Origin of the sequence: Streptomyces sp. NPDC057638 (assembly GCF_042800315.1) — a bacterium.
GTDB lineage: Bacteria > Actinomycetota > Actinomycetes > Streptomycetales > Streptomycetaceae > Streptomyces.
This window is the reverse complement of the sequence record NZ_JBHVHF010000003.1, coordinates 1-57,671: the sequence shown is the minus strand read 5'-3', so window position 1 is coordinate 57,671 and position 57,671 is coordinate 1. Positions and strand designations below refer to the sequence as shown.

24 protein-coding genes (1 of these 24 running past the window's edge) are annotated in these 57,671 nt (G+C 74.3%); 10 read left to right on the top strand and 14 right to left on the bottom strand.

All coding sequences use genetic code 11. The annotated features are described in order from the left end of the window. The 8 genes from ACFVIM_RS00980 to ACFVIM_RS00945 all read left to right on the top strand — a co-directional run. A protein-coding gene (locus tag ACFVIM_RS00980; protein ID WP_384297061.1) for a phage resistance protein crosses the window boundary here: on the top strand, window positions 1-1,422 show its 3' portion. The gene continues 2,469 nt to the left of window position 1, outside the view; only the last 1,422 of its 3,891 coding nucleotides appear in the window; the start codon falls outside the window, past its left edge; the stop codon is at window positions 1,420-1,422. Further along, the gene (gene pglZ, locus ACFVIM_RS00975) at window positions 1,419-4,334 is read left to right on the top strand and encodes a BREX-2 system phosphatase PglZ (protein WP_384297059.1); all 2,916 of its coding nucleotides are present in this window, start codon (window positions 1,419-1,421) and stop codon (window positions 4,332-4,334) included. Before ACFVIM_RS00980 ends, pglZ begins: the two co-directional genes overlap by 4 nt. Window positions 4,335-4,611: 277 nt before the next feature. Then, entirely contained in the window at window positions 4,612-5,952 is a 1,341-nt protein-coding gene (gene brxD / locus ACFVIM_RS00970) for a BREX system ATP-binding protein BrxD (protein WP_384297058.1), read from the top strand. After that, window positions 5,952-8,159 carry a DEAD/DEAH box helicase gene (locus tag ACFVIM_RS00965; RefSeq protein ID WP_384297056.1) on the top strand — a complete coding sequence of 736 codons (2,208 nt, stop codon included), beginning with the start codon at window positions 5,952-5,954 and terminating at the stop codon, window positions 8,157-8,159. The genes brxD and ACFVIM_RS00965 overlap by 1 nt, the downstream gene beginning before the upstream one ends. 533 nt (window positions 8,160-8,692) lie before the next feature. Further along, complete coding sequence (locus tag ACFVIM_RS00960) at window positions 8,693-9,466, top strand: glycosyltransferase family 2 protein (protein WP_384297055.1); 774 nt, start codon at window positions 8,693-8,695, stop codon at window positions 9,464-9,466. A gap of 242 nt (window positions 9,467-9,708) precedes the next feature. Continuing rightward, complete coding sequence (locus ACFVIM_RS00955; RefSeq protein WP_384297054.1) at window positions 9,709-11,604, top strand: BTAD domain-containing putative transcriptional regulator; 1,896 nt, start codon at window positions 9,709-9,711, stop codon at window positions 11,602-11,604. A 114-nt stretch (window positions 11,605-11,718) separates the two neighbouring features. After that, a complete protein-coding gene (locus tag ACFVIM_RS00950; protein ID WP_384297052.1) occupies window positions 11,719-12,456 on the top strand; it encodes an ABC transporter ATP-binding protein in 738 nt (245 codons plus the stop codon). After that, window positions 12,450-14,363, top strand: a complete 1,914-nt coding sequence (locus ACFVIM_RS00945; RefSeq protein ID WP_384297051.1) for an FtsX-like permease family protein — start codon at window positions 12,450-12,452, stop codon at window positions 14,361-14,363. The genes ACFVIM_RS00950 and ACFVIM_RS00945 overlap by 7 nt, the downstream gene beginning before the upstream one ends. A gap of 72 nt (window positions 14,364-14,435) precedes the next feature. Here the strand turns inward: ACFVIM_RS00945 and ACFVIM_RS00940 are convergent, their stop codons facing one another. From ACFVIM_RS00940 to ACFVIM_RS00885, 12 genes are all read right to left on the bottom strand, one after another. Next, complete coding sequence (locus tag ACFVIM_RS00940; protein WP_384297050.1) at window positions 14,436-20,690, bottom strand: amino acid adenylation domain-containing protein; 6,255 nt, start codon at window positions 20,688-20,690, stop codon at window positions 14,436-14,438. Next, a complete protein-coding gene (locus ACFVIM_RS00935) occupies window positions 20,674-21,474 on the bottom strand; it encodes a thioesterase II family protein (RefSeq protein WP_384297048.1) in 801 nt (266 codons plus the stop codon). Before ACFVIM_RS00935 ends, ACFVIM_RS00940 begins: the two co-directional genes overlap by 17 nt. Window positions 21,475-21,478: 4 nt before the next feature. Continuing rightward, on the bottom strand, window positions 21,479-22,555 hold the full coding sequence (locus ACFVIM_RS00930) for a TauD/TfdA family dioxygenase (RefSeq protein WP_384297047.1): 1,077 nt from the start codon (window positions 22,553-22,555) through the stop codon (window positions 21,479-21,481). Further along, window positions 22,552-24,030, bottom strand: coding sequence for an MFS transporter (locus ACFVIM_RS00925; protein WP_384297046.1), 1,479 nt, complete (start codon window positions 24,028-24,030; stop codon window positions 22,552-22,554). Before ACFVIM_RS00925 ends, ACFVIM_RS00930 begins: the two co-directional genes overlap by 4 nt. Then, window positions 24,027-24,998 carry an ornithine carbamoyltransferase gene (locus tag ACFVIM_RS00920; RefSeq protein ID WP_384297044.1) on the bottom strand — a complete coding sequence of 324 codons (972 nt, stop codon included), beginning with the start codon at window positions 24,996-24,998 and terminating at the stop codon, window positions 24,027-24,029. Before ACFVIM_RS00920 ends, ACFVIM_RS00925 begins: the two co-directional genes overlap by 4 nt. 38 nt (window positions 24,999-25,036) lie before the next feature. Then, window positions 25,037-41,176 (bottom strand): amino acid adenylation domain-containing protein, encoded by a 16,140-nt coding sequence (locus ACFVIM_RS00915; protein WP_384297043.1) that lies wholly within the window; start codon window positions 41,174-41,176, stop codon window positions 25,037-25,039. Continuing rightward, window positions 41,173-46,140 carry an amino acid adenylation domain-containing protein gene (locus ACFVIM_RS00910; RefSeq protein ID WP_384297042.1) on the bottom strand — a complete coding sequence of 1,656 codons (4,968 nt, stop codon included), beginning with the start codon at window positions 46,138-46,140 and terminating at the stop codon, window positions 41,173-41,175. Before ACFVIM_RS00910 ends, ACFVIM_RS00915 begins: the two co-directional genes overlap by 4 nt. Before the next feature lie 521 nt (window positions 46,141-46,661). Beyond that, window positions 46,662-46,883, bottom strand: a complete 222-nt coding sequence (locus ACFVIM_RS00905) for an MbtH family protein (protein WP_384297040.1) — start codon at window positions 46,881-46,883, stop codon at window positions 46,662-46,664. Window positions 46,884-47,067: 184 nt separating this feature from the next. After that, window positions 47,068-48,078 carry a 2,3-diaminopropionate biosynthesis protein SbnA gene (sbnA, locus tag ACFVIM_RS00900; RefSeq protein WP_384297038.1) on the bottom strand — a complete coding sequence of 337 codons (1,011 nt, stop codon included), beginning with the start codon at window positions 48,076-48,078 and terminating at the stop codon, window positions 47,068-47,070. Further along, window positions 48,075-49,079: a 2,3-diaminopropionate biosynthesis protein SbnB gene (sbnB, locus tag ACFVIM_RS00895; protein ID WP_384297037.1), complete on the bottom strand. Its 1,005-nt coding sequence runs from the start codon at window positions 49,077-49,079 to the stop codon at window positions 48,075-48,077. The genes sbnA and sbnB overlap by 4 nt, the downstream gene beginning before the upstream one ends. Continuing rightward, window positions 49,073-49,963 (bottom strand): pyridoxal-phosphate dependent enzyme, encoded by an 891-nt coding sequence (locus ACFVIM_RS00890; protein ID WP_384297036.1) that lies wholly within the window; start codon window positions 49,961-49,963, stop codon window positions 49,073-49,075. Before ACFVIM_RS00890 ends, sbnB begins: the two co-directional genes overlap by 7 nt. A gap of 228 nt (window positions 49,964-50,191) precedes the next feature. After that, entirely contained in the window at window positions 50,192-51,103 is a 912-nt protein-coding gene (locus ACFVIM_RS00885; protein ID WP_384297034.1) for a TauD/TfdA family dioxygenase, read from the bottom strand. A gap of 421 nt (window positions 51,104-51,524) precedes the next feature. Here ACFVIM_RS00885 and ACFVIM_RS00880 point away from each other — a divergent pair, with 421 nt between their 5' ends. Further along, window positions 51,525-54,515 (top strand): BTAD domain-containing putative transcriptional regulator, encoded by a 2,991-nt coding sequence (locus tag ACFVIM_RS00880; protein WP_384297033.1) that lies wholly within the window; start codon window positions 51,525-51,527, stop codon window positions 54,513-54,515. 68 nt (window positions 54,516-54,583) lie between these two features. Here the strand turns inward: ACFVIM_RS00880 and ACFVIM_RS00875 are convergent, their stop codons facing one another. Then, a complete protein-coding gene (locus tag ACFVIM_RS00875) occupies window positions 54,584-54,919 on the bottom strand; it encodes a hypothetical protein (protein WP_384297031.1) in 336 nt (111 codons plus the stop codon). A gap of 290 nt (window positions 54,920-55,209) precedes the next feature. Here ACFVIM_RS00875 and ACFVIM_RS00870 point away from each other — a divergent pair, with 290 nt between their 5' ends. Then, on the top strand, window positions 55,210-56,817 hold the full coding sequence (locus ACFVIM_RS00870) for a tryptophan halogenase family protein (RefSeq protein ID WP_384297030.1): 1,608 nt from the start codon (window positions 55,210-55,212) through the stop codon (window positions 56,815-56,817). A 30-nt stretch (window positions 56,818-56,847) separates the two neighbouring features. Here ACFVIM_RS00870 and ACFVIM_RS00865 read toward each other — a convergent pair whose 3' ends face one another. Then, the gene (locus ACFVIM_RS00865; RefSeq protein WP_384297028.1) at window positions 56,848-57,480 is read right to left on the bottom strand and encodes a hypothetical protein; all 633 of its coding nucleotides are present in this window, start codon (window positions 57,478-57,480) and stop codon (window positions 56,848-56,850) included. Window positions 57,481-57,671: the final 191 nt, after the last annotated feature.

Here is a 57,671-nt window from a genome sequence, read left to right as displayed (position 1 = left end):
GCCGACGTCGTGCCCGACTTCGACGACCACCTCGTCCCCCTGCCCGACGTGGACGGCCTCACCCTGTCCTTCGGGCAGAGCCTGCACGACGGCATCCGGCACGTCGCGGGCACACTCCTCGCCCACCAGTATCCGGCGCACCCCGACTTCGACCCGGACGCCACCGCCACCGCCGTCAAATCCGCCGATACCCGCAAGGTCTTCACCCATGTGCGGGCCGCCGCCGAGGCGCGTGACGGGCGGGTGGAGGTCCCGGCCGCCGACCGCAAACTCATGCAGCGGATCGCGGGGCCCCTGCGGCTCGGGCAGCAGAAGGAGGCGTACTTCGAGCTGTCCCGCTACTGGGCCGACCACTTCCGCCGGCTCGCCAGCCCCCAGGGCAGCACCGGGGACCTGTCCCTGATCACCCTGACCGACTGGACGGACAAGCCCGACCCGCGCGGCCTGCCCGACTTCCTCTCCCGGCTCGTCGTCGCCGCCTTCGCCGAGATGGACGACCGGGTGTGGGTGCGGGGCGGCACTGTGCTCGACCCCGCGCCCGAACTGTCCGCGATCAAGGACCATGACGCGCTGCGCAGCCAGCCGCTGCCCGCCGAGTCCGACTGGGACACGGCACGGCAGCGCTTCGAAACGGTCTTCGGGCAGAAGGCTCCCGCCCTTCGGCGCGGCCGGATGGTCAACCAGTTCGCCCGACAGATCATCGAGGCCGCCCGCGCCCACCGGGACCACGCGGTCGACCTGGTACACCAGTTGGAGGCGCACGCCTCCTTCCTCGGTCTCGACCAGACCGCCGACACCGGACGGCTCGCTCTCGCCCGCCGCTCCCTGCAACTGCTGGACGCGCTCACGGCGGAGGCCGGTAAGGGCGCGGCAGGGGCGAAGAAGACCGTGGAGACCCTCGCTTCCTTCGACCTGGGTGAGACCAGCGCCGACCGGTACGGGACCTCCATCAAGCAGGCCCGCGGCGTCGCGGAAGCCGTCGCCTCCGCGCCCTGGAGCACCCTGGAACTCGCCGCCGGTCTAGGACCCGAGGGCGCGGCACTGCTCGACTCGCTGCGCAACGTGGCCCGCGACGACCAGCGCACCGCGGACCTGCGCGACGCCCTGGCCCGCACCCAGCGCCAGGTCGTCGCCCTGGTGAAGCGCAGCCAGGCGGCCAGCCCCCCGGCGCCCCCTGTCGTCGCGCCGCAGCCCACGGCCGACGACCTGTCGTTGAACACCGAGACCAGCGACCCGCGTATCCCCTTCGCCCAGACGCAGACACCCGCACCGGCTTCCTCAGGCAGCGGCTCAGCGCGAACGGCCGGCGGCCGCCGTACGACCGTGGCGCGCGCCGCCGCCGACCTCCAGGCGGAACTGTCCGAACTGGCCGCCCGCCACCCCGACGCGACCATCGACATCACCTGGAAGGTCGTCGAGTGACCGTTGCCGCCGCCCTGGACACCGCCGCCGTCCCAGGCGCCGTCCGGCTGAACACCGCGACCGTCGCCCAGTACCTGTCCTCGCACTCGTCCCTCGCCGCCTCCCTGACCGGAGACGGCGGAGGCAGGCGCCGGGTGGTGCTGCTGCGGTCCGCGCCCCAGTGGGACGGGCCCGACGAACCCGCCTGGGGCGAGGGGCGGACGGCCGGCGTGGTGGTGGCGCCCTCACCGCTCGCCGTCCACGAACTCGTCCTCGGCCACCTCGCGGGCCGCCGCCCCGGCCCCGCTGTCCTGGTGGTCCTCACCGACCGCGAGCAGAACGAACTCGACCCCGCGATCACCGCCCGCGTCCACAAGCAGCGCATCGACACGGTCGACAGCTGGGACGTCGTGCGGGAGGCGTTTGGCGCCCGGCAGATCGACCCGCGTCTGAAGGACGTCAACTGGGCGGCCGAAGCCCTGCTCGATGCCACCCCGCCCGGCGGCTGGCCGCCGGTGCCCGGCGGTTGGCTGTCGCGGCAGTACGCACTCACCGCGCTCGCCCAGCGCCGCCTGCGCCTCGGCCGCTACGACACCGAGGACGGTACGCGACGCCACGGTGAGGACCGGCTCGACGCGCAGACTCTGCTGCACTGGGCGACCCGGCCCGGAGCCCCCGAACGGCTGCTGGGCCTGCGTGGTCCCGAGCGCGCCGGGCTGACCACCTTCCTCGGCGAGGAGGATCAGGCAGGCCTCGCCGGACGTGCTCTGCTCGCTCTCGTCGACGCCGAGCGCGGCGCGGACGCCGCCGCCTTCGGCCTCGTATGCGCCGCCCTGTGGCAGCACGCCGAACCCGCCCCCCAGACTTACCAGGCCCGGGGCCGAGCCGAACGCTACCTCGGCGACCAGCTACCGGCCGTCGGCGAACAACTCGACCGCCTTGTGTGCGTCTTCGGACGGTCCGCCGAGGAGTACGCGAGCACGCTGCTGACCGCCGGACACCGGGGCGGCGGCCCCGACGCCGACCAGGCCCGCGAGGCACGCCGCACCACCGGCATCGTGCTCGACCGGGCCGCCGTGCTGGCCCGCCAGTTCGGCGCGGAGGCGGCCGTCGCGGCGAGCCCCGTCCTGCGCGGCGGGCTGGAAGCCCGGTTCACCGCCGTCGGCCAGGCACTCGCGGCGGGCGACACGGCCGCGGTCGCGGACGCCGTGCGACGGCTCGCGGACCACAGGCTCGCCACCGATCCGGAAGAGTCCGCCCGCGTCGAACGCGCCTGCATGGGACAGCGACTCGCCCTCTGGCTGGCCACCGAACCGTCCGCCGATGCCCCCACCGTCGCCGACGCCGTACAGCGGCACATCGCCGAGACCGGCTGGGCCGACCTCGCCCTGGAGCACATCGAGGCCGGCGGCGACCCCGACCCCTGGCTCACGGCCGCCTACGACACCCTCGGCGCGCGCGTCCGGGACCGGCGACGGCGGATCGACGCGTCCTTCGCGCGCTCACTGGCCGGCTGGACGCGGGACGGCACCCCGCCGGGCGGCATGCTCACGGTCGAGACCTTCCTCGACCGGGTGGCCGGGCCCGTCGTCCGGCGTGGGGAGGGGCGGCGGGTGCTGCTGCTCGTACTCGACGGCATGAGCGCGGCCATAGCGAACGAACTCGGCGAGGAACTGCGCCACTCCTGGGCGGAGTTCGACCCGCTGGCCGGGGGCATGCCGCGTCGGCGGGCCATGGCCGCCGCCCTCCCCACCGTCACGGCCGTGTCCCGGACGTCCCTCTTCGGGGGCTTCCTGACGAAGGGCACCCAGGCTGATGAGAAGAGGCTCTTCCCCGCGCTGAAACTGTGGAGCGGAGCGCCGGCCGCCGCCTTCCACAAGGACGACCTGCGCAGTGAGACCGCGGGCAACACCTTCGGCCCGGCCCTCACGGAAGCGCTCACCGACGGCAGAACCCATGTCGCCGTCGTCCTCAACGCCATCGACGACCGCCTCGCCAAGGAACAGAAACTCGGCGACGGAGCCTGGCGGGTCGACGACGTACCCGGTCTGCGCGACCTGCTCCGGGTGGCGGCGGCCCAGGGCATGGCCGTCATCGTCACCAGCGACCACGGCCATGTCGTCGACCGGCATGGAACGAAGGCGGACGCGGCCACCGAGCCCGCGTCCGCTCGGCACCGCCTGCCCGGTGGCCCGCTCGGCGAACGGGAGATCGCCCTTTCCGGGCCGCGCGTGGTCTGGCCCGAGCCCGGCGCGTCCATCGTCGCGCTCTGGGACGCGGACTCCCGCTACACCGCCCTCAAGGCCGGATACCACGGAGGAGCCTCCCTCGCCGAGTTCGCCATTCCGGTGCTCGCGTTCCTCCCGTTCGGGGCGGAACCGCCCAAGGGGTGGCGGGAGCTGGGGGACCAGCGGCCGTCCTGGTGGGCGCCGGAGGAGGCGGCCACGCCGGCATCTGACGAGCGTCCGGCTCCGCCGGTGGGTGCGGCTCCGAAGAAGGGGGCGGCGAAACCCCGGAAGAAGCAACCCGAACCCGGGACGCTGCCCGCCGCGCTCTTCGACGTGGCGCTGACCGCCGGAGGAGACGACGCCCTGCTCACGCCGGTCGTCATCTCCCGGACCGAGGCGTTCGTAACGGCGCTGCTCGATTCCGAGACGTACCAGGCGCAGCTCGACGGCCTGGCGCGCAAGCCGCAGCGGGAGCAGGTCCACAAGGCTCTCGCTGCCCTGCTCGACGTCGGCGGCACCCTGCCCGTGACCGCGCTCGCCCAGCGCGCGGGCATGCCCATCACCCGGGCCGACGGCTTTGCCGCGGTCCTGCGGCAGCTCCTCAACTACGACGGCGTACAGGTGCTGGAGACCCTTCCGGACGGCCGCACGCTACGGCTCCACGAGGCCCTGGTGCGCGAGCAGTTCCCCCTCCGGACGGGCTGACGCCGTCCGGGGTGCCTCAGGCCTTCGCACCGAGGCACCCTGGGGCCGCGTTCTGCGGCGTTGTGCCCCTGGTGGCAGGGTCGCGAGGTGCCGCGCCCTCGAAGCGGTCCACCCTGGCGCAGATACGGAGAGTGATTCCAGCAGAGTCTCCTGGTAACCGGCAACCGATTCGACGGAGTGGGTGTCTCGCTACAGTGCTGTGGGAAGAGCGGTCCGACCGACGGCCGCCTTTCGGTCCCCGTACGGATGTGCCTGCGGAAATGGAAGACTGGCTGCCGTGAGCACCACCGGATCCCAGCGCCACGTACAGGTGAGCGCCGCCCGCCGCCGAACCGTCATCGACGCGCTGCGGCGCGGTGCCGTGCCCGATGGCGGACTCGACCTGCTGGCCACCGGACTCGACCGGTTCGAAGCGGCCCTGGACGCGGAGCTGGACGCCGTCGCCGCCGGTGGTTCCGTGTTCAAGGCCGTGCGGGGCGAGTACGGGTCCGGCAAGACGTTCTTCACTCGCTGGCTGGGGGAGCGGGCCAAGCGCCGCAACTTCGCCGTGGCCGAGATCCAGATCTCGGAGAACGAGACCCCGCTGCACCGGCTGGAGACGGTCTACCGGCGGCTCACCGAACGGCTCACCACCTCCAGTTTCCCACCCAGCGCGCTGCGGCCCGTGATCGACGCCTGGTTCTACGCCCTTGAGGAGGATGCCCTCGCGGCTGGCGCGACCGAGGAGGAACTTCCGGGCGAGGTGGAGAAACTGCTCGTCGCACGGCTCGCCGAGGTCTCGCGACATGCCCCGTCGTTCGCCACCGCCCTGCGCGGCTACCGGGCCGCCCTCGTGGACGGGGACGAGGCGACCGCCGCCGCCGTCCTGGCGTGGCTCGGCGGGCAGCCGCACGTCGCGGCTTCCGCCCGCCGGGCCGCCGGGGTCCGCGGCGACCTCGACCACTTCGGTGCGCTCGGGTTCCTGCAGGGGCTCCTCACGGTGCTGCGCGACTCCGGGCACACCGGCTTGTTCGTGGTCCTCGACGAGGTGGAGACGCTGCAACGGGTCCGGTCGGACGCCCGCGACAAGGCGCTCAACGCTCTGCGGCAACTCATCGACGAAGTTCACTCGGGCCGCTTTCCCGGCCTCTACCTGGTCATCACCGGCACCCCCGCCTTCTTCGACGGTCAGCAGGGCGTACAGCGGCTGGCCCCGCTCGCTCAGCGGCTGGCCACCGACTTCACCACCGACCCGCGCTTCGACAACCCTCGCGCCGTGCAGATCAGGCTTCCCGGCTTCGACCAGGGGGCCCTGGTGGGGCTCGGCCTCACCATCCGTGACCTGTATGCCGACGCCTCACACCTGCCCGAGCGGGTGCGCGAGGTCGTCGACGACGCGTACGTCGCCGACCTCGCGGTCGCCGTTGGCGGAGCGTTGGGCGGGAAGGTCGGAGTGGCGCCACGGCTGTTCCTGAAGAAGCTCGTCGGGGACGTACTGGACCGTGTGGACCAGTACGACGACTTCGACCCCCGGCGGCACTACCGGCTCACCGTCGTCGGCGGCGAACTCACCGACGTCGAGCGGAACCTGGCCGCCCTGGCCTCCGTGACGGCCGACGACATCGATCTGGAACTGTGATGGCGGGCGGGGAAAGCCCGGCTGGGAAGGGCCCGGAACACGTCGAAGCCGACGCCGACGTGCTCGACCGCCTCGACCCCGTCGTCGTGCACCACGTCGTCAACACCCTCGGCTGGCCCGATCTGCGCCCCCTGCAGCGGGCTGCGATCACGCCGCTCATGGAGGGGCGGGACGCCGTACTGCTGGCTCCGACGGCAGGGGGCAAGACGGAGGCGGCGTGCTTTCCCCTGCTGTCGGCGATGACCGAGCAGCGGTGGACCGGTACGTCTGTGCTGTACCTGTGCCCGCTCAAGGCACTCCTCAACAACCTGGTCGGCCGCGTCGACACGTACGCCCAGTGGCTCGGGCGACGGGCCGCGATATGGCACGGCGACATCAAGGAGTCGCAGCGGCAACGCATCCGGGCCGAGGCGCCGGACATCCTGCTGACCACGCCCGAGTCGCTTGAAGCGATGCTGATCGGCGTCAAGACCGACCATGTCCGTCTGCTGGGAAGCGTACGGGCCGTCGTCATCGACGAAGTCCACGCGTTCGCGGGGGACGACCGTGGATGGCACCTGCTGGCCGTGCTCGAACGGTTGGAGCGGGTGATGGGACGGCCCATCCAGCGCGTCGGGCTCTCGGCGACCGTCGGCAACCCGACCGAGTTGCTGCACTGGCTGCAGGGCTCAGGCGTCGGCAGCCGCACCGGCCAGGTGGTCGCTCCCGGAGTTCAGATGCCGACCGCCCACCACGGCGGACACCCTGACACCAAGGCGAGCACCGAGTCCTCCGGCAGGCCGACGGGCGAAGTGGAACTCGACTATGTCGGCTCCCTCGACAACGCGGCCAAACTCATCGCGGCGCTGCACCGTGGAGAGAAGCGGCTCGTCTTCTGCGACTCGCGCCGCCAGGTCGAGGAGCTGGGCGCGGCGCTCCGCGCACGCGAGGTGACCGTCTTCCTGTCCCACGCATCGCTCTCCGTCGACGAACGCACGCGCTCCGAAAGGGCGTTCGCCGAGGCGCGTGACTGTGTCATCGTCTCCACGTCGACCCTGGAGCTCGGCATTGACGTCGGCGACCTGGACCGTGTCATCCAGATCGACTCACCGACCTCCGTCGCTTCGTACCTCCAACGCATCGGACGCACCGGGCGGCGTACCGGGACCGTGCGGAACTGTCTGTTCCTCGCCACCCGCAAGGAGACCCTGCTACAGGCGGCGGGCCTGTTGCTGCTGTGGTCGCGGGGGTGGGTAGAGCCGGTCGTCCCTCCGCCTGAGCCGCGCCACCTGGTGGCCCAGCAACTACTCGCTGTCATCCTGCAACAGCACAGGCTCGGCGACCAGGTGTGGGACCGGCAGTGGAACGGCCTCCCCCCATTTGACCGGTCGGCGGCCCCGATCATGCGCTTCCTCGCGGAGAAGGGTTTCCTCGACAGCGATGGCGGGATGCTGTTCATCGGTCCCGAGGCGGAACGCCGCTTCGGTAGAAGACACTTCATCGAACTCACCGCCTCCTTCACCGCGCCCCCGCAGTTCACCGTCCTGTCCGGGCGCACGGAGATCGGCCGCACGGACCCGAGCGTGCTCACGGAGGAACGCCCTGGCCCCAGGCGGTTGCTGCTCGGCGGACGCAGTTGGCTGGTCACGTATATCGACTGGTTGCGCAGACGCGCCTTCGTCGAGCCCACCGACGGCGGTGGAATCGCCAAGTGGATGAACGGCGGCGTCACTGGACTGTCGTATCCCCTGACCCGCGCCATGCGTCAGGTACTGCTCGGCACGGACCCACCCGTCTCCCTCACGCGGCGGGCAGTGGCCTGTCTGGCCGAACAGCGCGAAAGCGACGCACCTGGCGCCGTCCACCCGGGCGGCACGTTGATCACGCGCGTCGGCTCCGACGTCCGGTGGTGGACCTGGGCCGGCTACCGGGCCAACGCCACCCTGGCAGCCACGCTCCCGTCGGTCAGCGACCCGCTGCAACGGCCCACCGACTGCTGGCTACGCCTGCGGGAGAACCTGGCCCCGGCCGACTGGCACGCGGCTCGTGGCGAGGTCGGCGAGAACCTCGTCCTGCCTGACGTGGACCGGCGTGCCGTACGCGGCCTGAAGTTTTCCGCCGCCCTCCCGGAACGGATCGCCGTGGCCACGGTGGCGGCTCGCCTGGCCGACTTCGAGGGCGCCCGTTCGGTGCTGGGCGAGCCGGTGCGGTTCCAGTGCGACGGCTGACCCGGAAGAGTCGCCAAGGCCACTTGGCGGAGCCGCGATGCCCCGCCCGCCCCCACCGCTCCGTCACCTGAGGGCACTGAAGTCCGGTACGGAGCAGGTTGATCAGACCCTCGCTGAATACCAGCCCCATCGGGACCGTACAGCTTCGTACGCGGCCATGAAGGCAGTCACGAAGGTAGCCAGACGTCGCGGGGCCGGGGGCGGAGGTGGCAGCGGGCTGCCGCCGACGCTGCGCGGGTGCGATCTCGCGGGGGTGGTCACCCCGGTGTCCGTGCGGGGGTGGTCCCCGAGATCATCAACGGCTCGTCCGCACATGGTCCCCGCGCATGCGGGGCTCACCGATGGTCGGGGTGGTTGCCAGGGGGGATGGGGTGGTGGGGCGGCCGGGGCTGGGGGCGTTTGAGGGGTAGTGGACGACGTGGCGCTGCCTGTGTAGGGGTCTGACCAGCGGGAACAACCCGTGCGGCATCGTCTCTCCTGCGCGCAGTGCTTGAATGGACCCGTCGTCCCCGGTCTGAGCAAGGAGAAGCGCTGTGCCCCTGGTCTCTGTCGTGATGCCCGTGTATAATTCGGCGGCCACTCTCGGCGCGGCGGTCCGGTCGGTGCTCACGCAGACGCACAGTGATCTGGAGCTGCTGGTCACCGACGACAAGTCCACCGATGGCTCCATGGACCTGCTCATGGAGTTCGCCCGGCAGGACGAGCGCGTGCGGCCGGAGTCGGCGCCGGAGCAGGGTGGGGCCGGGCGGGCGCGGAATCTCGCCATCGGGCGGGCGCGGGGGGATTTCGTCGCCTTCCTCGACAGCGACGACATGTGGCTGCCGGAGAAGACCGAGCGGCAGATCGCGTTCGCCGCGGCGGGCAGCGCGCCGCTGACGTTCACCTCGTACTTCAAGATGGACGCCGACTACGACGGTGAGAGCGTCGACTTCGTCCCGAACGGGCGCGTGATCCGCGCCCGGGAACATGTGGACTACCGGGCGATGCTGGTCCGGGACTACATCGGGGCCCTGACCGCGATGTACGACCGCACCGTCCTGGGTACCCGGCTGATGCCGGAGATGCGCAAGCGGCAGGACTACGCCCTGTGGCTGTCGATCATGCGTGACGGCGCCGACGCCCGCGGGCTGACCGAGCCGCTCGCCGTGTACCGGGCCCACCAGGCGGGATCGCTGTCCTCCAACAAGATGTCGCTGGTCCGGTACAACTGGGAGCTGTACCGCCAGCACGAGGGGCTGTCGATCCCCCGGTCGACGCGGGCGCTGGCCGGCGCCGCGTGGCAGTCGCTGCGCAACTCGCGGATCTAGGACCTTTCTTCTGGATCTTGCTGGGCTCCCCGCCTGATCCAGAGGAAAGGCCCAGAGGGCCGTCGGCGACGATCGCCCGGACCGCCCACCCGTATGACCCGCGTGGTGGGCGGGTTCCGTGGCGGCCCGGTCGTGCGGGGACGGTCGGAGCAGTGGACAGCCGTCGCGAAATCGGATTGAAAGCGAGGCGACACCCCCGCCTGGCACGGTGGTCGCACACGACGATCGCCAGCGGGGGAGCCATGGATTTCAGCTTGCTCGGTCCTGTCGAGGCCAGACGTGACGGCCGGCCCATCGGGCTGTCCGGGACGAAGATGCGGACGCTGCTCGCGGCGCTGCTGATCGCGCGCGGACGGGTGGTGCCGGACTCGCGGCTGAGCTGGCTGCTGTGGGGTGTCTGCCCGCCCACGACCATGAACGCCCAGATCTATACGTATGTCTCCCGGCTGCGCAAACTCCTGGAGCCGGAGGTCACCATCGCCCGGCGGGCGCCCGGATACGTCATCGAGACCGGTGACAGCCGGATCGACGTGGTCGAGTTCGAGCGGCTGGAGCGTGCGGGCCGGGCCGCGCTGCGGGCGGCGCGGTATGAGGAGGCGGGGGCGCTGCTGGGGCGGGCGCTCGATCTGTGGCGTGGGCCCGCGCTGGCCAACACCACGGAGCTGCTCGTGGAGCAGGAGGAGTCGCACTGGGAGGAGGGCCGGGCGGCCGCGCTGGAGAACCGGGTGGAGGCCTGCCTCGCGCTCGGCCAGCACCAGCAGCTCACCGCCGAACTCGTCCGGCTGGTCGGTGACTTCCCGCTGCGGGAGCGGATGCGGGCCCAGCTGATGACCGCGCTGTGCCGGTCCGGCCGTCAGGCGGACGCCCTGCGGGTCTTCCACGAGGGCCGCCGGGTGCTCGCCGATGAGCTCGGTGTCGACCCGGGCGCGGAGCTCACCGGGACCTATCAGGCCGTGCTCGACGGTTCGCTGGGCACCGCCCCCGCCGAGCCGCCCGCCCGTGCGGCGGCGACGGCACCACCCGGCCTCGCCGGGCCGGTGGCGCCCTCGTCGCTGCCCCCGGACACCGCCACGTTCATCGGACGGCGGCGGGAGCTGGCCGCGCTCCAGGCGCTGCTGGCCCCCGGCAGCCCGGTCCGGCGCGGTCTGATCACCGGCATGGGCGGGGTCGGCAAGACGGCCCTCGCGCTGCGCGCCGCGCACACCAGCAGGGGCCACTTCCCCGACGGGCAGCTGTATGTGGACGTCGCCGACCGCGACGGCGCCGCCCGGGATCCGCGGGTCGTCCTGGTCCAGTTGCTGAGCGCGCTGGGGGACCCGGCCGTGGCGGGTGAGGGCGCGTACGGTGACGGTGCGTACGGTACCGGGGTGTTGTCCGGCGCGGCCCTCGGTGCCGGTCGCGGTCCCGGGCTCGATGAGCTGGTGCGCCGCTACCGTGCCCGTACCGCCGGGCGGAGGCTGCTGGTCGTGCTGGACAACGTGTCCGGGCCCGAGCAGCTCGCCGCGCTCCTGCCCGGAGGCGAGGAACCCGCGGTCCTCGTGATCGGACACGCCCACCTCGCCGCCGCCATCGGCCCCCACACCACCGTCGTCGAGCCGCTCGCCGACGACGACGGCCTGGCCCTGCTGGCCGCCGCCGTGGGCGCCGAGCGGGTCGCCGAGGACCTCGCCGCGGCCCGGCAGATCGTCGCCTACTGCGGTGGTGTCCCGCTCGCCCTCCGGACGGCCGGTGCCCGGCTCGCCGCCCGGCCCCACTGGTCGCCCGCGCTGCTCGCCGGACGGCTCGCCGCCCCGGCGGACCGGCTGCGCGAACTGCGCTTCGGCGGGCTGGACATGTTCCGTTCGCTGCGCTCCTGGCTGCGGCTGACCGGTGTGGCGGAGGACGATCTGCGCCGGTGCTCCGTCCTCGGTGAGCGCGTCTTCTCGGCCGCGACCGCCGCCGCCGTACTGGACCTTCCCCACGTTCTCGCCGAGGACCTGCTGGAACGGCTGGCCGACGCCTCGCTCATGGATCCCGCCGAACCGGTCGGCGTGGTGAGCGCCGCGCCGCTCTACCGGCTGCACCGGCTTGTGTTCTGCTACGCGCGCGCTCTGCCCGTACGGATTCCGTTTGACGCCCCGGTACCGGTGGCGAGCTGAGATCCTCTGCCGTGAAGTGCCGTGAAGTGCCGTGAAGTGCTGTGAAGCCGACCCTTTCCAGTCCGACCTTTCTCCGTCCGTCCCCTGATCGCCCCATGAGAGACAAAGAGGAACATGAGCAACGACGCAGTAGTGCTCACATCGGTGACGAAGACCTACGGAACCGGCGACCGCGCGGTCAGAGCACTCGACGGAGTCTCGCTCACCCTGCCGACCGGGAGCTTCACCGCCGTCATGGGCCCCTCGGGATCGGGTAAATCGACCCTCCTCCAGGTCGCGGCGGGCCTCGACCGCCCCGACGGCGGTTCCGTCGTCCTCGGTGGCACCGAACTGACCGGCAGGTCCGAGAAGGAGCTGACGCTGCTGCGGCGCGACCGGATCGGTTTTGTCTTCCAGCAGTTCAACCTGATGCCCATGCTCAGCGCCGAGCAGAACATCGCGCTCCCCCTGAGGCTGGCCGGCCGCAAGCCCGCGCGCGGCGCGTTACGGGAGGCACTGGAACGGGTCGGTCTCGCCGGGCGGGCCCACCACCGGCCCACCGAGATGTCCGGCGGCCAGCAGCAGCGCGTCGCCCTGGCCCGGGCCCTGATCACCCGGCCCGATGTGCTGTTCGGTGATGAGCCGACCGGTGCCCTGGACTCCACCACCGGGCGTGAGGTGCTCACCCTGCTGCGCGGTCTGGCCGACGACGGTGGCCAGACCATCGTCATGGTGACGCACGATCCGCAGGCCGCGTCCTTCGCCGACCGCGTGGTCTTCCTCGTCGACGGCGGGATCACCGGCGAGCTGGCGCGCCCCTCCGCCCCTGAGATCGCCGCGCGGATGACCGAGCTGGAGGAGATCTCGTGCTGAGCGTCGCCCTGGCCACGGTCCGGGCCCGCTGGGCCCACTTCGCCGGTGTCTTCGTCGCCGTCGCGCTCGGCGCCGGTCTGACCACCTCGATGGGGCTCGCGCTGGCGGCCACCCTCGACGCGCCACCGGAGCTGAAGGACCGGGACGCGGACGCCGTGTTCACGGTGAACGCCATGCTCGGCACCGCCGCCGCCGTCACCACCTTCACCTCCGTCTTCGTCGTGGCGTCGGCGTTCGCGTTCGCGGTGGCCCAGCGGCAGCGGGAGTTCGGTCTGCTCCGTACCGCCGGGGCGACCCCCGGCCAGCTGCGGACCGCCGTCGTCGCCGAGGCGGCGCTGGTGGCCGTCCCCGCCGCCGTGGCCGGGCTGCTGATCGGCAGCGCGGGCGGCCCCGCCCTGGTGGAGTGGATGGCCGGGGAGGGGCTCGCGCCCGCGTGGCTCACGGTGGGCGACCATGTCTGGCCGTACGTCATGGCCTTCGCGACCGGGTTGGTGGTCGCGCTCGTCGGCGCGTTCGCCGCGTCGGGCCGGGCGGCCCGTACCAGCGCCGTCGAGGTGCTGCGGGAGGCGGCCGTCGACCGGCGGGTGATGACGGCCGGGCGGTGGGTGTTCGGGGGGCTGCTGCTGGTCGGCGGGCTGGCGCTGCTCATCCAGCGGCTGGTGTCCGATCCGGCGGATCTGCTGAAGCGCAAGACGTACACCACCCAGCCGATGCTGCTCATCGGCGCGTTCGCGGTCCTGGCCCCGCTGGCCGCCGTACCGCTGGTGCGGCTGCTCGCCGTACCGCTGGCGCGCACCCGGGGCGCGATCGGCACGCTGGTGCGCGAGAGCGCGGTCACCGGTGTCCGGCGTACCTCGGCCCTCGCCGCCCCGGTGCTGGTCAGCGTGGCCCTGGCCGGATCGCTGCTCGGTTCGACGGAGACCGTCGGCGCGGGCAAGGCGGACGAGATCCGGGACCGTACGGTCGCGGACTTCGTCGTCACACCGGTGTCCGGCCGGACGCTCGATGACGCCGCCGTCCGGGCGGCGGCCGCGGTTCCGGGCGGCCGTACCGCGGTCACCGCGCCCACCACGGTCGAGTACCTCTACGAGGGTGTGGTGCGGGTGCCCGAGCCGGGCCGGGTCGTCGACCCGGCGGCCTTCGCCGAGCTGTCCAGGCTCCCGCTGCTCGACGGGTCGGTGAGGGACCTGGACGACCGGTCGATCGTCGTCAACGACGTATGGCCGGCCGGGGTCGGCGACCGGGTCGACATCTGGCGGGCGGACGGCGCCAAGGTGACGCTGACCGTCGCCGCCGTGATGCGCCGCGGCACCGGCCGCAACGGTGTGTATGTGACCGCCGCCAACGCCCCCGGTGCCCGGCCCGACCGGGTCGAGGTCCGGCTGGCGGAGGGCGGGGACCGGGCGGAGGTCGGGGCCGCCCTGGCCGCGGCCGTGCGTCCGTACGACGCGGAGACGGTCACGGCGGAGGAGTGGATCACGGCCGCGCAGCCGGAGACCAAGCGGGAGAGCCGGCTGGCCATCTTCGTGGTGCTGGGGCTGGCCCTGCTCTACTCCCTGATCGCGCTGGCCGGGACCTCCGTCGCGGCCACCGGTGACCGGCGCGGCGATCTGGCGACCCTGCGGCTGACCGGGGCCACCCGGGGGCAGGTGCTGCGCGTGGTCGCCGTGGAGGCGGCCGTGGTGGTGGCGGCGGGCGCGCTCCTGGGTCTCCTCGTCACCACGCTCAATGTGCTCGGTACCTGGTCCGCGCTCTCCGTACTGGTCGGGTCCGGGGCGCCGCTGGAGCTGCCGTGGGCGGCGATGGCCGCGGTCACGGCGGCCTGCGCCACGGTCGCCGTCCCGGCCTCGGTGCTGGCCGCCGCGGCCACGCTGCGGCGTCGCCCGGCGCCGGGCGACGCCGTCTGATCTGCCGGAAACGGTGTGCCGGGTGGGGTACGGGGGGTACGGGCGTCGCGCCCGCACCCCCCTCGGTACGCGTCAGTAGCCACCCCACTGGATGAGGACCTGGTCCCGTTCCGCCCGGGAGAGCAGGTCGACGGAGCCCACGGGGAGTTCCGGGGTGTCGGCGATGGCCTCCAGGGCGCGCAGCACCCGGTCCAGGAACACCCGCGCCGCGTCGGCGCCGATGACATCGGGGCGGTGCCCGAGCCGGAGTTCCAGGCCGCCGTCGACGGGTACGGCGATCAGGCGCAGCGGATAGTGCGTGGCGTCCTCCACGGCCAGTCCGGTCAGCCGCGGCCCGACGACCGCGGCGGCCAGCGCCCCGGTGTCCAGGGGGTAGTTGACGAGCATGGTCGTCGTGTCGAACAGCTCCCCGCCGGTCGTCAGGCGCTGGACCCGGGAGAGTGCCACATGGTGGTGGGGGATCAGCCGGACCTGGTCCTCCTGGAGCCGGGAGAGCAGCGCGTGCAGCGGCTCCCGGTCGTCGAGTCGGACCCGGACCGGCAGGGTGTTGCAGAGCATGCCGATCATGCGTTCCACCCCGGCCACCTCCGGCGGACGGCCGGAGACGGTGGCGCCGAAGACGACATCCCGTCCGTCGGTGGCCTGGGCGAGGACCAGCCCCCACGCCGTCTGGTACTGCGTGTTCAGGGTGACGCCGTACGTCCGCGCGCACCCGGCGAGCCGCGCGAGCAACGCGTCCGGAACCAGCCGGGTGACCCGCTCCTGCGGTACGGAGGGCGGCCCGGCGGCCTCCGGGGCGACCAGGGTGGGCCCGTCGACGCCACGCAGGTACTCCGCCCACGCGGTCTCGGCCCCGGCCCGGTCCTGGGCGGCCAGCCAGGCCAGATAGTCCCGGTAGGGGGCGACCGGCGGCAGCCGTGTGCCACGGTCCGCCCACAGGGCGAACAGCTCCTGGGCGGCGACGGGCAGCGACCAGCCGTCCCACACGATGTGATGGGTGCTCAGCAGCAGCCGGTGGTGGTCGGGGGCCAGTCTGAGCAGCAGGAACCGCAACAGCGGCGGTCGGCTCAGATCGAAGCGGCGGTTCCGCTCGGCGGCGGCGAGCCGCAGCGCCTCCGGCCGGCGCCCGGCGGGTGGCAGGGCCGTCAGATCGGCCTCGGACCAGGGGAGTTCCACCTGGGCGCGCACCACCTGGACCGGCTCGCGCACCCCCTCGTGGTGGAAGCCGGAACGGAGGCTGGCGTGCCGGTCCAGCAGGGCCTGGCCCGCGGCGCGCAGGGCCGGGGCGTCCAGGGGGCCCTCGAAGTCGAAGGCGACCTGGGTGTTGTAGGTGTCGGCGGGCGCCGCCGTGTCCCGGCCCTCCGTCGCCCGCGCGGTCGTATCCCGCGCGGTCGTCAACTGGCCGTCCTGTCCGGCCGTCAACCGGCCGTCCCGTCCGGTTCCGGTCGGCGGGAAGTCCTCCGTCTCGTGGCCGTCCCGTCCGGTTCCGGCTGCCCGTAAGCCCGCTGTTTCCTGGCTCTCCGGCCTGTTCTTGGCTGACCCAAAGCCCGCCGTCTCCCGGCCCGCCAGCCCGGCTCCGGTGGCCGGGAGGTCCGCCGTCTCCACCGCGTGGAACAGCAAGCCCTCCTGGAGCGCGGTGAGCGGCAGCACGTCCGTCAGATCGGGTACGGCCGCCTCCAGCGTCTCCACCTCCCGCTGGGTGAGCGCGGTCAGCGGGAGGTCGGAGGGGGTGCGGCCGCCCCCGCCCGGCCGGGCCGCGTGGGCGGCGAGGCCGTGCAGGGCCTGGGACCACAGCTCCGCCAGCCCGCTGAGGGACTCCTCGTCCAGCACCCCGGCGGGCGCCGCCCAGTCGGCGTGCAGCTCGGGCCCGTGCGGGGTCTCCCGGGCCAGGACATTGACCTCCAGGGCGTGCGCGGACGGCAGCCCCGGGTCCGCTCCGCCGGGCAGCGCGTCGTCCGGCAGCGGCTGCCAGGGACCGGCGTCCGTGACGGTGGTGCCCAGACGGCCCAGGTAGTTGAAGAGCACCCGGGGCGCGGGGAGCGCCGAGAGCCGCTCCCGGGTCTCCGGGTCGAAGTGGCGCAGCGGTCCGTGGCCGAGGCCGTCGCCGGGCACGGCGAGCAGCTGCTCCTTGACGGCCTTGACGGCGCGGCCCGCGGCGGGGCCGCCGTGGACGATCTCGTCCCAGTCGGCGTCGCCGGGGTCGATCCGCGCCGGGTGGACGGCGGTGAACCAGCCGACGGTACGCGACAGGTCGAGCCCGCCCGTCTCGCCCCGGCCGTGGCGCTCCCGGTCGATCAGGAGCGGGGTGGCGGGCGCGGTGCTGGTGCGGCGGCGCCGTTCGCCGACGGCGAGGCCGAGCGCGGTGAGCAGGACGTCGTCGATCTGGCCGTGGAAGGCGGCGGTGACCGGGCCGAGGAGCGCGGCCGTGACCTCGGCCGGGACCGTCACGCCCACATGCCGGGCGGTGGCCGCGGTGTCGGTGGCCGGGTCGACGTCACGGGCGCCGAACCCGGTCTGGGGCGTCCCGCTCAGTGCCTCCCACGCGGCGGACTCGGCGCGCCAGCCGCCCGCCTCGGCGTGCCGGACCTGGTGGGTGGCCCAGGTGCGGTACGAGGTGGGCACGGGCGGCAGGGCGGGCGCGCGGCCCTCGGCGAGCGCCGCGTAGACCGTGCTGAGGTCGGGCAGCAGGATCCGCCAGGAGACGCCGTCGACGACCAGGTGGTGGAGGGTGAGGAGGAGCCGTCCCGGGGCGGTGGGCCCGGCGTCGAAGTGGACCGCCCGTACCATCTGCCCGGCGGCCGGGTCGAGGCCGTCGCGGGCGGCCTCGGCGTACCGGCGGACGGTGGCGTCGAGGGCGGGGCCGGTCAGACCGGTGATGTCGGCGGCGGTCAGCAGACCGGGGTACGGGATGTTCTTGCGCGGCACGACCAGCTGGTCATGGGCCCGGTCCAGGCGGGCGCGCAGGGCGTCGTGATGGTCGAGCAGGGTGTGCAGGGCCTCGCGGAGGAGTCCGTGGTCGGCGCCCCGCGGCAAGGAGATCAGCATCGCCTGGTGGAAGGCGTCGCTGGTGCCGCCACGGGCCAGGACATCGCGCGCGACCGGCGGCAGCGGTACGGGACCGAGGGCCGCCGACGCGGGTTCGCCGACCGTGGCGGGCGCGTCGTCGCCCCGGGCGGCGACGGCGAGCGCCTCGACCGTGCGGAGCCGGAACACCTCGGTGGGGGTGAACCGCAGTCCGTGTTCCCGGGCCTGCGCCACCAGCTGGATGGCCATGATGCTGTCGCCGCCGAGGTCGAAGAAGGAGGCGTCCGTGGCCACCCGGCCGGTGCCGAGGACCCGCTGGAAGAGCCGGGAGAGGATCTCCTCCCGTTCGGTGACGGGAGCACGCCCGGCCGCCTCGCGTTCGCCGGTGTCCGGCGCGGGCAGGGCGGCCCGGTCGATCTTGCCGTTCGGGGTGAGCGGCAGCGCGTCCAGGACGACGACGGCCGAGGGCACCATGAACGGCGGCAGGACGGCGGCGAGACGGGCCCGCAGCGCGGCGCCGTCCAGGGGCGCGGCGCCGGGCGCGGCGGCGGTGTAGGCGATCAGACGGCGGTCCCCGGGCCGGTCCTCGCGGACGAGGGCCACGGCCTGGGCGACACCCTCCTGACCGGCCAGGACGTTCTCGATCTCGCCGGGCTCGATCCGGTAGCCACGGATCTTGACCTGGTGGTCGGTGCGGCCGACGTAGTCGAGATGGCCTTCGGGGTGCCAGCGCACCAGGTCCCCGGTGCGGTACATACGCCCGCCGGGGGGACCGAACGGGCAGGGCACGAACCGGTCGGCGGTCAGGCCCGGCCGTCCGGCGTAGCCGCGCGCCAGGCTGGGCCCGGCGGCGTACAGCTCCCCGGCGACACCGGGGGGCACCGGGCGCATCCGCTCGTCGAGGACGTAGACACGGGTGTTGTGGACGGGACGGCCGATGGGGGGCGCGACGGTGCCGGGGACGCCGCCACCGGGGAGCGGAGCGCTCAGGGTGGTGCAGACGGTGGTCTCCGTCGGGCCGTAGCCGTTGAGCATCCGCAGCCGGGAGGACCAGCGGGTGACCAGGGAGGGCGGGCACGCCTCCCCGGCGACGGTCAGCACGCGCACACCGGGCAGGGCGTCCTCGGGGACGACGGAGAGCGCGGCGGGCGGCAGCACGAGGTGGGTGACGCCCTGCCGCGCGACGAGCTCGACCAGGTCGTCACCGGGCAGGAGCTGCTCGGCGGGGGCGAGTACCAGCCGGCCACCGCCGAGCACCGCGGCGGTGACCTCGAAGACGGAGGCGTCGAAGCTGGGCGAGGCGAACTGGAGGACCCGGCTGTCGGCGTCCACGCGGAGGTGTTCGCGCTGGGCCGCGAGCAGGGAGGCGAGACCGGTGTGGGTGACGGCGACACCCTTGGGCCGTCCGGTGGAGCCCGAGGTGTAGATGAGGTAGGCCGTGTTGTCCGGGGTCAGCGCGGTGGTCCGGTCGGCGTCGGTGGGGTTGTCGCCGCGGCGCGCGGCCACGGCGGCGGCGGTCGCCGGTTCGTCGACGACCAGCGGGGCGTGGCCGACGGGGACGACGGCCGCCAGGGCCGTGGTGGTCACCGCGCACACCGGGCGCGCGTCCTCGAAGACGTACCGGACGCGGTCGGCCGGATAGCCGGGGTCGACGGAGAGATACGCGGCCCCCGCCTTGGCGGTGGCGAGGAGGCCGGTCAGCCAGAGCGCCGAGCGCGGCAGGACGAGGGCGACGGTGGTCTCCGGGCCCGCCCCGGCGCCGATGAGCTGGTGGGCGAGCCGGTTGGCGCGGGTGTTCAGCTCGGCGTAGGTCAGCTCGCCCGCGTCGTCGGCGACGGCGATCCGGTCGGGGGTCAGGGCGGCCCGCGCCTCGAACAGCGCGGTCAGGGTGGTGGGCTCGATACCGCCGCCGGGGGTCTCGTTCCACTCCTCCAGGAGGGTGCGGCGCTCCTCGGCGCGAAGCAGCGGGACGGTGTCGAGGGGGCGCCGTGGCTCGGCGAGGACGGCGTCGAGGAAGTCCAGGAAACGGTCCTGGTACGAGGCGATCTCGGCCGCCGCGTACTGGGCCGGGTCGGCTTCGAGGTCGAAGCGGGGCCCGGTGCCGTCGTTGCGGTCGTACACGGAGAAGGACAGTCCGTCGACGGGACCGGTGGAGAGGTTGTGGGCGGTGACCGGGTGGCCGCCGAACTCCATCCGGTAGTCGAAGTACATGATGTTGACGACCGGCCCGAGCCGGCCCAGGTCCGTTCCCGTCAGGCCGAGTTCGCGGCGCAGGTCCTCGTACCGGCACAACTGGTGGCGGACCAGGGTGAGCACCCGCCGTGAGACCTCGGGCAGCAGGTCGGTCAGGCTCTGGCCGGGCCCGACGGTCAGATGGAGCGGCAGCACGGTCGAGGCGAAGCACGGGGTGTTCCGGGCGACCGTGCCGGTGCGACCGGTGACGGGCAGACCGAGCACGACATCGCCGTGGCCGGTCATCCGGGACAGGAAGGCGGCGGTCGCCGCGATCAGCAGGGCGGCCGGGCGGGTGCCGCCCTCGCGCGCGGTCGTCGCGATCCGTTCGGCCCAGCCGGAACGGGTCCGCGTCCGGCGCAGGAACGTGGGCGCCCCGGCGGCGATCTCGGCCGCGCTGGGCGCGCCCTGCCCGGTGCCCGGCAGCGGCACGGGGGCGGGGAGGGAGCGCAGCTGTTCGGCCCAGTGGGCGCGGTGGGCGGCGGTGGCCGCGGAGGCGCGCTGGGTGGCGTCCTCGGCCAGCAGGTCGGTGAGGGGCGGGAACGGGCACGGCTGCGCCGTCCGGCCCTCGACCATGGCGCTGTACAGCTCGGCGAGACGACGGCCGATCATGGCGAAGGAGGCGCCGTCGATCAGGATGTGGTGGAAGCGGTGGAAGGACAGGAACCGGTCCTCGGCCACCTTGATCAGGGCGAACCCGCTCAGGTTCCCGGCGGCGAGGTCGACCGGCCGGTTGATCTCGGCCCGCATCCACCGCTCGGCGGCCGTCATCGGCTCGGGCCGGTCGCTCAGATCGAGGAACGGCAGGTCGGGCAGGCTGTCGTCCAGGTGCTGCCACAGGCCGTCGTCGTCCTCGGAGACGGTGCGCACCCGCAGGGTGTCCGTCTCCAGGAGCAGCATGTGCCAGGCCCGTTCGAAGGCGGCGCGGTCGACGGGGCCATGGATGTCGAGGTACTCGCCGATGTGGTAGCGGCGGCCGGTGGGGTCGATCTGGTGCGCGTAGTAGAGCCCGCGCTGTGCCGTGGTCAGCGGCAGCCGCTGCGGCGGATACGTCTTACGCGTGGCGGTCATGGCGGTCTCCAGCGAGGTCGGGGCCGAGCCGGTCGGTGAGGTACTCCATGAGCGCGGCGGAGCGCCCTTCGAGGTAGAAGTGGCCGCCGGGGAAGGTGTGGACGCGGTGTCCGGCGATGGTGTGACGGGCCCACGCGGCGGCGTCCCCGGGCGTGCAGGAGGTGTCGTCGGCCCCGGTGATGACGGTGAGCGGGCAGGTCAGCGGGGCGCCGGGGACGAACCGGTGCCGGGCGAGCAACTGAAAGTCGCCGCGGAGGGTGGGCAGGGCCAGCTCCCGCAGTTCGGGGAGCTCCAGGAGCCCGGCCCCGGTGCCGCCGAGCCGCCGCACATACGCCATGAGCGCGTCCGTGTCCGTGTCTGTGTACGGCAGCCGCGTCCGGTCGCGCTGGTCGACATGGGGCGCCTTGCGCGCGGAGGCGAAGAGATGGACCACGGCGTTCGGGTGTCGTGGGCGCAGCGCGCGGGCGGTCTCGAAGGCGAGGGTGGCGCCCATGCTGTGCCCGAAGAAGGCGGCGGGACGGTCGAGCCGGGGCGTCACGGCCCGCAGCAGCGCGCCGACCATGACGTCGGGGTCGGTGACCGGCGGTTCGTCGAACCGGTCCTGGCGGCCCGGGTACTGCACGGCGATGACCTCGATCTCCGGGGGCGCGGCGTCGGCCAGCTCCCGGAAGGCGCTGGCGCCGCCGCCCGCGTGGGGGAAGCAGAAGAGCCGGGTCCGGGCGGCGGGCCGGGGCGCGAAGACGCGGAGCCAGTCGGAGGTGGCCGGGGCCGGGAGGGCAGGCATGGCCTCATCCGTCCGTAGGGTCGGCGGCGGGGGTGGTGGCGGGGTTCCCGGTGGCGGGGCGTGGGGTGCCGGAGTGGGCCGGGCCGGGCGTCCCGGCGAGGGCGGGGGAGCCGGTGCCGGTGCCGGCGGCGGGGTCGTACGGTTCGGCCATCGCGACCGCGATCCTGCGCGGCCCGGTGAAGGGCTCCCGGCCGTGGGACGCCAGCATGTTGTCCACGATCAGGACGTCGTCCCGCCGCCAGTCGAACCGGACGCTCGCCTGCCGGTAGCAGGACCGCAGATGGTCCAGTACGTCGTCCGGGATCCGGCCGCCGTCGCCGTAGCGGGTGGTGCTGGGCAGCTCCTCCTCGTCGAACAGCTCCAGCAGCCCCTCGCGCACATCGGCCGAGAGGGTCGTGTGGTGGAAGAAGGCGATGTGGTTGAACCACACCTCCTCGCCGGTCTCCGGATGCCGGTGCACCGCGTCCCGGACCGCCCGCGTCCGCATCCCGCCGCCCGGCAGCCACTCCAGGCGCAGGTCCTTGCCCCGCGCCAGCCGCTCCACCTCGGCCCGGTCGGCGGTGTTGAAGACCGTCTCCCAGGGGATGCCGAAACCCGGGTGGAAGGTGCGGGCCGCCATCCAGCGGCGACGGGTGAACTCCTCGCGTACGTCCGGGTGGACGAGAGCGAGGATCCGGCGGGTGTCGGCGAGCGGGGTGGCGCCCCGTGTGTCCGGTTCGCCGAGGCAGCAGAAGTACAGCAGCCGGGGCCAGACCGACTGGTAGGAGTTCTCGTTGTGCAGGAAGATCTCCTCCTCCGGCGGGTAGTCCGTCGAGGTGTAGACGTTGCCCTTGATGGTGGAGCGGGGGGAGGACCGCTCGGAGTAGGTGAGGGGCGCCCCCGACAGGGCCCGTACGGCCGCGTCGAAACCGTCGACGCCGCCCAGCGGGAAGCCGCGCAGCAGGACCGCGCCGTGCTCGCGCAGGGCCGCGCGCACGGCGGGGCGTTCGGCGTGGAGATACGCGGTGATGCCCGGGTGGGTGCCGTCGTGCTCCAGGAGGGCGGGCAGCCGCCGGGTCCGCTCGGACTGGGAAACCGTCATGGCGTGGGTACCTCGCCGTCCTTCGCGTCGTCGTCGTTGTCGTTCGCGTCGTCGTGGTCGTTCATGTCGTCGTCGTTCACGTCGTTCACGTCGTGGGCGGTGTCGGGACGTGCGGTGGTGTCGGGACGTGCGGTGGTGCCGGGACGTGGGGCGGTGCCGGGCTCCCCGGCGGGGCTTCCGGGCTTCGCGGCCGGTGTCCCGGGCTCACGTCGCTTCCCGGCCGGTGTCCCGGGCTCACGTCCGGCCGAGCGGATCGCCGGGCTCAGGGCCGCGGCGAGCGCCATCAGGGCCATCGCCGCGGAGAGACCGAGGACCGTGTCCGCCGTGGAGAAGGCCGCCAGCAGCAGCCCGCCGACCAGGACACCCGCGGAGTTCATCCCGGAGGCCATCAGCACGAACACACTGCTGACCCGGCCCTGCATCGCGTCCGGGGTGATCCGCATCTGATGCACCCCGGCCGCGACGTTCATCAGCGCCCCGGCGAAGACCATCCCGCCGCAGAGCGCGCCCAGCCCCACCGGGTCGGTGATCAGCGCGACCGGTGCCATCAGGGCCGCCCACAGGGCGAACGCGCCGATCACCACCGTCGACGGCGCGAGCCGCTTGAGCCACCAGGAGGCGCTGAGCGCGCCCAGCGCGCCGCCCACGCCCTCCATCACCCCGAGCACCCCGAGCATCGCCGGGGAGTGCCCGGCCTCCTTGAAGATCAGCACCAGGGAGAGGTTGAGGACCTGGAAGAGGATGTTGCTGCCCGCCACGAGCGCGACCGCCGCCCGCAGGAACCGCTGCCGCCACACCCAGGTCACGCCCTCGGCGACCTCGGCCCGCAGTCGGCGCGGTGGCGCGGTGCGCTTCTCCTGGAGGTCACCGCGGATCAGCAGCACACTCACCAGCGCCAGCAGATGCGCCACCGCCGTGAGGCCGAACGGCAGCCAGCGGGTCATGGCGAACAGCGCGGTCCCGGCGGGCTGCCCGAGCAGGGACGCCACATGGGCGCGGGACTCGTTCTGGGAGACGGCGGCGGCCAGGTGCGCGGGGTGTACGACGTTGCGCACGGCGGCCCGTTCGGCCAGCCGGTAGAAGACGAACGCCGTGCCCTCCAGGAAGGCGGCCGCCATCACATGCGGCAGCCACAGCCGGTCGGCGATCAGCGCCGCGGCGACACTGCCCATGGCCAGGACGCCGACGAGATCGCAGACGATCATCAGTCTGCGCCGGTCCCAGCGGTCGACCAGCGCCCCGGCGGGCAGCTGTACCAGCAGCTGCGGCAGCAGCGCGGCGAAGCCGACCAGACCGGCGCCGGTCACCGAGCCCTGCCAGATCATCAGCAGCGGGTACGCGGCCTGCGCCGCCTGCACCCCCAGGAGGGAGAACCCGGCGCCGGTCCACAGCAGGAGGAAGTCACGGTTGCGGCGCAGGGGCCGCGCGGGGGGCCGCTGGCCGTCGGGCACGGTCCGCTCGTCGAGGAGTGTCATGCCGCCCGGAGCCCACCGTCGTCGCGGACGGGCAGCCGGAGCGAGGCGGCACACCACTCCAGCACGGCCATGGCGCTGTGCATCTTGTTCTCCGCCTGCGGGAAGGCCAGGCTGTGCGGCCCGTCGAGAACCTCGGCGGTGACCTCCTCGCCCCGGTGGGCGGGCAGGTCGTGCAGGAAGACCGCCCCCGGGTTCCCCTCCCACAGCGCGTCCGTCACCCGGAACGGCTCGAACCGCTCCCGCCAGTCGGCGTGCGCCTTGCGGGTCCCCGTGGTCTGCCAGCGGGTGGTGTAGACGACGTCGAAGCCGCCGGGCGGATCCGCCATGTGGTGGTGCTCGGTGAGGACCGACCCGGCGGCCCGCGCGTGCGCCTGGGCGCGGCGGCGGACCTCCGGGTCGAGCCCGTAGCCGGGCGGGGTGCGCAGCTCCAGGGTGGTGCCCCGGTAGCGGGTCAGACCGAGCGCGAGCGCGGCCGCCGTGTTGTTGCCCTCGCCCGTGTACAGCACCCGCAGGCCCTCGATCCGGCCGAACCGGGCGAGGAGGGTGGTGAGGTCGGTGAGCCCCTGGGTGGGGTGCTCCCGCGCGCTCATCGCGTTGATGACCGACATCCGCCGCTGGGCCGCCCAGCCGCGCAGCTCGGCGGTCTCGCCCGCCGTCCGGGCCACGAGGATGTCGAGCATCCGGGAGAAGACCCGCCCGGTGTCCTCGGAGGTCTCGCCCGTGTTGGTCTGGAGATCGCCCGCGCCGTAGCCGATGATCTGCCCGCCGAGCCGCAGCGCCCCGGCGGAGAAGGCGGTACGGGTCCGGGTGGACGTCTCACGGAAGTACACGCCCGTGACCAGCCCGGCCAGCGGCCCGCCGGGTGCGGGGCGGGCGGCTCCGGTGGCGAGCGCGGCGCCGCGCTCGACCAGGGCGTACAGCTCGGTGTCGGTGAGGTCGTCGAGGGAGATGAGGTGTCGTGCTGACACGGGGTCCTCCGGCAAGGGGTGGTGAGGGAGTGAGGGGTTCAGACCTGACGGCCGGGTCCGGCCGCCAGGGGCCTGACGACCTGCGGTCCGGTGTCCGCGTTGGTGAGGACGACCAGACCGCCGCCCGCGGCGAGGCGGGCCGTGGCGACGGCGTGGTAGCCGGTCACCGTGCCGCCGTGCCCGTACTCCGTGTCGGAGCCGGTGGCGTCGACGAGCGAGCCGAGTCCGTAGAGCGAGCCCGGCCCCCAGGCGGCGGCGGTGAGCATCGCCACCGCCGACGGGGGGCTGAGCAGCGCCCCGGGGAGCCCGTGGTGGGCGGCGCGCAGGGCGAGGAGCGCACGGGCCAGGTCACCCGCGGTGCTCCACATCCCGGCGGCCGCGATGTCGGCCCGGTCCTCCCCGGCCCGCCCGGCCGGGCGGCCGTCGCCGTGGTGACCGGCCGCCGCGGTGGCGGGCAGGCGCCCGTAACCGGTGGTGTGCATGGCGAGCGGGTCCAGGACCAGCCGCCGCGAGACCGCGCCGAAGGGTTCGCCCGTCACGTCCTCCACCAGCTGCTGGACGACGGCGTAGTGGGCGTCGGCGCTGCGGAACACCTCCCCGGGGACGTACTCCCGGCGCACCCGCGCGCGCAGCAGCTCCCCGAGGGAGCGCTCCGGCGCCTGGACGTAGCCGGTCAGTCCGGCGTGGTGGCCGAGCAACTGGCGCAGTGTGACCGGTGGTTCGCCGCCGTCGCCGGGGATCCGCCAGCTGGTGAGGCGGTCGTTGACGTCCTCGTCGAGGGCCAGGAGCCCGTCCTCGACGAGCCGGAGCGCCCCGAGCGCGGTGACGAGCTTCGACAGCGACCCGACCCGGAAGGGCGTGTCGGCCGTGACCGGCTCGCTCCGCCCGGACCGCAGCACTCCGTACGCCTCGACGCGGGCCACGCGGCCGTCCTCGATGACGGCCAGCGACACCCCGGGGACGCCGTGCCGCGCCATCAGCCGCTCCACCGTCTCCCGTCGTACGGAGGCGGGGGTCCCGGTGGCCGTCGCCGGGGCGGCGGCCGTCGAGGGGCCGGTGGAGAGCGCCCGCGCCAGCGCCGCGACCGTCGGGTGGCGGTAGAGCGACAGGGCCGAGACCGGCAGACCGCGCTCACGGGCCGCGACGATCAGCCGGGGGATCAGCAGGGAGTGGCCGCCCAGGACGAAGAAGCCGTCGTCGCGGCCGACCCGGTCCACGCCCAGGGTCTGGGCGAAGACGGCCGCCAGGGCCTCCTCGGCCCCCGGGCGCGGGGCGGCGTAGGCGACCGCGCGGGCCGTGGCCGCCGCGTCGGGGACGGGGAGGGCGCGCTGGTCGAGCTTGCCGTTCGGGGTCAGCGGGATCGCCTCCAGCGGGGTGAAGCTGGCGGGGACCATGTACTCCGGCAGCCGGGCCGCGCAGTGCGCGGCCAGCTCCGCCGCCGCCGTACCGGCCGTCGGCTCGCGCGGGACCCAGTACGCCGCCAGCCGGACGTCGCCGGGCCGGTCCTCGCGGGCGGTGACCACGGCCTGACGCACCGCCGGGTGCTCCAGCAGCACGGCGGCACTCTCGCCCGGCTCCACCCGGTAGCCGCGGATCTTGACCTGGTGGTCGGCGCGGCCGAGGAACTCCAGGCTGCCGTCGGGCCGGCGGCGGGCCAGGTCGCCGCTGCGGTAGAGCCGGGCACCGGGCGGACCGAACGGGTCGGGGACGAACCGGTCGGCGGTCAGTCCGGGCCGGCCCAGATAGCCGCGGGCCACCCCGGGGCCGCCCACATGGATCTCCCCGGCGATCCCGAGCGGGACCAGATCGCCCCACGCGTCGAGCAGATGGACCGTCAGATCGCTCAGCGGGCGGCCGATCGCGTTCCCGGCGCCGTCCGCGAAGTCCCGCCGGGTCAGCCGGTGGTAGGTGGAGTGCACGGTGGTCTCGGTGATCCCGTACATGTTCACCAGCGCCGTCCGGCCGAGACCGCACCGGTCGGCCCAGGGCTTCACCTCGCCGATCTCCAGCTTCTCCCCGGCGAACACCACGGCCCGCAGGGCGAGCCGCTCGATCCTCGGGTCGCCGTCGGCGGCGGCCGACACCAGGGACCGGAAGGCGGTCGGGGTCTGGCTGAGGACGGTGATCCCCTCCTCGGCCAGCAGCTCCAGGAAGTCCTCCGGGGAGCGGGTGGTCTCCCGGGGGACGACGACGAGGGTGCCGCCGTGCAGCAGCGCGCCCCACATCTCGAAGACGGAGACGTCGAAGGCGTAGGAGTGGGACATGCTCCACACGTCCGACGCGTCGAAGGCGTAGTGCTCCTGCGCCGTCGTCATCAGCCGGACCACATTGGCGTGGGTGAGCGCCACGCCCTTGGGGCGGCCGGTCGAACCGGAGGTGTAGATGGTGTAGATCAGGTTCTCCGGTACGGCGCGCGGCTCCGGGTCGTGCGCGGGCAGGCCCGCCATACCGGGTACGTCCGCCATGAGGATCCGCTCGCCCTCGTACACCGGCTCCAGCAGCGGGGCCAGTCCCGGGCTGGTGATCAGCAGCCGGGCCCCGGCGTCGGCCGTGATGTGGCCGAGCCGCTCCACGGGGTTGGCCGGGTCGAGCGGCAGATAGGCCGCGCCGGACTTGAGGATCCCCAGCAGCGCCGGGATCAGGTCGATCCCGCGCTCCAGGCAGACGCCGACCAGCTGTTCGGGGCCCGCGCCCTTGGCCCGCAGCAGATGGGCGAGCCGGTTGGCGCGCTCGTTCAGCTCCCGGTAGGTGAGCGTGCCGTCCTGGGCGCGGACGGCGGTGGCGCCGGGCGTCGCCGCCGTCTGGGCCTCGAAGAGCTGGTGGACGAGGTGGGTGACCGGTTCGGCCGCCGGGCCGCTCGACGCGGCGCCCAGGAGCCGTTCGCGTTCGCCCGCCGGGAGGTGGACGGCACGGGCGTCGCCGTCGAGCCCGGCGGCGATGGACTCCAGGACCGAGCGGTACATGCCCGCCAGCCGCTCCGCGTCGGCCTGGCCCAGCAGCCGGGTGTCGGAGTGCAGGACGATCCGGGAGTCGCCGTGCGCCTGCACGGAGAGCCCGAACTCGGTCGGCACCTCACTGACGCCCGCCGCGCTGTCCGCCCGCTCGGTGTGCACCTGGTGGAAGTCCACATAGTTGAAGTGGATGTCGAGCAGGCGGCGGCCGCCGCCCCACTCCCGCTGTATCGCGGGCAGCGGATAGCGGCGGTGGTTCCAGATCTCCGCCTCCCGCGCGAACACCTGGCGCAGCAGCGCGCCCCAGGTGCGGGCCGTGCGGTCGTGCGGGAACGGCAGGGTGTTCAGCACCATGCCGACCAGCCGTTCCGCGCCGGGCACCTCGGGCCGGGTGTGGAAGACGACCCCGGTGTGGAACGCGTCCGCGTTGGTGAGCTGGCTCATCACCTTCAGATGGGCGGCGAGCATCACCGTCTTGAACGGAACCCCGGCCTCGACGGCGCGGGCGCGCAGCCGGTCGGCGAGGCCGTCGAGCGGGATGCGGACGCCGTCCGCGTCGACGGGCCGCGACGGGTCGCCCGCCCACTCGGCGGGCGGCACCAGCGGCGCGTGCCCGGTGGCGACCTCCTGCCAGAAGGCGCGGTCGCCCGCCGACTCCAGGGCCTCCAGCTCGCCCGCGATCACATCCGCGAACCGGGCCGGTGGCGCCGGGTGGGGGGCGGGGGCGCCGTCGTCGCGGATCTCCCGGTAGGCGTCGAGGAGTTCACGCTGGAGGGAGTGCAGACTCCAGCCGTCCAGGATCACATGGGACTGGGTCAGGGTCAGCCACCAGGTGGTGTCGCTCTCCCGGTGCGCGGTGACCCGCAGCAGTGGCGCCGTACTCAGCGGGAACAGGTCGGCGCGCTCGGCCGCGATGAACGCCCGGAAGGCGCGCTCCAGCCCGGTGGGGTCCGTGTCGCGCAGATCGTGGACGGCGACCGGCACCTCGGCGTCGGCGTGCACCACTTGGAGCGGCACCTCGTACCCGGTGATCCACACCGAGGTACGCAGGACGTCGTGCCGGGCGGTGACGGTCCGTACGGCCTCCTGGAGGGCCGGGGCGCTGAAGGGGCCGTCATCGTGGAAGCGCAGGCTGATCACGACGTGGTAGACGCCCTGGCCGGTGTCGGCGAGCTGCTCGGCCACCATCGCGAGCTGTGCCTGTGACAGCGGGTAGGCGTCCACGGCGTCGGCGGGCAGCGCCGCGCGGTCGGCGGCGCCGAGCAGGGCGAACGGCGCGACCGGGGCCGGGGCCGACGCGGTCGCCGGGGTGCCGCGCACCGTGTGGGCGGCGAGCGCCGCGATCGTACGGTGGGTGAACACATCCCGCACCGAGGCCCGGTGGCCCGCCCCGCGCAGCGCCCCCACCAGGGAGACGGCCCGGATGGAGTCACCGCCCGAGTCGAAGAAGTCGTCCTCGACGCCCGGTCCGTCGACCCCCAGGACCTGGGCCCACGCCTCGGCGACGGTGGTCTCCGCCGGGGTACGGGGAGCGATCCGGCCGTCCGGGCCGTCGGCGTCGGCCGCCGGGGCGGGCAGCGCCTTGCGGTCGGCCTTGCCGTTCGGGGTCAGCGGCAGGGCGTCCAGGATCACCAGGGCGGAGGGCACCATCGCGGTGGGCAGGAACGTACCGAGTTCGGCGCGGAGCACGGCCGGGCGCGGCTCGGCACCCGGGGCGGGCACCAGATACGCCACCAGGCGCGGGACGCCCGGGACGTCCTCGCGGACCATGGCGACGGCCGCGGCCACATCGGGGCGTTCGACCAGGAGGGCCTCGATCTCGCCGAGTTCGATCCGCACGCCCCGGATCTTGACCTGGTGGTCGACCCGGCCCAGGAACTCCAGCGTGCCGTCGGCGTTCCAGGCCGCCACGTCGCCCGTGCGGTAGAGCCGGGTCCCGGCCGGACCGAACGGGTCCGGCAGGAACCGTTCGGCGGTCAGCGCGGGCCGGCCGCCATAGCCACGGGTGACGCCGGTCCCGGCCACGTACAGCTCACCCGGCGCGCCGACCGGCACCGGTGCCAGTCTGCGGTCGAGCACATGGAGCCGGGTGTTGCGCACCGGGTGGCCGATGGTGACCCGCAGGCTCCCGACCGGGTCACCGGAGCCGATCCTGGCGTGGGTGACATCGTCGGAGCACTCGGTGGGTCCATAGGCGTTGACGAGCGGGACGCCCGGGAAGCGGGCGAACCAGCGGCGGCAGAGGTCCGGCGGCAGCGCCTCCCCGGTGACCACCATCCAGCGCAGGAACGGCAGATCGAGCACGAGGGCGCCGCTGTCCCAGGCGTCGAGCGCGGCCCGCAGCAGGGACGGCACCACCTCCAGGACACTGGCCCGCTCCTCGGCGGCGCGCGGGAACAGCTCCAGCGGGTCGGCCGCCGTGTCCCGGTCCTCGATATGGACCCGGCCGCCCGAGGCGAGCGGGGCGAGCATCTGCCATACCGAGATGTCGAAGGCGAGCGGGGCGTTGTGGACCACGGTGTCGTGCGGCGTCAGACCGAGATCCTCGATCTTGGCCATCAGATGGTTGCCCATGCCGCCCCGGTGCACCTGGACGCCCTTGGGGCGGCCGGTGGAACCGGAGGTGTAGATGACGTACGCGAGATCGTCCGGGTGCGCCAGCGGCTCGGGGTCGGTGTCGGGCAGGCCGCTCCAGGGGCCGGCGACCGGGTCCGGGCCGGTGCCGGGAGCCGGGTCCGGATCCAGGACGCCGTCGAGCGAGAGGACCGCCGGGTGGCCCTCCGCCGCGGGTCTGTCCGGACCGCCCTCGGTCAGCAGCAGCCGCACCCCGGCGTCCGCGACCAGGAAGCCGAGCCGCTCCGCCGGGTACGCCGGGTCGAGCGGCAGATAGGCGCCACCCGCCTTGAGGACGGCGAGGACCGCGACGACCGTACGGGCCGACCGCTCGGCCCGCAGGCCGACCAGGGTGTCCGGGCCCACACCCAGGGCGCGCAGCCGGTGCGCCAGCCGGTTGGCCCGCGCGTTCAGCTCGCCGTACGTCAGCCGCACCCCGCCCGGACGCCCGGCCGTCAGCGCGGTCCGGCCGGGAGACCGGGCGGCGTACCGGGCGAACTCACGCTCAGGCGCCAGGGACGCGGGCTCGTGGTCCGTGCGGTTCCACGCCGCGAGCCGCTCGCGGTCGGCCGGGGCGAGCGGGACGGCCGCCGGGTCGCCGTCGGGATCGGCGGCCATCCGCTCCAGGACGGCCCGGTACAGCTGGGCGAGCGCGGCGCCGCGCTCGCGGGGAACGACCCCGGTGCGGGTCTTGAGCTTCAGCCCCTCGCCGGAGGTGTTCACCTCCAGATCGAACTCGGTGGCGCCCGCGCCCACCGTGGTGGTGACGTCGACCGTGCCCTCGTCCACGACGTGGAAGTCCTGGTAGTTGAAGATCACGTCGATGAGGCGGTCGCCGCCCGCCTCCCGCTGGATCTCCGGGAGCGGGAAGCGCCGGTGCTCCCACAGGGCGCCCTCCCGGGCGAAGACCGCGCCGACCAGCTCCCGCCAGGTGCGGGCGGTCCCCTCGTACGGGAAGGGGAGGGTGTTGACATACATTCCGTACACCCGGTCGGCGCCGATGGCCTCGGGGCGGGTGTCGCAGACCAGACCGGTGTGGAAGGTCTCCGCGTCGGTGAGCCGGGCCAGGACCGTCAGATGCGCGGCGAGCAGCACGCTCTTGAAGGAGGCACCGGCGGCCGAGGCCAGGGCGCGCAGCGACGGTTCCAGGTCGCGCAGCGGCACCGACAGGTCGTAGGCCTCATCCGCTGCGGACGCTGCGGACGCTGGGGACGCGGACGCCTGCCAGACCACCGGCAGCGTGAACCGGGAGTGGCGGGAGACGGTGTCCCGCCAGAACGCGCGGTCCCGCTCCGAGGCGAGCGCCGCCAGCTCCGCCGCCACGGTGTCGGCGAACCGGACCGAGGCGGGGGGCGGCGCGCCCGGCTCGCGGCCGTCCCGCAGCGCCCTGTAGGCGTCGATGAGTTCCATCAGCATCGCGTGCTGGCTCCAGCCCTCGGTCACGGCGTGGGACTGGGTGAGCCCCAGCCACCAGCCGTCCTCCCCCGTCCGCTCGGGGTGGGCGCTGACCCGCCACAGCGGACCGCCGTCCTCCAGGTCGAAGGGTGTGGCGCGCTCCTCGGCGAGGAAGGACTCCAGCGCCTCCCGCCGCGCCGCGCCCGCGACCGGCTCGCGCACGGTCACCTCCACCTCCGCCGTGGTGTGGACGAGCTGCACCGGTACGGAGCAGGAGGTCAGGTCGAAGGAGGTGCGCAGCACGTCGTGGCGGGCCGCGACCACGGCCGTCGCGCGCCGCAGGGCGGCCGGGTCGAACTCCGCGGTGTCGCGGACCCGGTAGAGCGCGGCGTGGTGGTAGGCCGGGCCGCCGCCCTGGCCCGGGGCCGGCCCGGCGAGCATCTCCACGACCATGCCGGTCTGCACCTGGGTCATCGGATACGCGTCGTCGAGTGCGGCGGGCAGCGCCGCCCGGTCCGCCTCCGACAGCAGGGCGAACGGCGCCACCCGCCCCTCGGGCGCGGCCGGGGCGGTCCGGCCGCTGATCAGCTCGGCGATCCCGGCGATCGTGCGCCGGGCGAACAGATCCCGTACGGAGACATCGAATCCGGCCGCGCGGACCGCGCCGATCAGGGCGACCGCGCGGATGGAGTCGCCGCCCAGGTCGAAGAAGCCGTCCTCGACACCGAGGCGCTGGGGCTCCAGGGCGAGCACCTCGGCCCAGATCTCCGCCAGCCGTGCCTCGACCGGGGTCCGGGGGGCGGTGCCCCCCATGGCGCCGATCGCCCGGTCGCGGGCGGCGGGCGCCGGAAGCGCGTCCCGGTCGAGCTTGCCGTTGCCGCTGAGCGGGATCCGTTCCAGCGCCACACAGGCCGCGGGCAGCATGTACTCGGGCAGCTCCCGCGCGAGGTGGTCGCGGAGTTCGGCGGCGGGTGGCAGAGACGCGCCGCTGGGCACCGCGTACGCGACGATCTCGCGTGCGCCGGGAGTGTCCTCGCGGACCACCGCCCTGGCCTGGGCGACGCCCGGGTGGGTGGCCAGCCGCTTCTCGATCTCGCCGAGTTCGACGCGGTAGCCGCGCAGCTTGATCTGCTGGTCGGCGCGGCCCAGATGGTCCAGGGTCCCGTCGGCGAGCCGCCGCACCACGTCCCCGGTCCGGTAGAGCCGGGAGCCGGGCGGGCCGAACGGGTCGGGGACGAACCGGTCGGCGGTCAGCGCCGGGTGGCCCGGATAGCCGTGGGCGAGGCCCGCGCCGCCGACGAGGAGCTCGCCCGGCACGCCCGTGGCGACGGGCCGCAGCGCGGCGTCGACGACATACGCGCGGTCGCGCGGGACCGGGGTGCCGATCGGCACGGAGGCCGCGCCGGGGGCGAGGGCGGCGATGTGGTGGGTGGTGGAGAAGGTGGTGTTCTCGGTCGGCCCGTAGCCGTTGAGGAGGCGGCCGGGCGCGCCGCCCGCGAGGACCGCGCGGACCGTGACCGGGTCCAGGGCCTCGCCGCCGACGAGGACGGTGCCGACCGTGGCGACGGCGTCCGGGACCCGCGTCACGGTGTGGTCGAAGAGCGAGGCGGTCTGCCACAGATGGGTGACGCCGTGGGCGCGCAGCGCGGTGGACAGGGCCCGGGGCTCCAGGGCGGTCTCGCGGTCGAGGACCACGACCCGGCCGCCGTTCAGGAGCGGCCCCCACAGTTCGAGGGTGGCGGCGTCGAAGGAGATGGAGCTGGCGTGGGCGAACCGGGTGCGGGCGTCGAGCGCCAGGTGGGGGGCGTCCCGTACCAGCCGGACCACGGCCCGGTGCGGGACGGCGACGGCCTTGGGGGTGCCGGTGGAGCCCGAGGTGTACATCACGTACGCCGGGTGCTCGGGTCCCGCCGGGACGCCGGGCCGTCCGGCGGCGGGCACCGGGAGGGTGTCCGCGCACAGCACCGGACCCGTCCAGCCGGGCACCCGGTCCGCCAGCCCGGAGGTGGTGACCAGGGCGGTGGCGCCCGCGTCGGCGGCCATGAAGGCCAGTCGCCGCGCCGGGTACTCGGGGTCCAGCGGCAGATAGGCCGCGCCCGCCTTGAGGACGCCGAGGAGGACGGCGACCAGGGCGGCGGAACGCTCCAGGCAGACGCCGACGACGGCGCCCGGCACGACCCCGGCACCGGTCAGGGCGTCGGCGACGGCGGTGGCGCGGGCGTCCAGCTGGGCGTAGGTGAGGGCGGAGCGGGTGGACCCGGCCTCCGCGCGCCCCGCTTTCGCGGGACCGGCCTGCCCGGTGGGCCTGCCGGGGGCATCGAGCCGGTCGGGGCCGGTCGGTCCGCCCGGATCGTTCACGGCCGGGGTGGTGGTGCCCGGGGTGGGCCCGGCGGGGCCGCTCGGATCGCCCGCGGCCGGGGTGGTGGTGCGCGGGGTGGGCCCGGCGGGGTGGTCCTCGGTCAGGGCGAGGGCGTCCGGGGTCGCGGCGGCGCGCTCCTCGAACGTGCCGTGGACGGTGGTGACGGGAGCCGGGGCGGCCGTGGCCGCGCCGCTGAACACCCGTATCTCGCGGTCCCGTTCCCCCGGCGGCAGATGGTGGTCCGCGCGGGCCGGTCCGTCGGCGCCGGTCGCGGCCATCGACTCCAGGACCGAGCGGTACATGGCCGCCATCACCTCGGCGCGGCCCTGTGTCAGGGAGTGGGTGTCGGAGCGCAGGCTGACCACTCCGGCGAGGGTGGTGACCCAGAGCGAGAACTCGGTGGAGCCGCTGTTGATGCCGTTGCCCTCGTCCACCGCGCTGTCATGACCGGTGGCCCCGAAGTCGAGATGGGCGTAGAAGACGTCGAGGAGACGGCGCCCGCCGCCCCACTCGCTCTGGATCGCGGGCATCGGGTAGGTCCGGTGCGGCCAGTCCCCGGTCTCCTGGGCGAAGACCCGCCGGACCAGCTCGCCCCAGGTGGCCGGGGCCGGTTCCGAGGGGAACGGCAGGGTGTTGAGGTACATGCCGAGCAGCTGGTCCGCGCCGGGGGCTTCGGGGCGGGTGTGGCCGACGACCCCGGTGAAGAACGTCTCCTCGTCGGTGAGCCGGTCCAGGACCGTGAGATGGGCGGCGAGCAGCACGCTCTTCAGCGACACCCCGGCGGTGGCGGCCAGGACGCGCAGCCCCGGGACGAGATCGCTGTACGAGCAGCCGGCCGCCACCGGAACGGCGGGGGCCGAGGTGTCACCGGCCCAGGCCCGCGGCAGCGCGAAGCCACCGCGTCCGGCGACGACGGACGCCCAGTGGGCGCGGTCCTCCGCCGAGTCGAGCGCGGCGCGCTCGGCGGCGATGGCGTCGGCGTAGCGCAGCGCGGGCGGCCCGGTGGTGGCGGACGGCTCCTCGCCGTCCCGCAGCGCCCGGTAGCGGTCCACGAGTTCGGCGAGCAGGGCGTGGTAGCTCCAGCCCTCCAGGATCGCGTGGTGCATGGTGAAGGAGCAGCGCCAGGAGTCCTCGCCCTGGAGATGGACGTGGACGCGCAGCAGTGGCCGGTCCGACGCCAGGTCGAAGGGGGCGGCGCGCTCGGCGGCGGTGAACGCGGCCAGCGCCTGGCGGCGGCCGTCCTCGTCCAGCCCGGAGAGATCGGTCAGCCCGCAGGGGACGGCGGGCTCGGCGGCCACCAGCTGGAGCGGCACCGTGTACGTGGTCAGGTCGACGGAGGTGCGCAGCACGTCATGGCGGACCACGACCCGGCGCAGCGCCTCCCGGAACACGGCGGGGTCGAACGGCCGCTCGTCGCGCAGCAGGAACGAGATGACGTTGTGGTAGTGGCGCGGCCCGTCGCCGGTCATGCTCTCGACGACCATGCCGAGCTGGTTGAGCGAGAGCGGATAGGCGTCGGCGAGCCCCGGGGGCAGGGCCGCCCGGTCCGCCTCGGTCAGCTGGGCGAACGGGGCGACGGCGGGGGCGGGCGCGGTCGGCGCGGACCGGCCGGTGAGCCGTTCGCAGAGCGCGGCGACCGTCCGGCTCTCGAAGACGTGCCGGACGGTGACGTCGTACCCGGCCGCGCGCAGCGCGCCCACCAGGCCGATGGCCTTGATCGAGTCGCCGCCCAGGTCGAAGAAGCCGTCCAGGACGCCGACGCTCCCGGTGCCGAGGACGGTGGCCCACACGGCGGCCACCTTCTCCTCCGTGGCGGTGCGCGGGGCGGTGGGGCCGGTGGCCCGCGCCGCGGGCGGCTCGGGCACAGCCGGACCGGCGGCCGGTCCCGGGGTGTGCGCCCGCTCCCCGAGCAGCAGGGCGCGCTCCGGCGCGGGCAGCAGCTCGGCCCGCGCGTCCCCCTCGGGGTCGGCGGCCATCGCGGTGAGCACCGCCCGGTACAGGGCGGCCAGCCGGTCGAGGGCGTCCTCGTCGAGGGCCTGGCGGGACGCGGTGAGGAAGACGCGGCCCGCCCGTGCGGAGACGGTCAGCGGGAACTCGGTGGGACTGTCGTCCAGTCCCTGGGCCAGGTCGACCAGGTCGGCGTCGACCTGCCGGAAGTCCTGGTAGTTGAAGAACACCTCCAGCAGCCGCCCGCCGCCGCCCCACGCGCTCTGGATCGCGGGCAGCGGGAACCGGCGGTGCGCCCACAGGGCGGCCTCGCGGTCGAAGACCTGGCGGACCAGCTCCCGCCAGGTGCCCGCGGCGCGGTCCATGACGAACGGCAGGGTGTTGAGGTACATGCCGAGGACGCGGTCCGCCCCGACGGCCTCCGGGCGGGCGTCGCAGACCAGCCCGGAGTGGAAGGACTCCTCCTCGGTGACCCGCGCCAGCACGCTCAGATGCGCGGCGAGCAGGACGCTCTTGAGGGAGCCGCCCGCCTTCTGGGCCAGGCTCCTCAGGGCGGGCTCCAGGTCCCGCCAGTCGGTGGTCCGCAGCACGGTCCCGGCCGGTCCGTCCGCCGCCGGACGCCAGGACGCGGGCAGGGTGAACCGGGGGTGGGAGGTGACGACGCGCTCCCAGTAGGCGCGGTCCTCCGCGCTCTCCAGGGCGGCCAGCTCCCCGGCGATGAAGTCGGCGAACCGCAGGCCGGGCGCGGTGAAGGGCTCCACCGCGTGTCCGTCGCGCACCGCCCGGTAGACGGTGAGCAGTTCCATCAGCAGCGAGTGGTGACTCCATCCCTCCAGCAGCGGATGGCACTCGGTGATGGACAGCCACCAGCCGCCGTCCCCGGTGACATGGGCGAAGAACCGCATCAGCGACGGGGTGGTGAGGTCGAAGAGCCGGGCCCGTTCCCGCGCGCTGTGGGCGAGCAGCTCCGCCCGTACCTCCTCGGCACCCCACCCGGTCAGGTCCTGGTGGCCGAGGGGGAGTTCGGCGTGGGTGTGCACGATCTGGAGCGGGACGCCGTAGCGGTCGAGGTCCATGGAGGTGCGCAGCGCCTCGTGGCGCGCGGTGACGATCCGGCCCGCCTCGGCCATCGCCGCCGGGTCGTAGGGCTGTTCGTCGCGGATACGGAACGCGGAGACGTTGTGGTAGAGGTTGCGCCCGCCGTCGCCGGTCAGCATCTCGATCAGCATGCCGAGCTGGTTCTGGGAGAGCGGGTAGGCGTCGGTGGCGTCGGCGGGCAGCAGTGCCCGGTCGGCCGCGCCGATCAGGGCGAAGGGCTCGGTCCGGGTCTCGGCCGGGGCGGCGGTCCGGCCGGTGACGAGTTCGGCGATCCGGGCGACCGTACGGTGGTCGAAGACATCGCGGACGGCGATGTCGAAGCCCGCCGCGCGCAACGTGCCGACCAGGGCGACGGCGCGCATGGAGTCGCCGCCGCGCTCGAAGAAGTCGGCGTGCACCCCGGCGGGGCCGCCGCCCAGGACCCGCGACCAGACCTCCGCGATCCGCTCCTCGGTGGGGGTGCGGGGGGCGGTGGTGTCCAGACCGGTGGCGGCGTCGGCGCCGGGCGCGGGCAGCGCCCGCTGGTCCAGCTTGCCGTTGGTGGTCAGCGGTACGGAGGCGAGGACCACGATCGCGGCCGGGACCATGTAGGCGGGCAGCGAGCGGGCCAGCGCGGTCCGCAGCGCGCGGATGTCGATCCCGCCGGGGACCTCGCTCCCGCCTGGGGCCTCGGGGACGACATAGCCGATCAGCCTGCGGTCGCCGGCCGTGTCCTCGCGGACGGTGACGACGGCCTGTCGCACACCGTCGAGGGCGGCCAGGGCCGACTCGATCTCGCCCAGCTCGATCCGGTAGCCGCGGATCTTGACCTGGTGGTCGGCGCGGCCGAGGAACTCCAGACCGCCGTCGGGCCGCCGCCGGGCCAGATCGCCACTGCGGTACGCGCGGGCCCCGGCCGGACCGTACGGGTCGGGGACGAACCGGTCGGCGGTCAGCGCGGGCCGCCCGAGGTAGCCACGGGCGACGCCGGGGCCGGTGACGTGGATCTCGCCCGGCACACCGACCGGCACGAGCCGCCCGGCCGGGTCGAGCAGCCGGATCCGCAGATCGCCCAGGGGCGCCCCGACCCGGTTGGGGGCGGCGCGGTCCAGGTCGGCGGCGGTGACCCGGTAGAAGGTGGAGTGGACCGTGGTCTCGGTGATCCCGTACATGTTGATCAGGGCGGGCGCGTCGAGGCCCATCCGGTCGGTCCACGGCCGTACCTCGGCGACCTCCAGCCGCTCGCCCGCGAACACCACGTACCGCAGCCTCAGTCGGTCGACGCGCGGGTCGCCGTCGGCGGCGGCCGCGGTGAGCGCGCGGAAGGCCGTCGGGGTCTGGCTGAGCACGGTGACGCCGGTGCCGGTGAGGAGCGCCAGGAAGTCGTCGGGGGAGCGGGCCACCTCGTGCGGGACGACGACGAGGGTGCCGCCGTGCAGCAGCGCGCCCCACATCTCGAAGACGGAGACGTCGAAGGCGTAGGAGTGGGCCATGCTCCACACGTCCGACGCGTCGAAGGCGTAGTGCTCCTGCGCCGTCGTCATCAGCCGGACCACGTTGGTGTGGGTGAGCGCGACGCCCTTGGGGCGGCCGGTCGAACCCGAGGTGTAGATGGTGTAGATCAGGTTGTCCGGGGTCGCGGACGGCTCCGGCCGGTGGGCGGGCGCGGCGGCGACGGCGGCGGCGACGCCGACGCCGATGGTCCCGTCGCCCGGGACTTCCTCGCTGCCCGGGACTGCTCCGCCCGGGACTGCTCCGCCCGGGATGTCCTCGCCGTCCAGGACGAGGAGCGGTCCCTCATGCACCCCGTCCAGCGTGGCGGCGAGCGCGGCGCTGGTGATGACGAGCCGGGCCCCGGCGTCGGACACCACATACGCCAGCCGGTCGGCGGGGTTGGCCGGGTCGAGCGGCAGATAGGCCGCGCCGGACTTCAGGATCCCGAGCAGCGCGGGCAGCAGCAGCGGGCCGCGTTCCAGGCAGAGGCCGACCAGCTGTTCCGGGCCGGTGCCGAGGGCGCGCAGATGGTGGGCGATCCGGTTGGCCCGCTCGTCCAGCTCCCGGTAGGTCAGGGTCTCGGTCCCGGCGATGACGGCGGTGGCGTCCGGGGTCCGGTCGGCCTGCCGCTCGAACAGCTCGTGGACGCAAGAGGTCACCGGATCCCCGGTACTCCCCTCCGCCGCGGCCTCGGTCACCAGCGCGTACTCGGCCGGGTCGAGGAGTTCCAGCGCGCCGACGGGGAGTTCCGGGCGGCGCAGGGCGTCATCGAGGAGCCGGGCGAAGTGCCGGGCCATCCGGTTCACGGTCGTCGCGTCGAAGAGCGCGGTGGCGTACTGGAGGTCGGCGTCGAACCCGCCGTCGGCGCGCTCGCTCACCCGGAGCGACAGCTCGTTCTTGGAGATCCCGTCGCTCTCCAGGAACGGCTCCGCCCGCAGCCCCGGCAGGTCGAACGCGGCCAGTCGCTCCTCGTGCAGGGTGAAGCCCACCTGGTACAGCGGGTTGCGCGACAGGTCGCGCTGTGGCTGGAGCTCGTCCGCGAGGAGGGCGAAGGGCACGTCCTGGTGGTCGAAGGAGTCGAGGAGGGTGGCGCGGGCCCGGTCCAGCAGCTCGGCGAAGCTCGCCCCGGCCGTCCACCGGGCGCGCAGCACCAGGGAGTTGATGCCATAGCCGATCAGCCCCTGGAGCTCCGGCCGGGTCCGCCCGGAGACCACGGTGCCCACAGGCACGTCGGTACGTCCGGTGTAGCGCGCCACCAGCACCTGGAAGGCCGTCAGCAGCACGGCGAAGGGCGTCGTCCCCTGGGCGAGGGCCAGGGCCCGCACCCGGTCGCCGGTGCCCTCGGGCAGCGGGCAGGGCACCTCGGCGCCCCGGTGGTCGCGGACGGCGGGCCGCGGCCGGTCGGTGGGCAGCTCCACCGGTTCGATCCCGGCGAGCCGCCGCCGCCAGTGGTCGAGCTGGCGTTCCAGCCGGGCCCCGGTCAGCTCCGCCCGCTGCCAGGCGGCGTAGTCGGCGAACTGGAGCGAGGGCGGGGGCAGATCGGCCGTGCGCCCCTGGGTGTGCGCCGCGTAGAGGGCGGACAGCTCGGTGGCGAAGAGCCGGGTCGACCAGGCGTCGCACGCGATGTGGTGGAAGACGACGGCCAGGACGTGGTCGTCGTCGGCCAGCCGCAGCAGACGGCCGCGCACCGGCAGGTCCCGGGTCAGGTCGAAGGGTGTCGCCAGCTCGGCGGCGAGGGCCGCGCGCGCCCGGCGCTCGACCGCCGCCGGACCTCCGGCCCCGCCCCGGTCTTCCGGACCGCTCCGCTGCCGATGACCGCCCTGCCTGTCCTGTCTGTCCTGACTGCCCTGCCCGTCCTGACTGCCCTGGCCGTCCTGGCCGTCCTGCCCGTCCTGACTGCCCTGACCGTCCTGCCCGTCTCGGCCGTCCTGGCCGCCACCATCCGCCCCGAGGTCCCGCAGATCCTGGAGCGGCAGCCCGCCCGGACGCGCCGCCTCGACGATCTGCACCGGCTCGTCGCCGTCCAGCGCGTAGCGGGTGCGCAGGATCTCATGGCGGGCGCGTACCTCGTCGTACGCCCGTTCCAGCGCCGCCCGGTCCAGACGGCCGCGCAGCCGCAGCACCAGCGGCACCAGGTACTCGGTGCTCTCCGGCTCCAGCCGGTTCAGGAACCACATCTGCTGCTGGCCGGGCGAGAGCCGCAGTGGTGCGGACCGGTCCGCCGCGGGGATGCCCCGGCGGCCCCGCGCCGGTCCGCGGTCGCCCGCGAGCCTGCGCCGCAGCAGTTCTTCGCGCGCGTCCGCGCCGATCGTCGTCCGCCGTGCCCCGTGGTCGATGGTCATGCCTGCCGCTCCTTGTCGAAAAGCTCGTCGATCTGGGCGCGTATCGCTTGCTCGACCGCCTGTGCCTGGCCCGCCACGGTCGGGTGTTCGAAGACCACGCGGACGGGCAGCGGGATGTCGAACGCCTCCTGGAGTCCGGCGATCAGACGGATGGCGAGGATGGAGTTGCCGCCGCTGCGGAAGAAGTGGTCCTGCGGCCCGGCCTCGCGGCCGAGGACGTCCCGCCAGATCCCGGCGACGCGTTGTTCCGCGACGCCCCACTCGGCGGCCTGGCCCGCGTCCGGCGGACCGGCCGCCGGATCGGGCAGGGCCGACCGGTCGAGCTTGCCGTTGGCGTTCAGCGGGAGCTCCGGTACGGCGAGGAGCACGGGCGGGATCATGTACTCGGGCAGCTGCCGGGCGCAGTGGGCCCGCAGCTCCTCGGCGGTCGGCGGGCGCCCGTCGTCCGAGGCCACCGTGTAGGCGGCCAGGGTGAGTTCGCCGGAGGGGGCCCGGTGGGTGACGGCCACGGCGTCGCGCAGCCCGGGGTGGGAGACGAGGACGGCCCGGATCTCGCCGAGTTCGACCCGGTGGCCGCGGAGTTTGACCTGGTCGTCGCCCCGGCCGAGGAAGTCCACGGCGCCGTCGGGCCGCCGCCGCACCAGGTCCCCGGTGCGGTAGAGCCGGGCGCCCGCCGGTCCGTACGGGTCGGGCACGAAGCGGTCGGCGGTCAGGGCCGGGCGGCCCAGGTAGCCGCGTGCCACCCCGGTGCCGCCGACGTGGAGTTCGCCGGTCGCGCCCAGGGGCACCTCGCGCAGGGCGGGATCGAGGACCCGCATCACCATCCCGGGCAGCGGGGAGCCGATGGGGACGACACCGTCCGGGACGGGCGCGGTCAGCGGATGGACACAGGTGCCCACGGACGCCTCGGTCGGCCCGTACTCGTTGATGAGCCCGCCGGGGCCCAGGAGCCGGGCCCAGCGGTCCGCGAGCGCGCCCTGGAGCGCCTCGCCCGCGACGACGACGGTCCGGGCGAGCCCGGCGGCCTCCTCGTCGTCGAGCTGGTGGGCGAGGATCTCCAGATGCCCGGGGGTCAGCTTCAGGAAGCTGTACGGTCCGCCGTCGGCGAGCCGCTTGCCGAGCTCGGCCAGATCCAGGTCCGCCGGGAGCAGGTGCACGCTCTGCCCGCGGGTCAGGGGCGCCCACAGATTCGGTACGACGAGGTCGAAGGCGACCGAGGAGAACACGGCGCTGCCGCCGTCGCCCGCCCCGGCCAGGGTCCGCGCGGCCCAGGCGAGGTGGTGGGCGAGGCCCCGGTGGGGGACGCCGACACCCTTGGGGGTGCCCGTGGAGCCCGAGGTGAAGATCGTGTAGGCGAGCCGGGACGCGTCTGCGGGGGCTGCGGGCTCTGCGGGGGCGCGGGACGGCAGGCCCGCGATCAGCTCCCGTTCGGCGTCGAGGTCGACCACCGTACGGGCGCCGCCGTCGAGGCGCGCGGTGAGCGCGCGTTGCGTCACGACGACGGCGGCCCCGGCCGCGTCCAGCATCGCGGCGATCCGCCCGGCCGGGAACGCCGGGTCGAGCGGCAGATAGGCGGCGCCCGCCCGCCAGACGCCCAGAAGCGCGGCGTGCAGGTCCGGGCCCCGCTCCAGCAGGACGCCGACGACCGACTCCGGTACCGCGCCCAGGTCCCGCAGCCGGTGCGCGATCCGGTTGGCGCGGGCGTCGAGTTCGGCGTATGTGAGGGTGAAGTCGTCGCCGCGCACGGCGGTCGCCCCGGGCGTACGGGCGGTCTGGGCGGCGATCAGCTCGGGCACGGTCGGGCCCTCGGGGAGCGCGGGGGCGCCGCTCCGGCGCGCCAGGTCGGCCCGCTCCCGCTCGTCCATGAGCTCCACGGCGTCGAGCCGGATCCCGGGGTCGGCGGCGACGGCCGCGAGGACCCGGGTGAAGTGCCCGGCCAGCCGCTCGACGGTGGCCGCGTCGAAGAGCGAGGTGGCGTACTCGAAGGCACCGAAGAGGGAACCGGCCGGGCCGGGCCGCATCATCAGCGTCAGATCGGTGTGGGCGATATGCCAGGACGCCTTCAGGTCCCGGACACCGGCCTCATCCGAGGCGGCGGGCACCGGGCCGTTGAACTCCTCGCCGTGCAGGTCGAACGCGACCTGGTAGAGCGGGGTGCGGGAGAGGTCCCGGTCCGGGACCAGCTCGTCCACCAGCCGCTCGAAGGGCAGCTCGGGCTGGGCGAACGCCTCCTTGGCAGTCCGGGCGACCACGCCGAGGGCCCGGGTGAAGGTGAGCGGTCCGGCCAGCCGGCAGCGCAGCACCAGGCTGTTCAGGAAGAAGCCGACGACCCCGTCGAGTTCGGGCAGTCCGCGCCCGGCCACCGGGGTGCCGATGGAGAGGTCCCACTGGCCGCCGTGCCGGGCGAGGACGGTCGCGTACGCGGTCAGCAGGGTCATGAAGGGGGTGGCGCCGTGCCGCTTGCCGAGCGCGGTGAGCGCCTCGGCGACCCCGGCGGGAACCTCGAAGAGGACGGCGGCGCCCTTCCCGTCGCGGACCGCCGGACGCGGCCGGTCGGTGGGCAGCGCGGACGCGGGCGCCCCCGCCAGCCGGTCGCGCCAGTGCGCCAGGCGTGGCGCGAGGGCCGCCTCCGTGAGCCGCTCCCGCTGCCAGACGGCGTAGTCGGCGTAGCCGATCGGCAGGGCGGGCAGCGGGCACTCCTCACCGCGTACGGCGGCGGCCACCAGGAGGGCGAACTCGCGCTCCAGGACGCCGCTGGACCAGCCGTCGGTGGTGATGTGGTGCAGGGCCAGACCGAGCAGCCGGCCGCCGTCGTCGTCGGCGCGGACGAGGAGGGCGCGCAGCAGCGGTCCGCGCTCCAGGTCGAAGCCCTCGGCCCGGTCGGCGGCGAGCAGCCCGGCGACCTCCGCGCGCGGGGCCGTGGCGGTACGCACCTCCACCCGGGTGGTCGGGTCGATGATCTGGGCGGGCTCGCCGTCGACGGTCACATACCGCGTCCGCAGGCTCTCGTGGCGGGCGATCAGCGCGTCGAGGGCCCGCTGGACATGGTCGCGTCCGGCGTCGGCGGGCACGTCGAAGACCGCCCAGGAGAGCCAGTCGGTCCGGCCGGGGGCGAGCCGGTCGAGGAACCACAGACCGCGCTGGCCGTGGGAGAGCGGCAGCGGCCCGCCGCGCCCCACCGGCCGGGGCCCGGCCTCCGCCGCCGGTTCCAGCAGCAGCGCCTGCCCGGCGACGGTGGTGACGGTGAACAGCCGGCGCAGCTGGACATCCCGGCCGGAGGCGGCGCGCAGCCGGGCGGCGAGCCGGGTCAGTTGCAGGGAGGTGCCGCCGAGGCGGAAGAAGTCGTCGCCGGGGCCGACCGCGTCGAGGCCGAGGACGTCCCGCCAGACGGAGGCCACCAGTTCCTCGGCGGCGGTGCCGGGGCCGCCGTGCCGCTCGCCGGGGGCGGGCAGCGCCCGCCGGTCCACCTTGCCGCTGCTGGTCAGCGGGAAGTCGGCCAGCTCGACGACGACACCGGGGACATGGGTCGCGGGCAGCCGCTCCTGGAGGAAGCCGCGCAGGTCGGGGAGGTCGGCGCCGTCGCGCGGCCGGACGTATCCGGCGAGCCGCTTCGTCCCGTCGGGCAGGGCGTACGCGGTCACGACCGCGCCCGCGACCGCGGGGTGGGCGGTCAGCTGGGCCTCGATCTCGCCCGGCTCGATCCGTACGCCGTTGATCTTGACCTGGTCGTCCAGGCGGCCCAGGAACTCCAGCACGCCGTCGGCGCGCCAGCGGACCCGGTCGCCGGTCCGGTACAGCCGCGAGCCGTCCTTCGCGTACGGGTCGGGGACGAAGCGGTCCGCGGTCAGGCCCGGCCGCCCGGCGTAGCCACGGGCCACGGCCACACCGCCGATGTGCAGTTCGCCGGGGGTGCCGACGCCGACGGGGTGTCCGGCGGCGTCGGCGACCAGGACCCGGACGCCGTCCAGGGGGCGGCCGATGGGGACCGGCCCCGAGGTCTGCGCCGGGTCGAAGCGGTGGGCGGTGGCGTCGATGGAGCACTCGGTGGGTCCGTACGTGTTCCACAGCTCGGCGCCGGACAGCCGCCGCAGCCGCTGCGCCAGCTCGGCGTGGAGGGGCTCCCCCGCGCAGGTGACGGCGCGCAGCCGGGCGCAGCGCTCCCAGCCGTCCTCCTCCACGAGCATCCGCAGCACCGACGGGACGACCTGGACCACGGTCACCCCGCCGTCCCCGAGCGCCCGGACCAGCGCGGCCGGGTCGCGCTCGGCGCCGGGTGGGGCGATGACGACGGTGCCGCCGCTGACGAGCGGGGCGAAGATCTCCCAGCAGTGCGCGTCGAAGGTGGGCGCGGTCTTGGCGAGGACCCGGTCGCCGTCGGTGAGCTTGAGGCTCCGGACGGCCCAGCCGATCCGGTTGCCGATGCCCGCGTGGGTGACGGTGACGCCCTTGGGCTCCCCGGTGGAGCCCGAGGTGTACAGCACGTAGGCGGCGCAGGCGGGGGCGACGGCCGGGTCGGGGGCGTGGGCGGGCAGGGCGGCAAGACGCTCCCCGAGATCGGCCGGGACGACCGGCAGGGCCCCGGCGGCGCGCACGGTGTCCGCCGTCCCGCCCGAGGTGATGACCGCCGCGGCGCCCGTGTCCTCGATGAGCCAGGCGAGCCGGGCGGGCGGCTGCTCCGGGTCGAGCGGCACATAGGCGGCGCCCGCCTTCCAGACCGCGAGCAGCGCGATCACCAGGTCGGCGCCGCGCGGCAGGCAGACGGCGACCGGGACGTCGGGCCCGGCGCCGAGCCCGCGCAGATGGTGGGCGAGCCGGTTGGCGGCGCGGTCCAGCTCCGCGTAGCCGACGGTCCGCGGGCCGTCGAGGACGGCGACCGCTCCCGGGGTCCGCCCGGCCCGCGCCGCGACGAGGTGGTGGGTGAGAGGGATCTCGTCGGGCGAGTATCCCGTCCGTAGTGCGGACATGGCGGTGGCACTCCTAGGTCGTGTCGTCAAAATCCCGTCTGCGGTGCGACGCCTCGCACGCACTCTCCCCCTGGGCCCAGGGCCCGGGAGGTGCCCCCACCTGGGCCTACGGCCCGGGAGGTGCCCCCACGCTGCGTTGTCGTCAGTCGCCGATGGTCCCCTGGGCCTAGCGGCCTGGGTGGCGGTGCCCCTGGGCGGAGCCTGGGGGCACCCCCACCGCATGGACTCCCTCCTCCGCCTTGCATCTGCACGCGCCATGCGCCGCACCGCCCGTCCTCCGGGCGGACGACGCTCTTGTGACGACACTCCCGAGTGGGATCGCCGGGCGGGCCCCGGGGAAGCGGTGTGGTCATGTCGGGTCGGGTGTGGGCGGTAGGGGTGGCGTGGGGGAGCGTGCGGGGTGTGTGCGGTTCCGGCGGCCGTACGGACGGCTCGGGGGAGGGCCGTGGGCCGGTACGGCCGCCGGGGGTGCCGGTCCCCGCCGGGCCGGGCGAGGACTCCGGACGGGGCACGGGTACGGGTCAGACGGCGGCGGCCTGTTCCGCCATGCGGCGGCGCAGGCTCGCGGGGCGCAGATCGGTCCAGATCTCGTCGATGTGCGCCAGGCACGCCTCACGGGTGCCCTCGGTGCCTTCCGCGTACCAGCCGGCCGGGAGATCGCGGTCGGTCCACCAGACCGAGTACTGCTCCTCGTCGTTGCGGACGACGCGGAACTCGGCCGGTGCGGAGTGCTCTTCGGACATGGGTGTCTCCTCGGTGGAAGGGGTGGTGGCGTGGACCGGGCGGCCAGACGCGCCCGGCGGGGCGGTGCGTACGGTGCCGGTGGGCCGGTGGGCCGGTGTGGTGCGGGTCGGCCGGGCCCGGGTCCGGGTCCGGCCGACGCGGCCGGCCGGACGCCGTCGGCGGCGGATGACCGGGCGGACGGCGTCAGACGGAGGTGGTGAGCCGGGGCTCCCAGAGATGGGAGACGGCACCGAAGTGCCGGGTGACCCAGGCGTCGGAGTAGACGGTGTCGAGATAGCGGTCGCCGCCGTCCGGGAAGACCAGCACACAGCTGGAGCCCGCCGGGATCCGGTCGGCGAACCGCTCCAGGGCCGCGACGACCGCGCCAGAGGAGGCACCGGCGAGGACCGCCTCACGCCGCACCAGTCGGCGGCAGGCCACGACGGCGTCGAGGTCGGGGACGTGGACCACCTCGTCGGCCAGGGTCGGATCGGCCAGTGGCGGGCGGATCGCGGCGCCGTGACCGGGCAGCAGCCGGGGTCCCGGAGGGATGCCGAAGATGGCGCTCCCGGCCGCGTCCACGCCCACCACCGTGGTGGACAGGCCGCGTTCACGGATGTACTCGGCACAGCCCCGCAGCGTCCCGAACGTGCTGACCGCGCAGAACAGGTAGTCGATCCGGCCGCCCAGGGCGTCGTCGATCTCCGCCATGGTGCGGTGGTGCGCCAACGGGTTGAGCGGATTGCTGTACTGGTCGGGCCAGTAGGCGTGGGGGACCGTCGCGGTCAGCTCCCGTACCCGGCTGAGCCGGGCGGGCAGGAACTCACCGGTCTGCGGGTCGGGTTCGGTGACCACCTCCACCTCGGCCCGGTAGGCGCGCAGGAGGGCGATGTTCCGCGCGGTGGTCCTGGCGTCGACCACACAGCGGAAGCGGAGCCCGAAGCTCCGGCAGAGCTGGGCGAGTCCCACCCCGAGGTTGCCGGAGCTGGACTCGACCACCACCGACCGCCCCGGGACCAGCTCGCCCGTGGCGACCTTGTCGGCGAGGAGCCGCAGCGCGGTCCGGTCCTTGATGCTGCCGCCGGGGTTGAAGTGCTCCATCTTGGCGTGGACCCGGGACCCGAGGTCCGGCAGCAGCCGGTCCAGGAGGACCAGAGGAGTGTTGCCTATGGTCTCGTGCAGCCCTTGGGCCGGGCCGCGGTGTCCGCGCCTCATGAGCGTCCGGTCTCCCCGGGCAGGAAGCCGCCGACCGGGAGGCCGAGCCCCTTGGCCGAGGCTTCCGCGTACACCCGGGCCGCCAGCGCGATATCGAGGACACCGAGACCGAACGGGGAGTAGACCAGGGTCCGCGCGGGGTCGCGGGTGAAGGAGCCGGGGTCCCGCAGCACCCGCCCGATCTCGGCGTCGATGAACTCCCTGCCCCCGGTCTCCCGCTCGGTGAGATGGATGGAGGTCCGCTCCCGGCTGACGTGGTCGGCGTCATCCACCACGTTCTGGGCGGCGAGGATGGCCGCGGGGTACAGATCGCGCAGGGAGACATGGAGGACCGTGGAGCCGGTGGGGAGCGGGCCCAGATCGAGATGGGGCTCGCCCGCGGTGGTGGCCAGCGACACCAGACGGTGCGCGGCGAGGGCCTCGGCGGCGGTGTCCGCGACGGTGACCCGCAGACCGAGCAGGCCGGTGGCGCGCGCGGCGAAGGCGGCGGCCCGGTCCGGGTCCTGGTCGTACACCGTGGCCTCGCGCAGCGGGGGCAGCTCGGACCGGAGGAAGCGCAGCACCTCCAGGTTGATGACCCCGCAGCCGATCAGGGCCGCGCCGTGGGTGTCGGCCTCCGCGGTGAACAGCCGTGCGGCGAGGGCCGCGCTGGCCGCCGTCCGCCGGGCGGAGATGACCGAGCCCTCGATCAGGGCCTGGGGGCGCCCGGTGGCCGGGTCGTTGAGGATGATCGCCGCGCTGGCGCGCTCCAGGCCCGCCTCCAGATTCCCGGGGAAGGAGGCGATCCACTTCATTCCCACGGACGGCGTCGCCCCGCCGACGAAGGCGGGCAGCCCGATGATCCGGTCCCGGGGGGCGTCGGGGAAGCGCAGGAACAGGGAGTGCGGCAGCGCGGTGAGACCCTCGTCATGGGCCGCGTAGGTCTGTCGCACCACATCGGTGACCAGGCGTTCCTGCCCGTCGAGAACGGTTCTCACATCGGCGTGACGCAGAATCAGCATGGAGTCGCATCCTTATGCTCGAAGTTCTCCGGGCACCGGTCACCACCGGACGGAGAGACGATGACGCAGTTCGATCCGGCGGGGATCCGGCGGGCCAGGCTCAGCAGCGCCGCCGCCCCGGCCCCGGCCGCCGTGTCGGCCAGCAGCCCCTCGCGGTGCAGCAGCCGCCCGCGCATCCGGGCGGCGTCCTCGGGGCGCACCCGCACCACCTCGTCGACGCCGAACGGGACCGTGAGCGGGCCGCACGGCAGGGACGCCGGGGCCCTGACGACCCCGACGACGGTGGTGGCCAGCCCCTGGGTCCGCGCGTACTCGGCGCAGCCGCCCAGCGTGCGGGGGTGGTCCAGCTCGCACAGGACCAGGTCCACCCGGCCCTCCAGCGCCTCGGCGATCTCCCGCATGAGGGCGCTGTCCCCGCTGGTAACCCCGGTGCCCCCGGTCCCGCGGGGGCCCGCGCCGGAGCTCGGACAGAGCGCGCGGGGGTCGGTGGCGAGGAGGTGCGCGAGCCGTCCGTGGGCGGTGCCCGGGGCGAGGACCTCGAAGTCCGCCCCGTAGGCCGTGAGCAGCGAGCGGTAGGGCTCCGGCGCCCCCTTCAGCAGCGCGAGGAACGCGATGCCGTAGTAGCGGCACACCTGGGCGAGGGAGACCGCGCGTTCGGGGGAGCAGATCTCCACGGCGAGCGAACTGCCCGGGACGGCGGCGCCGCGCTGGAGCGCCGTCCGTACGAGGGAGAGGGCCGTACGGTCCTCGATGCTCCCGCCGGGGTTGTGGCGCTCCAGTTTGACGTAGATACGGGACTGGAACCCCGCGATGAGGCCGGTGGTCTCCAACAGCGGGGTGTCGCCGATGGTGGAGACGATTCCGGGGTACACGACCTGGGTCACTCCGTCACTCCCTCTCTGGCTCGCAGGATCAAAGGTGCGAGGGGCGCCTATCGGTCAGCTACTGAGCATCTATACGCGTATGTCGTCCGGATTCCGGACGCTGTGGTGGCGGCCGTGCGGGACGTCGTGGTGGGGGACGTGCCGGACGTCGTGGGGGCGGCGGCGCCGGACGATTCGGGCCGGGTCGAGGCGGGTTGAGGCGGGTTGAGTCCGGCCTCGTCCCGCCTCTCAGCCGGACATCGCCACGAGGACCCGGCGGCCGCCCGTGAACGGCCTGCGCCCGTGCGCGAGCAGGACGTTGTCGATCAGCAGCAGGTCGCCCTCGCGCCAGTCGATGTCCACGGCGTTCGCCAGCCCGCGGTCGCGGATCTGTTCGACGTACGCGGCGGGGATGGGGCCGCCGTCGGCGAAGGTCACCGACTGCGGCAGCTCGCCGGGCGGGAGGATCGCCGCCAGCTGGGCCGCGGTGTCGTCGCCGAGCCCGGCCGGGTGCCACTGGTCCGCCTGGTTGAACCAGACCTCCGTGCCGTTGAGCGGATGGCGGACCGTCGCCGGGCGGAGCTGGCTGACCCGCAGTCCGCCGTCGGCCTTCCAGGACCAGTCGGCCCCGGTGCCCGACAGGAAGGCGTCGACCTCGTCGCGGTCCTCCGTCTCGAAGGTGGCCTGCCAGCTCTTGCCCAGGCCATGGCCGTCGTGCAGGTTCTGGAGGTAGCGGACCCCGTCGCGGAACGCCTCACGCACCTCCGCGTCGAGCGAGCCGAGCCAGCGGGCGGCGTCCAGGACCGGGGTGGCGCCGCCGCTCGCCGCCGCCTTCTCGCAGTAGAACGCCAGCCGTGCGGGCCACTGGTGGGCGTAGCTCATCTCGTTGTGCATCGAGATGGTGAACTCCGGCGGGTACTCCGTCGAGGTGTACACGTTCCCGCTGACCCTGGTACGGGGTGAGTTGCCGTGCACATAGGCGAGCCGGTTCGGCAGCAGCAGATCGAGGACGCCGTCCAGCTCCCCGGGAGTGATGCCGAAGCCCCGCAGGACGATGCCCTTGCGCCGGGTCAGCAGCCGTGCCAGGCCGTCGTCCCCGGCCGCCTCGGCGAGCTGCCCGGCGAGCCGGTCCGGGCCGCCGTCCCCGTCGGCGGCGATCACCCATGGAGCCCATATGTCTGTCCGTCGATCGGCCGGGGTCTGCATGGTCGGATCCCTCATCTCCGCACGCGGGTTCACCTCAGGTCGCCACAGGCTCGGCCGGGGAGCATGCCGAAATCTATGCGGTTCCTACACCGCCGGGCGGGTCGGGAGCGAGGCCGCCCGCCCACGCGGGTCCGCGTGTCGCCGACCGGCCCGGGGACCGTTCCGGCACTCCGGTGCGGACGACGGCGGGACGGCGGTTCCGGGTCCCGCCACCGGATGCCTTCCGGCTCGGCATGCGTCATCAGCCGGAGAAGAGCTGATTTCCGACAACCTTCCCGCAGCCCTGCGGAATCTCCGGGGAGCGCGTGTGAACGTTGGCCGAGATGTCACCCCTGCCGGGGGCTGGCGCACGTGTTGAGCGAGGGGGGATGCGCGCATGCGAGAGGTCGTATTCAGCCTGCTGGGCCCGCTGGATGTGCAAGCCGACCGTAAGTCGCTCCACCTGGGCGGAGGGCGCCGCCGCACGGTCCTCGCCATGCTCCTGCTGTCGCCCGGCCGTGTGGTGTCCGTGGACACCCTCATCGACGCGGTCTGGCCCGGGGGCGCGCCCACCACGGCCCGCAACCAGATCGCCATCTGCGTCGCCGGACTGCGCAAGCTGTTCAAGGACGACGCCGACGCGGCCCATCTGATCGCGACCTCGCACCCGGGATACGTCCTCAATCCGCAGGGCCACCGCATCGACGCCGTCCTCTTCGAGGAAACCGTCCGCCAGGCCCGTGAACTGGCCCGTGGCGGCGCGACCGCCGCCGCCTGCGACGCCTACGCCGAGGCGCTGTCCCTATGGCGCGGGCGCGCCCTGGAGGGCGTCACAGGACCCCGGGTCCAGGGGGCGGCGGCCCAGCTGGAGGAGCTGCGCCTCAACGTCCACGAGGAGTACGCCGCCCTGCGGCTCCAGCTCGGCCGCCACCGCGCCCTGATCCCGGAACTGACCGCGCTGGTCCGGGAGAACCCGCTACGGGAGCAGGTCCGCGCCCATCTGATGCTCGCCCAGTACCGCTCCGGCCGCCGCGCCGAGGCCCTCGCCCTCTTCCGCGCGGGCCGCAGGCTCCTCATCGACGAACTCGGCATCGAGCCGGGACCGATCCTGACCGGGCTGCACAACCTGGTCCTGAACGACTCGCCCGAACTCACCCAGCCGCCCGTCAACCCCTCCCCGGCGCCGGTCACCGATGTCGCCGCCCAGCTTCCCAGCGCCTCCGCCTCCTTCACCGGACGGGCCAAGGAGCTCAGCGCCCTGGACCGGATGCTCGATGAGCGCCTGGGCCAGTCCCCCCTCACCATCGCCGCCATCAGCGGCATCACGGGCGTGGGCAAGACCGCCCTCGCCATCCAGTGGGCCAACCAGATCGCCGGGCGCTTCCCCGACGGCCAGCTCTTCACCGATCTGCGCGGCTACGACGAGATGGACGCGCCGGTCGCCCCCGCCATCGCCCTCGACCGCTTTCTGCGCAGCCTCGGCGTCCCCGGACCCCGGATCCCCACCGACCCGGGTGAGCTGGCCGCCCTCTACCGCAGTGTGCTGGGCGGCAAGCGCGTCCTGATCGTCCTCGACAACGCCCGCTCCTTCCGCCAGATCCAGCCACTGCTCCCCGGCAACGGCCGCTGCTGTGTCCTCATCACCGGCCGCGACCTCATGGACCAGCTGATCGGCGACTACGCCGTCCTCTCCCTCGGGCTCAACGCGATGGCCCCGCAGGAGGCCACCGGACTGCTCGCCGAGGTCGCCGGAGCCGACCGCATCGTCGGCGACCCCAGCGCCGCCGAACGCCTCGCCGTGCTGTGCGACCGGCTGCCGCTCGCCCTGCGGATCGCGGGCGCCCGCCTCGCCGCGAAACCCCACTGGTCGGTACGGAACCTGGTCACCCGGCTGGAGGACCAGCGCCGCCGACTGGATGAACTCAGCCCCGGCGAAGGCGGCGTACGGGCGGGCTTCCGGCTCAGCTACCGGGACCTGTCCCCGCGGGCACGCGAGCTCTACCGCAGGCTCGGACTGCTCAGCGTGCCCGACTTCGCCTCCTGGGTCGGGGCCGCTCTCGTCGGCGTCGACGCCGTGGACGCGGAGGACCTCATCGAGCAGCTCGTCGACACCCAGCTGCTGGAGGTCGCGCCCGCCCCGGGTCCCGCGACCCGCTACCGCTTCCAGGACCTGCTCCGGCTCTTCGCCTGGGAGCGCGCCCAGGAGGAGGAGAGCGAGGAGGAGCGCACGGCCGCGCTGGAGCGGGCCTACGGAGGCTGGCTCAGCCTCGCGGACGCCGCCCGCACCCGCACCTACGGGGGTGACCACACCGTCTCCTACGGCCGGGTCACCCCCCACCCGTTCGCCCCCGAGCTGACCGACGAACTCCTGGCCGACCCCATGGACTGGCTCGAATCCGAACGCGTCGCCCTGTGCGATGTCATCAAGCAGGCCGCGTCGGGGGAGCACACCGCCGCGTACGCCTGGGGCCTGACGGTGAACAGCACCACCCTCTTCGAGGCCCACAACTACCTCGACAACTGGGCCACCTGCGCCGAGCACGCGCTCGCCGCCGCCGTCCGTACCGGCGACACCCTCGGTGAGGCCACGATGCTCCGCTCCCAGGCCACCCTGGCGATCTACCAGCGCCACTACGAGGAGGCCGGACCCCTGCTCACCCGGGCCCTCGCCCTCTTCGACGGGTACGGCGAGATCCACGGCCGCGCCGTGACCCTGCGCAACCTGGCCCTGTGCGCCCGCTTCTCCGGTGACCTCGACGGAGCGACGCGCGACGCCCGTGAGGCCCTGACCGGGTTCCAGCGGGCGGGTGACACCGCGGGCGAGTCCCATGCCCTGGGACTGCTCGCCCAGCTGGAGCTGGAACGGGGCAATCAGACCGAGGGGATCGCGCTGTGCACGGACGCCATCGCCATGAGCCGCAAGGCCGGCAGTATCCGCGGTGAGACCCAGAACACCTACCGGCTGGCCGAGGCCCTGCTGCGCGGGGGCGATCCGGCCGCCGCCGAGGAGATCTGCGTCAAGGTCCTCGCCCTCACCCGGGAGGACGGCGACCGGCTCGGCGAGGCCCACGCGCTGCGCGGTATCGGCGAGGCCCGGTGGCGCCGGGGCGCCTGGCAGACCGCGCGGACCGCGCTCCTCGAGGCCCTTGAGGTGGCCGAGGAGGTGTCCGACCGGTTCCTCCAGGCCCGCATCGAGGCCGACCTCGGCTGTGCGCTCGCCCTGCGCGGCACGTCCGAGGCGGCCTGTCTGCTGGAGGCCGCGCGGGCGGCGTTCGAGGAACTGCGCGCGCCTGTCTGGCAGGAGCGGAGTACGAGGGTCCTGACCCGGGTGGTCACGGCCGGCGGCCCCTTGTCCCCACGCGACCTCATCGACGTCCTGGACGGCTGACACCCGCGGGGACGGCCGGAGCCGCCGGGTCGGTCGGATCGGTCGGGTCCGCCGGGAGGTCCGGTCGGTCAGGTCCAGGGCACCTCGGGCTTGAGGGGCAGCGGGTCGCCGGGGCCGCCCGGGTCGCCGGGGGCGCCGACCCCGTCCGAGGCCACCGCGTGGGGCGTCGGACCGGTCCACGGCACTTCCGGCTCCGCCTCCGTCCCGACGGCTTTTGTCGTGGCCCGGGTCCACGGCACCTCGCCCCGGCCTCTCGTCCACGGGACCTCGGGATCGGTCCCGTGCTGGACCGACGCCGTGGACATCGATCTCACCGGGCCCGGCTCCGCCGTGCACACCATCAGGGCCGAGGCCGCGGTCACGGCGGAGAGTGCTACGGCGAGAGCGGTGCCCATGCTGCGCATACCGGTTTCTCCTCATCCTGGGGCCTGGGGCCTGGGGCCTGGCGGCTCCCGCCTCTGGCCGGGGCGATGGGAAAGACGTTAGGGAGCGGCGCTGTCGACCCGATATCGCTTCGATTTCGCGGGCGCCGCCGCTCGGCACGGGCCGGTGACCGTGCCCCCCCCGTACGGGCTCCCGGCCCGGCCGCGTCCGGATCCCGGCACCGGACCGTACGGGCATCAAGAGAACTGCAAGGCCCGTGGTCCACCCTGGGGCGGGCTCAGCACCGACCATCCGGAAGAGAGACAGATCTATGCCGCGCAGCCGTGCCGACCGGAGCATCAGGAGCATCGTCGTCCTCGGTGGCGACACAGAGGGCTGGATGACCGCCGCCTACCTCGGCAAGGCGCTCCAGGGCACGGTCGACATCACGGTCCTGGACGACGCGGCCACCGCTCCCACGAGACTGGGCGTGGCCACCGTACCCAGCCTCCAGCACACGTTCTTCGACTTCCTCGGCGTCAACGAGGAGCAGTGGATGCGTGAGTGCGACGCGAGCTTCCAGATGGCGGTCCGCTTCGTCAACTGGCGCACCGAGGGACCCGGCAGCCCGCAGGCCCGGACCCTGCCCTCGCACGCGCCGGACCACTTCTACCACCCGTTCGGCCTGCTGCCCGACTACGACCAGACCCCGCTGTCCCACTACTGGTACAAGCGCGCGTACGACGGCGACACCACCGAACCCTTCGACTACGCCTGCTTCCGCGAACCCCCGCTGATGGACGCGAAGAAGTCCCCGCGCTGGCTCGACGGCCGCACCGCCACCCGCTACGCCTGGCACCTGGACACCGGTCTGCTCACCGCCTTCCTGCGCCGCTTCGCGACCACCTGCCTGGGCGTCACCCGGATCACCGGCGAACTCGACCAGGTCATCCGGCGTGACGACGGCTTCGTCTCGGCGCTGCGCACCGCGAGCGGCACGGTGCTGGAGGCGGATCTCTTCGTCGACTGCTCCGGCTCCCGTGGCCGACTCCTCAACGAGGCCATGGGAGAGCCCTTCCGTACGGTGGGTGACCAGCTGCTCTGTGACAGCGTCGTCATCGCGGACGTCCCGCACGACGACGACGTCCACGGCGTGGAGCCCTACACCTCCGCCATCGCCATGGAGGCGGGCTGGACCTGGAAGATCCCCCTGCCGGGCCGGTTCGGCACCGGCTATGTCCACTCCAGCCGCCACACCACCCGCGAGCGGGCCGCCGCCGAGCTCCTGGCCCTGTGGGACCTGGACCCGGCCGCCACCGCACTCACCCATATCCCCCTGCGGGTCGGCCGGGGCGAACGCGCCTGGGTGAGGAACGTCGTGGGCGTCGGGGCCTCCGCCTGCCTGCTGGAGCCGCTGGAGCCCACCGGCCTCCACTTCATCACCACCGCGCTGCGCCAGCTCACCCGGCACTTCCCGGACCGCTCCTACGCGCCCGCCCTCATCGACCGGTTCAACGCGGAGTTCCGGTCGATGTTCGACGAGGCCCGCGACTTCCTCCAGGCGCACTTCCACCACGCCCCGCGCGAGGACACCCCGTTCTGGCGGGCCGCCAAACGGCTCTCCCTGCCGCACGGCGTCCAGGACAAAGTCGACGCCTACCGCGCGGGCCTCCCCTTCGACGGCCCCTACACGGACGAATCCGCGTACTACGCCCCGGACGCGCCTGTCCGCTCACCGTGGACGAACGGCAGCTACTACTGCATCCTGGCGGGCCTGGGCGTCCTCCCCGACGTCCCGCTGCCCGCCCTCGCGCACCGCCCGGCCTCGGTCATCGGCGCCGAGTCCCTCTTCGCCTCGGTCAAGCGCCAGCAGCGCACCCTGCTGGACACCCTGCCCAGCACCCATGCCTATCTCCGGCTCCTCCACGCCCCCCGCTGAGGGCCCGGGGGCGCCTCGGCTGGGGGGCGATCATGGCGCCCCCGCCCCGGTGCCGTCGCAGGTGCCGCGCGTGCCGGGGAGTTCGGCGGCCATCCGCTGCCACTCCAGGGCGATCTCCGCGCCGGTGTAGGACTGCACGAGACCGCCGGGCGAGCGGGGGACGCTCACCAGCATCCGGTCCCCGGTGGTGAAGTAGCCCGCCTCCGTGCCGGGGACGGTGAACTCCGTCTCCCGGGGCCCCTTGGCCGGTTTGAGGTAGCGGTTCACGGTGAGGACCACCCGGGTCCGGTCGCCCTGGGGCTCGGTCCTGGCCACGGTCCCCTCGGCGATCACCCGGGCGCAGGCGACGGCGCCGACGGCGAGGGTGGCGGGGGGCCCGGCGCCCTCGGCCGCCGCACCGGAGGAGTCGTCGCGGAGGACGAGCGCCGTACCGACGGCGACGGCCGCGACGACACCGACCGCGAGGCCCGCCAGCAGCCGCCGCCGGGTCCGCCACCGGCTGCCGCCGCCGGGTCCGCCGGGTCCGCCGGGTCCGTCGGCGCCCTCAGGGCCGTCGGGGGCATGAGGGCCGGGGGAACCCGGGCCGCCCGAGGGCCGCCAGGTCCCGTCCGGGCGGTCATCGCCGGGTGCCGCGTCCGTGCCGTCTCCGGTCTCCTGCGTCACTCACATCACCTCGTTCGCTCGACGTCGTGCGCGCCATGGCCCCGCCGGAAGCCGTTACGTGAAGCCTCCGCCCGCGGCCCCCGGCCGAAGCCTCCGCCCCGGCGGTCGTTCCCCCAAGACCCTCGCTCCGCCGGGCCGGTTGGGCAAGCCCCCGGGTGAGCCGCTGCCGCGCGGCTCCCGGTCACCGGCCG

Excerpts from the sequence above, each read along its gene's own strand:
- ACFVIM_RS00875 (WP_384297031.1), bottom strand. The coding sequence starts at position 54,919 with ATGCGCAGCATGGGCACCGCTCTCGCCGTAGCACTCTCCGCCGTGACC.
- ACFVIM_RS00880 (WP_384297033.1), top strand. The coding sequence starts at position 51,525 with ATGCGAGAGGTCGTATTCAGCCTGCTGGGCCCGCTGGATGTGCAAGCC.
- ACFVIM_RS00910 (WP_384297042.1), bottom strand. The coding sequence starts at position 46,140 with ATGTCCGCACTACGGACGGGATACTCGCCCGACGAGATCCCTCTCACC.
- ACFVIM_RS00930 (WP_384297047.1), bottom strand. The coding sequence starts at position 22,555 with ATGACGGTTTCCCAGTCCGAGCGGACCCGGCGGCTGCCCGCCCTCCTG.
- ACFVIM_RS00905 (WP_384297040.1), bottom strand. The coding sequence starts at position 46,883 with ATGTCCGAAGAGCACTCCGCACCGGCCGAGTTCCGCGTCGTCCGCAAC.
- ACFVIM_RS00925 (WP_384297046.1), bottom strand. The coding sequence starts at position 24,030 with ATGACACTCCTCGACGAGCGGACCGTGCCCGACGGCCAGCGGCCCCCC.
- ACFVIM_RS00965 (WP_384297056.1), top strand. The coding sequence starts at position 5,952 with ATGGCGGGCGGGGAAAGCCCGGCTGGGAAGGGCCCGGAACACGTCGAA.
- sbnA (WP_384297038.1), bottom strand. The coding sequence starts at position 48,078 with ATGAGGCGCGGACACCGCGGCCCGGCCCAAGGGCTGCACGAGACCATA.
- ACFVIM_RS00870 (WP_384297030.1), top strand. The coding sequence starts at position 55,210 with ATGCCGCGCAGCCGTGCCGACCGGAGCATCAGGAGCATCGTCGTCCTC.
- ACFVIM_RS00950 (WP_384297052.1), top strand. The coding sequence starts at position 11,719 with ATGAGCAACGACGCAGTAGTGCTCACATCGGTGACGAAGACCTACGGA.
- ACFVIM_RS00935 (WP_384297048.1), bottom strand. The coding sequence starts at position 21,474 with ATGCCTGCCCTCCCGGCCCCGGCCACCTCCGACTGGCTCCGCGTCTTC.
- sbnB (WP_384297037.1), bottom strand. The coding sequence starts at position 49,079 with ATGCTGATTCTGCGTCACGCCGATGTGAGAACCGTTCTCGACGGGCAG.
- ACFVIM_RS00915 (WP_384297043.1), bottom strand. The coding sequence starts at position 41,176 with ATGACCATCGACCACGGGGCACGGCGGACGACGATCGGCGCGGACGCG.
- ACFVIM_RS00955 (WP_384297054.1), top strand. The coding sequence starts at position 9,709 with ATGGATTTCAGCTTGCTCGGTCCTGTCGAGGCCAGACGTGACGGCCGG.
- ACFVIM_RS00940 (WP_384297050.1), bottom strand. The coding sequence starts at position 20,690 with ATGACCGCCACGCGTAAGACGTATCCGCCGCAGCGGCTGCCGCTGACC.